This window comes from Flavivirga sp. 57AJ16, from assembly GCF_028736925.1.
Taxonomy (GTDB): domain Bacteria; phylum Bacteroidota; class Bacteroidia; order Flavobacteriales; family Flavobacteriaceae; genus Flavivirga.
The window spans coordinates 1-57,671 of sequence record NZ_JAQZAT010000011.1 but is presented as its reverse complement, the minus strand read 5'-3'; the positions used below and the strand labels follow the sequence as shown (position 1 = coordinate 57,671).

At 32.9% G+C, this 57,671-nt stretch carries 45 protein-coding genes and 2 pseudogenes (1 of these 47 running past the window's edge); 43 read left to right on the top strand and 4 right to left on the bottom strand.

Annotated elements, in window-relative coordinates:
• From PQO00_RS13215 to PQO00_RS20415, 5 genes are all read left to right on the top strand, one after another.
• On the top strand, nucleotides 1-223 hold the 3' portion of the coding sequence (locus PQO00_RS13215; protein ID WP_274185322.1) for a hypothetical protein. The gene continues 170 nt to the left of window position 1, outside the view; the window shows 223 of its 393 coding nt (coding positions 171-393); its start codon lies beyond the left edge, outside the window; it ends in the stop codon at nucleotides 221-223.
• Nucleotides 224-232: 9 nt separating this feature from the next.
• Nucleotides 233-1,708 carry a PAS domain S-box protein gene (locus PQO00_RS13210; RefSeq protein WP_274185321.1) on the top strand — a complete coding sequence of 492 codons (1,476 nt, stop codon included), beginning with the start codon at nucleotides 233-235 and terminating at the stop codon, nucleotides 1,706-1,708.
• Between the two features lie 3 nt (nucleotides 1,709-1,711).
• Nucleotides 1,712-2,173: a response regulator gene (locus tag PQO00_RS13205; RefSeq protein WP_274185320.1), complete on the top strand. Its 462-nt coding sequence runs from the start codon at nucleotides 1,712-1,714 to the stop codon at nucleotides 2,171-2,173.
• A 213-nt stretch (nucleotides 2,174-2,386) separates the two neighbouring features.
• On the top strand, nucleotides 2,387-2,671 hold the full coding sequence (locus PQO00_RS13200) for a hypothetical protein (protein ID WP_274185319.1): 285 nt from the start codon (nucleotides 2,387-2,389) through the stop codon (nucleotides 2,669-2,671).
• Nucleotides 2,629-2,736: a hypothetical protein gene (locus PQO00_RS20415; RefSeq protein WP_369128015.1), complete on the top strand. Its 108-nt coding sequence runs from the start codon at nucleotides 2,629-2,631 to the stop codon at nucleotides 2,734-2,736. The genes PQO00_RS13200 and PQO00_RS20415 overlap by 43 nt, the downstream gene beginning before the upstream one ends.
• A gap of 282 nt (nucleotides 2,737-3,018) precedes the next feature.
• Here PQO00_RS20415 and PQO00_RS13195 read toward each other — a convergent pair whose 3' ends face one another.
• Nucleotides 3,019-4,968 (bottom strand): metallophosphoesterase, encoded by a 1,950-nt coding sequence (locus tag PQO00_RS13195; protein ID WP_274185318.1) that lies wholly within the window; start codon nucleotides 4,966-4,968, stop codon nucleotides 3,019-3,021.
• 1 nt (nucleotide 4,969) lies between these two features.
• Nucleotides 4,970-6,760: an alkaline phosphatase gene (locus tag PQO00_RS13190; RefSeq protein ID WP_274185317.1), complete on the bottom strand. Its 1,791-nt coding sequence runs from the start codon at nucleotides 6,758-6,760 to the stop codon at nucleotides 4,970-4,972.
• 209 nt (nucleotides 6,761-6,969) lie between these two features.
• Here PQO00_RS13190 and PQO00_RS13185 point away from each other — a divergent pair, with 209 nt between their 5' ends.
• From PQO00_RS13185 to PQO00_RS13130, 13 genes and pseudogenes are all read left to right on the top strand, one after another.
• The gene (locus PQO00_RS13185) at nucleotides 6,970-9,930 is read left to right on the top strand and encodes a TonB-dependent receptor (RefSeq protein WP_274185316.1); all 2,961 of its coding nucleotides are present in this window, start codon (nucleotides 6,970-6,972) and stop codon (nucleotides 9,928-9,930) included.
• Between the two features lie 19 nt (nucleotides 9,931-9,949).
• Entirely contained in the window at nucleotides 9,950-11,695 is a 1,746-nt protein-coding gene (locus tag PQO00_RS13180) for a RagB/SusD family nutrient uptake outer membrane protein (protein WP_274185315.1), read from the top strand.
• An 85-nt stretch (nucleotides 11,696-11,780) separates the two neighbouring features.
• On the top strand, nucleotides 11,781-12,923 hold the full coding sequence (locus PQO00_RS13175; protein ID WP_274185314.1) for an alkaline phosphatase: 1,143 nt from the start codon (nucleotides 11,781-11,783) through the stop codon (nucleotides 12,921-12,923).
• Nucleotides 12,924-12,972: 49 nt separating this feature from the next.
• Nucleotides 12,973-14,058, top strand: a complete 1,086-nt coding sequence (locus PQO00_RS13170) for a phosphoglyceromutase (RefSeq protein WP_274185313.1) — start codon at nucleotides 12,973-12,975, stop codon at nucleotides 14,056-14,058.
• Between the two features lie 438 nt (nucleotides 14,059-14,496).
• Complete coding sequence (locus PQO00_RS13165; RefSeq protein ID WP_274185312.1) at nucleotides 14,497-14,703, top strand: helix-turn-helix domain-containing protein; 207 nt, start codon at nucleotides 14,497-14,499, stop codon at nucleotides 14,701-14,703.
• 9 nt (nucleotides 14,704-14,712) lie between these two features.
• Complete coding sequence (locus PQO00_RS13160) at nucleotides 14,713-15,036, top strand: HipA N-terminal domain-containing protein (protein ID WP_274185311.1); 324 nt, start codon at nucleotides 14,713-14,715, stop codon at nucleotides 15,034-15,036.
• Complete coding sequence (locus tag PQO00_RS13155) at nucleotides 15,037-16,020, top strand: type II toxin-antitoxin system HipA family toxin (protein WP_274185310.1); 984 nt, start codon at nucleotides 15,037-15,039, stop codon at nucleotides 16,018-16,020.
• Between the two features lie 437 nt (nucleotides 16,021-16,457).
• On the top strand, nucleotides 16,458-16,679 hold the full coding sequence (locus tag PQO00_RS20410; RefSeq protein WP_369128014.1) for a transcriptional repressor: 222 nt from the start codon (nucleotides 16,458-16,460) through the stop codon (nucleotides 16,677-16,679).
• A 293-nt stretch (nucleotides 16,680-16,972) separates the two neighbouring features.
• A complete protein-coding gene (locus PQO00_RS13150) occupies nucleotides 16,973-17,500 on the top strand; it encodes a sigma-70 family RNA polymerase sigma factor (protein ID WP_274185309.1) in 528 nt (175 codons plus the stop codon).
• Between the two features lie 522 nt (nucleotides 17,501-18,022).
• Nucleotides 18,023-18,946, top strand: a complete 924-nt coding sequence (locus tag PQO00_RS13145) for a FecR family protein (RefSeq protein WP_274185308.1) — start codon at nucleotides 18,023-18,025, stop codon at nucleotides 18,944-18,946.
• Between the two features lie 133 nt (nucleotides 18,947-19,079).
• Nucleotides 19,080-21,710 carry a TonB-dependent siderophore receptor gene (locus PQO00_RS13140; protein ID WP_274185307.1) on the top strand — a complete coding sequence of 877 codons (2,631 nt, stop codon included), beginning with the start codon at nucleotides 19,080-19,082 and terminating at the stop codon, nucleotides 21,708-21,710.
• 83 nt (nucleotides 21,711-21,793) lie between these two features.
• Nucleotides 21,794-22,960, top strand: coding sequence for a PepSY domain-containing protein (locus tag PQO00_RS13135; protein ID WP_274185306.1), 1,167 nt, complete (start codon nucleotides 21,794-21,796; stop codon nucleotides 22,958-22,960).
• A gap of 365 nt (nucleotides 22,961-23,325) precedes the next feature.
• A pseudogene (locus tag PQO00_RS13130) lies at nucleotides 23,326-23,568 on the top strand (tyrosine-type recombinase/integrase); the annotation flags it as partial.
• 65 nt (nucleotides 23,569-23,633) lie between these two features.
• Here PQO00_RS13130 and PQO00_RS13125 read toward each other — a convergent pair.
• Entirely contained in the window at nucleotides 23,634-24,083 is a 450-nt protein-coding gene (locus PQO00_RS13125) for an FKBP-type peptidyl-prolyl cis-trans isomerase (protein ID WP_274185305.1), read from the bottom strand.
• Between the two features lie 449 nt (nucleotides 24,084-24,532).
• On the opposite strand from PQO00_RS13125, the gene PQO00_RS13120 reads away from it, so the two are divergent.
• The 18 genes and pseudogenes from PQO00_RS13120 to PQO00_RS13035 all read left to right on the top strand — a co-directional run bounded on the left by PQO00_RS13120 (nucleotide 24,533) and on the right by PQO00_RS13035 (nucleotide 41,078).
• Nucleotides 24,533-24,859: a helix-turn-helix transcriptional regulator gene (locus tag PQO00_RS13120; RefSeq protein WP_274185304.1), complete on the top strand. Its 327-nt coding sequence runs from the start codon at nucleotides 24,533-24,535 to the stop codon at nucleotides 24,857-24,859.
• On the top strand, nucleotides 24,856-25,368 hold the full coding sequence (locus PQO00_RS13115) for an SRPBCC domain-containing protein (protein ID WP_274185303.1): 513 nt from the start codon (nucleotides 24,856-24,858) through the stop codon (nucleotides 25,366-25,368). Before PQO00_RS13120 ends, PQO00_RS13115 begins: the two co-directional genes overlap by 4 nt.
• A gap of 76 nt (nucleotides 25,369-25,444) precedes the next feature.
• Nucleotides 25,445-25,945: an SRPBCC domain-containing protein gene (locus PQO00_RS13110; RefSeq protein WP_274185302.1), complete on the top strand. Its 501-nt coding sequence runs from the start codon at nucleotides 25,445-25,447 to the stop codon at nucleotides 25,943-25,945.
• Between the two features lie 42 nt (nucleotides 25,946-25,987).
• A complete protein-coding gene (locus tag PQO00_RS13105; RefSeq protein WP_274185301.1) occupies nucleotides 25,988-26,368 on the top strand; it encodes a DoxX family protein in 381 nt (126 codons plus the stop codon).
• A gap of 86 nt (nucleotides 26,369-26,454) precedes the next feature.
• A complete protein-coding gene (locus PQO00_RS13100; protein ID WP_274185300.1) occupies nucleotides 26,455-26,592 on the top strand; it encodes a hypothetical protein in 138 nt (45 codons plus the stop codon).
• 181 nt (nucleotides 26,593-26,773) lie between these two features.
• On the top strand, nucleotides 26,774-27,583 hold the full coding sequence (locus tag PQO00_RS13095; protein WP_274185299.1) for an AraC family transcriptional regulator: 810 nt from the start codon (nucleotides 26,774-26,776) through the stop codon (nucleotides 27,581-27,583).
• An 87-nt stretch (nucleotides 27,584-27,670) separates the two neighbouring features.
• Nucleotides 27,671-28,225 (top strand): dihydrofolate reductase family protein, encoded by a 555-nt coding sequence (locus PQO00_RS13090; protein WP_274185298.1) that lies wholly within the window; start codon nucleotides 27,671-27,673, stop codon nucleotides 28,223-28,225.
• Between the two features lie 141 nt (nucleotides 28,226-28,366).
• A complete protein-coding gene (locus tag PQO00_RS13085) occupies nucleotides 28,367-28,822 on the top strand; it encodes a MarR family winged helix-turn-helix transcriptional regulator (RefSeq protein WP_274185297.1) in 456 nt (151 codons plus the stop codon).
• Between the two features lie 74 nt (nucleotides 28,823-28,896).
• The gene (gene arr, locus PQO00_RS13080) at nucleotides 28,897-29,328 is read left to right on the top strand and encodes an NAD(+)--rifampin ADP-ribosyltransferase (RefSeq protein WP_274185296.1); all 432 of its coding nucleotides are present in this window, start codon (nucleotides 28,897-28,899) and stop codon (nucleotides 29,326-29,328) included.
• 14 nt (nucleotides 29,329-29,342) lie between these two features.
• Nucleotides 29,343-29,498 (top strand): annotated as a pseudogene (locus PQO00_RS13075) (site-specific integrase); the annotation flags it as partial.
• A 118-nt stretch (nucleotides 29,499-29,616) separates the two neighbouring features.
• Nucleotides 29,617-29,997 carry a hypothetical protein gene (locus PQO00_RS13070; protein WP_274185295.1) on the top strand — a complete coding sequence of 127 codons (381 nt, stop codon included), beginning with the start codon at nucleotides 29,617-29,619 and terminating at the stop codon, nucleotides 29,995-29,997.
• Nucleotides 29,998-30,041: 44 nt separating this feature from the next.
• Nucleotides 30,042-31,049, top strand: coding sequence for a sensor histidine kinase (locus tag PQO00_RS13065; protein ID WP_274185294.1), 1,008 nt, complete (start codon nucleotides 30,042-30,044; stop codon nucleotides 31,047-31,049).
• Nucleotides 31,046-31,801, top strand: coding sequence for a LytTR family DNA-binding domain-containing protein (locus PQO00_RS13060; RefSeq protein ID WP_274185293.1), 756 nt, complete (start codon nucleotides 31,046-31,048; stop codon nucleotides 31,799-31,801). The genes PQO00_RS13065 and PQO00_RS13060 overlap by 4 nt, the downstream gene beginning before the upstream one ends.
• An 11-nt stretch (nucleotides 31,802-31,812) precedes the next feature.
• Nucleotides 31,813-32,850 carry a S1C family serine protease gene (locus PQO00_RS13055; RefSeq protein WP_274185292.1) on the top strand — a complete coding sequence of 346 codons (1,038 nt, stop codon included), beginning with the start codon at nucleotides 31,813-31,815 and terminating at the stop codon, nucleotides 32,848-32,850.
• A 918-nt stretch (nucleotides 32,851-33,768) separates the two neighbouring features.
• Nucleotides 33,769-34,479, top strand: a complete 711-nt coding sequence (locus PQO00_RS13050; protein WP_274185291.1) for an outer membrane beta-barrel protein — start codon at nucleotides 33,769-33,771, stop codon at nucleotides 34,477-34,479.
• Nucleotides 34,480-34,497: 18 nt separating this feature from the next.
• Complete coding sequence (locus PQO00_RS13045; RefSeq protein ID WP_274185290.1) at nucleotides 34,498-36,882, top strand: TolC family protein; 2,385 nt, start codon at nucleotides 34,498-34,500, stop codon at nucleotides 36,880-36,882.
• A 12-nt stretch (nucleotides 36,883-36,894) separates the two neighbouring features.
• On the top strand, nucleotides 36,895-37,998 hold the full coding sequence (locus tag PQO00_RS13040; RefSeq protein ID WP_274185289.1) for an efflux RND transporter periplasmic adaptor subunit: 1,104 nt from the start codon (nucleotides 36,895-36,897) through the stop codon (nucleotides 37,996-37,998).
• Nucleotides 37,999-38,003: 5 nt separating this feature from the next.
• A complete protein-coding gene (locus PQO00_RS13035) occupies nucleotides 38,004-41,078 on the top strand; it encodes an efflux RND transporter permease subunit (protein ID WP_274185288.1) in 3,075 nt (1,024 codons plus the stop codon).
• A gap of 1,566 nt (nucleotides 41,079-42,644) precedes the next feature.
• Here the strand turns inward: PQO00_RS13035 and PQO00_RS13030 are convergent.
• Complete coding sequence (locus tag PQO00_RS13030) at nucleotides 42,645-43,217, bottom strand: RNA polymerase sigma factor (protein WP_274185287.1); 573 nt, start codon at nucleotides 43,215-43,217, stop codon at nucleotides 42,645-42,647.
• Nucleotides 43,218-43,340: 123 nt separating this feature from the next.
• Between PQO00_RS13030 and PQO00_RS13025 the strand changes: the two genes are divergently transcribed.
• The 7 genes from PQO00_RS13025 (at nucleotide 43,341) to PQO00_RS12995 (ending at nucleotide 57,209) form a co-directional block, all read left to right on the top strand.
• On the top strand, nucleotides 43,341-44,483 hold the full coding sequence (locus PQO00_RS13025) for a FecR family protein (RefSeq protein WP_274185286.1): 1,143 nt from the start codon (nucleotides 43,341-43,343) through the stop codon (nucleotides 44,481-44,483).
• A 326-nt stretch (nucleotides 44,484-44,809) separates the two neighbouring features.
• On the top strand, nucleotides 44,810-48,472 hold the full coding sequence (locus PQO00_RS13020; RefSeq protein WP_274185285.1) for a SusC/RagA family TonB-linked outer membrane protein: 3,663 nt from the start codon (nucleotides 44,810-44,812) through the stop codon (nucleotides 48,470-48,472).
• 11 nt (nucleotides 48,473-48,483) lie between these two features.
• Nucleotides 48,484-49,923: a RagB/SusD family nutrient uptake outer membrane protein gene (locus tag PQO00_RS13015; protein ID WP_274185284.1), complete on the top strand. Its 1,440-nt coding sequence runs from the start codon at nucleotides 48,484-48,486 to the stop codon at nucleotides 49,921-49,923.
• A 63-nt stretch (nucleotides 49,924-49,986) separates the two neighbouring features.
• The gene (locus tag PQO00_RS13010; RefSeq protein ID WP_274185283.1) at nucleotides 49,987-51,039 is read left to right on the top strand and encodes a thioredoxin family protein; all 1,053 of its coding nucleotides are present in this window, start codon (nucleotides 49,987-49,989) and stop codon (nucleotides 51,037-51,039) included.
• Between the two features lie 214 nt (nucleotides 51,040-51,253).
• Nucleotides 51,254-52,393 (top strand): TlpA disulfide reductase family protein, encoded by a 1,140-nt coding sequence (locus PQO00_RS13005; RefSeq protein WP_274185282.1) that lies wholly within the window; start codon nucleotides 51,254-51,256, stop codon nucleotides 52,391-52,393.
• A gap of 291 nt (nucleotides 52,394-52,684) precedes the next feature.
• Nucleotides 52,685-54,337 (top strand): S8 family serine peptidase, encoded by a 1,653-nt coding sequence (locus PQO00_RS13000; protein WP_274185281.1) that lies wholly within the window; start codon nucleotides 52,685-52,687, stop codon nucleotides 54,335-54,337.
• An 88-nt stretch (nucleotides 54,338-54,425) separates the two neighbouring features.
• Nucleotides 54,426-57,209, top strand: coding sequence for a pitrilysin family protein (locus tag PQO00_RS12995; RefSeq protein ID WP_274185280.1), 2,784 nt, complete (start codon nucleotides 54,426-54,428; stop codon nucleotides 57,207-57,209).
• Nucleotides 57,210-57,671 lie beyond the last annotated feature (462 nt).

Here is a 57,671-nt window from a genome sequence, read left to right as displayed (position 1 = left end):
CATTGACTTGAGAGATTCTCTAGGGACATTTAGCACCGAAGCCGCTAATATACTTTCAAAAACGCCAGAACTTCAAAGGCTAAAGGTTTTTGAGGCTTATATATGCAATTCAATTGGTATGAGGTTGCTAATAATCTCTTATAAAAGAATATTTGACCCCACCACGCCATATTTCATTTTTGATGACATAAAAACCGCCAAAGAATATTTATTAAAAGAATAAAAACAGTTTATGGAAGCATTTAAGTATTATTCGCAAAAATCAATTAACAATAGCATTCTGTCTGCATTTTTAGAACATTCTATAATTTCCATCATAGATTCAATGGGAAGAGTGGAATTTGCAAGTGATTCTTTTTGCGAAATATTAGGGTCTGATTTTAATTGCCTTATTGGAAAACCATTAAACTTGTTAAGGCCAAATATGAAAATAGATGAAATTCACAAAAATATATGGTTTTCACTTAAGAAAGGTGTAATATGGAAGGGTGTGTTAAGTGGTAAATCGGACAACAATAATCCTTTTTGGTTGGACACAACTATAATACCCGTTAAAGATGATATTGAAAAAAGAGTAAAGTACTTGGTGAAGTGTGATGATGTTACAAAAAATTACGAACTGAATACTAAATTATTGGAAAGCGCCTTATTGAAGGATAAATACCGTTTGATTTTCCAATCGATATGTGCGGGCATCATAATCATTGCAGATGCCCAAGGATATATAACGGAATGGAATAAGGGTGCTGAGGATGCCTTTGGCTATTCAAAAATTGAAATTTTAGGGAAAAAACTGAGTGTTTTAATTTCGAAAGAAAGTGCCGCTAAAAATATTATAAATCTGATTAGTGCCAATAGCAATAACAAAGAAGATTTTGAAGAATACCCCCTAAGAACATTTTGCTTGAATAAAAAGGGAGAAGAATTTTCAGTAGAGCTCTCATTGAGCAGTTTCGATTTTAATGGTGGATTGTTTTATTGTGCGGTGATGCTAGATCTTTCCAAGCGAAATAAACGAAATAGCACTCATTGCCTTACAAGCGACATAGAATCCATCCCTGAAAAACAAATAAGAAATTTGGGTAGTTTTCACAGAGCGATGCATCAATCGAACGATTTATTTAAAAAATTAATAACCTCCTCTGGAAATAGGGCGTTAGGTAGCGAAGGTATATCCAACAAGGGTAAATTAGTATCCTACGATTTTGCTAAAGGTTTGAATGTCCCATCAAAACATAAAAGGCTCGATACAAATGATTTCAAAAGTATCATTAACAATGTGCTTAGAATGTTGAACGGCTCTGAAAATTTTGATCATATTGAATTTAGCATAAATATAGACGAGTCTTTGGACTTTATTTCAGATTATGATCTGGTATATTCAATTCTTCAAAATTTAATTCACAATTCGGTAAAATACTCGAAAGCTATAAATGAAGAACTTTTCCCATATATAGATATAACCGTAATGTCTTTGGACAAAATGATTGAAATTAATCTAAAGGATAATGGTCAGGGTATAGCAACACACTGTATCGATAAAATTTTCAATTTATACTATAGGGCAAATGTAAAGGATGTACCAGGGAATGGTCTTGGCCTATATATAGTAAAAAACATTATTGAAGAATTACATGGGAAAATACAGGTTGAAAGCACTTTAAATAAAGGCACACATTTTAAAATTCTATTACCTAATTCTATATGAATCATGAGAACTAATTTAATACTAATCGACGGCAATAAAATGGATATGTTGTTTAGCAAAAAGGTTCTCTCAAATCTATTGCCGGATTCAAATATCAAGGTATTTGATAGGACTGATGATGTATGGTCATTTTTTAGTAAAGAAAGTGATGTATTAACGGAATACGGTATCTGCATACCAAATATCATATTGATGGATGTTAACATACCAGAAATGTCTGAATTTGAATTTTTAGAGAAGTTAAACGCTCTAAAAGCTGCCAATAACCAAACCAAAGTATATTTACTTTCATCTACTCAAAGTATTCACAATGCTGGATATCTTCAAAAGTTATATCACTGTTCTGGATATATCAGCAAGCCATTGAATGAAAATAAAATCAACAGGATCCTTTTTGATTTCAAGCCCTATTTGAATGAATATGATTATGGGGATTGTGATATTAATTTAGATTTAGTAAACTAACTAACCCAGATAACCTACCTATGGGCAAAAAATATTTGATATACAGCATTTTTATTTTTTTTAATTACACCATTTGCTTTTCACAGATGGTGAATGAAGGTGTGTTTCATATTTCACCAGCAACGAACGTTTATTTTGAGGTTATGGGTTTTTTGAAAATCCTGCCACCCCGACGAACCTAGAAATAGGTCACAACAAAACACTGTTAATCGTATGATTATCAGTGTTTTTTTTAATGTAACCAAAAAAAGGCAAATAATAGGTGTGCAATTCGGTGTGCATCGCTTAACTGGAATTGTTGTAGATTTAAGGGAGCATTTTGAAATAGGATTTGACTTTTGTTTAGAAAATGGACGTTTAACAAAAACAAAAGAGAGATGCAGACACACACAACCTTTTCGATGGTATTCTTCACAAGGAAATCCCGAAGCGAAAAAAACAAGCTATCCATTTACGTGCGCATTACGGTTAATGGCAGACGCTCAGAAATCAGCTTAAAGAGACAATTGTCAAATAAGGAATGGGATGCCCCAAGAAGCAGGGGCAAGGGCAACGCCTTGTGATACAACAACTGAACCGCTACCTTGACAAGGTCATGGCAAATTATTGGATGAACACAAGGTAGTCACCTCCCAAGCCATTGAGTCAAGGTATCTGGGCGAGGACAACACCCAACGGACACTTTTGACACTCTTGGAGTACCCCAACACCAATATGAAACAGGTACTTTAGGGCAGGAACCATGAAGAACTACTACACTACAGGGAACTACCTCAAGAGTTACCTGAAGCATAGGTTGAAGATGGGCGATATCTATCTGAAGCAACTCAACTATGGGTTCATAATCAATAGTTGAAAATATTCCCTGTTTTGTAATCTATTGAAAAGTTTTCCGTTGGTGCACCATTTAGAAAGTGTGCAAAAATATTGTAAAATTCTAAAAGCTTCTTTTCGTTTAAATCATCATAATTTCTCTTATTCACTTTTTGGTTAGTAAACAGCCATTTGTAAATTTCAATTCTTTTTAAACCAATGTCCTTAATTGCTAGAATATCTGCATTTCTTAGCCTGTAAAAGTCAAATATCAAATCAAATCCATCCCAATCTTTAAAATCATTTAACTTAAAGTCGGTTTTTTCCAATTCTTTTTTTGCCTTGTTCTTGGCCAGTTTCCATTCATCTTTAAAAGAATTTTTATTGCTGATTAATGTTTCATAACCAATTTTAGAATCTAAATAAGGAAGTATCAATAATTCTTCACCTGTTATTTTTAGCATAAAATCTTTAAAACTAGGAATCCAGTCATCCTCCAAAAATCTCAATCTAACAAGTTCGCGCAAATGAAACATTGTGAAGTCATGGTAGGATTTCGATCTTAGTATATCAAAATTCCAAAGGGGCTTACCGGACTGTTTTAAGTAGTTAAACTCTTTTTCGTAAAGTGGGAATAATTCATTAAAGTTCGGGACAGTGTTAATCGTGATCGTATTTACTTCAATTTTATTACCAGATTTTATATTTAAAATTTTGTAACCAGGAATGTAGGCGGCGATAGAAGGCGTTTGTATATTGACAATAGATTTGTTTTCTGAAAAAGATCTAATACCCGTGTCGTTAATGTGCATATGCCCAGCAATATGAATTGTTATTCCGGCATCAGAAAGTAATTTTGAAACCATTTCATCCGGTACGCGCTCCAACTGCCATTTGTTACCTCCAAAAAAAGCTTTCAAGTTTTCAGAAGCATTATCGTTAAAGTCTACAATAGGATAATGGCTAAAGGCAATTAACGTCTTATTGTGTTTTTTTGCTTCATTTGCAACCTTTTTAATCCATTTTATTAAATGAGTTTTGTGAGTTAGTACATTATTGTAGCCAATACTTGTACCTTCATACCTTATTGGGTTAATCAAATTTCCGTTTTCAGTATTCTTCGGGATGTAAACATTAGCATCGATTGCCAATAGCCAAACACCGGGCAAAGGTTCCACAACATAACTTGCATCAGGAATGGAATGATTTGGTATAACATCATACATTCTCTTATCAAGATTTGCATGTTCTAATCCTTTTTGAAAAGTGTAAGATTCAGGTGAGTAATTTGAAAAAGGCGTAGCCCAATAAAGGTAATTTTTCTGAGGAAAAAATCCAAATGATTTTAAATGGCCAAAAATACCCTGGTATCCTAATTTTTTTATGTCCTGTGTAATGACATCAGGTAGCTCTTTGATTCCATTAGTATTTCTGTCAACGTTACTGTAAATTCTTTGAGTTTGGCCATTTGTTCCCATAAAATCCGATTTTCCAGACTCTTGGTCAAAAGGTCCAACGGGATCATGATTGCCCGTTGTGATAAAAAATTGCATACCATAATTGGTACTATATGTTTTTAAAATTTTTTCCAGACCTCTCAAATGAATGGCTTGTCCGTCATCGCTGTAGTCACCAGGTAGTGCTACATATTTTATCCCTTTGGCAACCATATCGTCCAAAGCAGCAAACAGCGCAAAATAATTCTCATTAAAAATTCTTGTTGAATGTAATTGAGAATCCATGGTACGTAAAAGCGTGAATTTCTTTGTGCTTTCGTTAAATACCCCTTTGTAATTATTGTCGGAAAAACTACCATAAATATCTTGAAAATGGATATCAGCAATGAACGCAATTTGAACATCCTTATTTAAGGAATCATTGAGAGATTCTTGCGCAACGATTGATGTAAAAGAAGTTAAAAGAATAAGACACCAAAAGTAAGATACATTTAAAGAATTTAAACCCTGATTGTAGTAAAGCATATTATCTTATATTCAAAACCTCTTTGATTTTATGAAAGATTTCGTTGTTATTATAAACACCAGTGAACTTATCCGACTGCGGCCCATATGCAAAAATCGGTACCATAATTCCTGTATGATCATTTGTTGAAAAATCGCCTTCGACCATGTTGTCTGTCAATGAGCCTTGAGGAATGCTTAATCCAGAAGTTTCATGATCAGCCGTTATAATCACCAAAGTATTTTTATTCATATCGGCATACTTAATGGCTTCGGTAATTGCTTTATCAAAATCAATGCTCTCCTTGACAATGCCCGAAATGTCATTAAAATGTCCAAATGAGTCTATTTGCGCGCCTTCAACCATTAATAAAAAAGGTTTATTTTGGTTTTTTAAATATTGAAGACCAGATTTGGTGGCTTTGGAAAGGATATTGCTTCTGCCTGAGTTTATACTTGGCACGCTTCCTTCTGAAAAAAAGAAAGCTAGTTTTTTACTTTTGTTAAATTGAATTTCTTCAAGGTTTTGAGCTAAATCAAAATTATAGGAAATTTTACTGTAATTGGATGAACCACCACCTATGATTAACGATATTTTGCTTTTTGATAAATCTTCTAAAATGTCATCGCTCATATCCCTGTCTAATTGGTGGGCATAAAAAGATGATGGAGTAGCCCCGGAAACATTATCGGTTGTAATTATACCAGTGTTATAGTTGTATTTGAATAATAACTCTGTAATATTTTCAATAGGCTTTCTGTTAACATCCATCCCAATTGATCGGTTATATGTTATTTCTCCTGTGGCAATGGCAGTTCCGGCGGCAGCAGAATCGGTTGTAAAGTCATCGGCCGATTGTGTTTTTATAAACCCAATAGACTTTAACTGAGTAAGTGTTAAGTTTCCGTTATTTGACAATGTTGCGGCCGAGATTTGAGCAAGTCCATTACCATCTCCAATCAATAAAATAATGTTTTCAACAGGTAAATTTTTCTTGTCATATTCAAAGGTAGGATAGTAGACTTCTGAAAAAAAAGTGTTTTCAGAGGTTCTATTTTTCAAAGAAAAAATATAACTAGATGCTTCATAAGGTAAATCTGTATTTATAAAATCCACTCCAAGATCAATAAAGGCTTTCCATGCTGTTTTGGAATCTGGACATCCCCAAAAACGGAACGGTTTTTTATAACTATGCGCCTTTTCAATAACTTCAGAAACCCTGGTATAGTCCTCTCTTGTTAATCTGCCTTTTCCATTCCATATTGAAAATTTTCTAAATGGTAAACTAATAAGACCAACTTTGGTAAAATCTTCATTAGACAAAGGCTCTAAGCTCTGGTAATCAAACTTTATATAGGAAGGATAAGTAATAAAGGTCTCTGGTTTGGGCTGGTTTCCAGAAATAACAAACGACAATTTTTTTGAATTTATTAGCTTCGGGTAAGACTCCAATATTTCTATAAGTGATTTTAAAGTAGGAACAGCCTCAGACTTGATATCTACAAGAAGTTGAATGTCTTGACTCAATTCAGCCTTAGAGTCGAATATTGTTTGTAAAGGTTCAAAGTATAGAGTCTTAACGGTATTATAGGAGGAAATTTCATTTTCACTATGTGTTACAAATAAAGTATCCTGTTTTAAAAATACATCAATTTCTATTGAGTTTAAACCGCAATTATAAGCAGTCCAGAAAGGAACCTTTTGTGCATAGTCATTATGCGAATGAATTTTAATGTGTTCTTTTTTTTCTTGTGAAGTTGCTTCAGCTATTAAAAAAAAAACGAAGAAAAGAGTGATGGTTCTGTTAAGCATTTTTCAAAAATTTATATCAAAAATAGAAACAAATTTATATCCCAAGTTTCGTCTAATAGTAAATTTCATACGAAAAACTCCTATTTAACCTTATGTTAATAATTGTAACATTTTGAAAATATAATTATAAGATTTTAATGATGTAAAGTTTACTTCAGACCAAGAATCTCACACTTATTTTGTGTCAAATTTTAATATTCAAAAACTAGATGAAAAAAATTACATTTTTATTATTTACACTATTTGTAAGTATAACAAGTGTTTCTTGGGCTCAAAATGAAGTAAAAGGAACAGTACTTGATGACCAAAACGTGCCCTTATCTGGAGCTAACATTTTGATTAAAGGAACAACAAATGGAGTTTCAGCCGATTTTGATGGAAACTTTTTAATCAATGCCAATATTGGAGATATATTGGTTGTGTCTTTCGTAGGAATGAAAACAACCGAAATTGAAGTAGAAAGTTATAATTCCTTAACCATTATTTTAGAAACTGATGCTTCGCAGTTAGAAGATATTGTAATTGTTGGTTATGGGGCTCAAAAAAGATCGGATGTCACAGGTGCAATAGGCTCTTTAAAAAGCGAAAATTTTAATCAAGGTGTGGTAGCGAATGCTGGTCAACTTTTACAAGGAAAGGTTGCCGGTGTAAATGTAACTTCGGTTAGTGGTGAACCAGGGGCATCGCAAGACATCATCATTAGGGGTGTTGGTAGTTTAAGAACAGGAACAACGCCACTTTATGTTGTTGATGGTTTCGCATTGGATAATACAGGAAATGGTGTGGCTTCAAACCCGTTGAACTTTATAAATCCTCAAGACATTGAAAGTATAGACATTCTAAAAGATGCTTCAGCCGCGGCTATTTATGGTGCCAGAGCTGCAAATGGTGTGGTTGTGATTACTACTAAAAAAGGTAAAAGCGGAAAAACACAAGTAAACCTTTTTGTCTCAACTGCTTTTTCTACCTTAACCAACAAGGTTGATCTTTTTACTGCTGACGAATTTCGTAATAATATTACTGCAATTGGTGGTACTCTTATTGATGGAGGTAGCTCAACCGATTGGCAAGATGAGTTAACAAGAACTGCAATATCCAAAAGTGTTAATTTTTCCATGAGTGGAGGGGCAGGACAGTCTTCTTATTTTGCATCGCTTAGTGGTGAGGATCAAGAAGGTATTTTTAGAAACAGCAACTTAAAGCGCTATTCAGGGCGATTAAACCTAACTCAAAAGGCATTAGATAATAAATTTAAAGTTGAGTTCAACCTAACTGCTACCAGACTTGAAAATAACCGGCCTAATTCAGGATCTATTGTTAACAATATGTTGCGATTAAACCCAACAGATGCTGTTTATGAAAATGGGGAGCTAAGACCGTTGTTGAGTAACGATATTATAAATCCACTTATAAGTGAAACATTGTACAGCGATTTAACGCATAACAACAGAATTTTGGCAAATGTTTCGCCTTCTTTCGAAATTGTATCTGGATTGACCTATAAGTTAAACTTAGGGGTTGATTATTCTTCAACAAATAGAGACATTCAAAACATGCCTTATTCCACAGATACTAACACAAGTTTAGGGTCATTAAATAATATAACCACTGAAAATAGTAACTCGTTAGTGGAGAATACTTTGACCTATAATAAGTATCTAGATGAACACACCTTTACGGTTTTGGTTGGTCAGACCTATCAAAAAACCAAAGTGGCTCAAAAAAGCTTTAATTTAAGTGGTTTTCCCGATAATGGAGTAGAGCCAAAATACCAAATAGAAACTGCTAGTGAGCCAACTACACAATCTGCTTATGCAACTGTTAATGAGCTTCAATCTTTCTTTGGTAGGTTAAATTATTCGTTCGCGGACAAATATTTAGTCACAGCTACAATGCGTGCCGACGGTTCATCCAAGTTTGGTGAAAATAACAAGTATGGTTATTTCCCATCTCTAGCATTAGGATGGAATATTGTTAATGAGGATTTTATGGGTAACTCGTCTTTTAGTAATTTAAAGTTAAGAGTGAGCTGGGGTAAAACAGGTAATCAAGAAATCCCTTCAAAAATAACACAAGCAAGTTATACGGAGAGTAACACAGGCAATGATACTTATCCGCTTGATCCAAGTGCATCTTCTTTAAGTGATTATCCTTACGGATCAATTTATACACGTTTAGCTAATCCTGATATTCAATGGGAAGTTTCAACCCAAACAAACATTGGTTTGGATTTTGGTTTGTTTGATGGTAAACTAACGGGAACAGTCGACTATTTTAATAAAGTTTCTGAAAACATATTGTTGGAAGTTACACCAGTTGATCCTATTCAGCCAACCTCGACCTATTGGACAAACATTCCGAAAATGGAAATTCAAAACTCAGGTGTTGAGATTTCTTTAGATTATAGCAGTGATTATACAAAAGACTTTTCATACAACATAGGCGGAAATATTTCCTTGACAAGCAATAAGGTTGAGAACTCACCTTATCAAATTTTAACAACAGGAGCTGCTCAAGGTGCGGGCCAAACAGGTGCTACTATTAATGGTATCTTAAATGGAGAGGCTATCGGTTCATTCTATGTTAAAGAATTTATTGGTATTGGTGATGATGGATTAAACCTCTATCAAGATCAAAATGGCGATGGAGAAATTCTTGATAATGACCGTATTGTAGCAGGAAGTGCTTTGCCAGATTACATTTATGCTTTTTATATGAATTTTAAGTATAAAAACTTTGATTTAGGTTTAAACTTTAATGGTGCTGGCGGAAATAAAATTTACAATCACGTTGCCATGAGTTTGTTTAATGTTGGTAGCCTTTCGCAATCGTTTAACACTACAGATTTTGCTATAGAATATCCTAATGAAAGTTTCTCAAACTCCAATATTGTTTCAACGAGATATATTGAGAATGGTGGATTTTTAAGGCTTAACAATGCTACTTTAGGATATAATTTAAAGCCCGGAGTTGCTGGTCTTGCAGATTTAGTGGAAAACATAAGATTCACATTAACAGGTCAAAATCTATTTGTAATAACAGATTATAGCGGATATGATCCTGAAATTAACACGGGAAGTGCCATTGGGGGTATTCAAACCTTTGGAATTGATTATTTCAGTTATCCAAAAAGTAGAACGGTGTTATTTGGTCTTAATTTAACATTTTAATTATTAAAAAATATTGAAGATGAAAAATAAAATATTATTCACAATTCTGGGTGTCAGCTTGTTTTTAAACTGGAGCTGTACCGATTTAGAAGAAGAAGTACTTGACGAATCTTTAACAGGCACTGGACAGGCCGAGGCGATTAGCGGAGCCATTGCGCCTGCTTACGGTCAAGTTGCTTGGGTATGGAGACACACTAATTATTTTGGTTTACAAGAAATTGCTTCAGACGAAGTTATTTTGCCATATCGCGGAGGAACAGATTGGTATGACGGTGGGAAGTTTTTGGAAACCCATATGCATAGCATAACTACGACTAATGATTTAGTAAGTAGTGCATGGAATGAATTAACAAAAAATATTTCAAGAACAGTATCTGCAATTGAGGTACTAACTCCTTTGGCTGAGGGAGGCAATGCAGAAGCAGAGGGTTCTTTATATGAAATGAAAGCTCTAAGAGCTTATTTAAATATGTTAGCCTTAGACAGTTGGGGTATCGCTTTTAAAAAAGAATCTTCTTCTGAAATTTCTCAAATTTTGCGTCAACAAGAAGCTATTGATTATATTGAAAGCGAACTTTTATCAATAGTGGACGTAATTAATTCCAATAAACAACCAGGTAGAATGTCGCAAGCTGCGGTTTGGGGGTTCTTGTCTAGATTGTACTTAAATGCTGCGGTATATAGAAATCCTTACGGAACTCCAAATTTTACAACCGAGGATATGGACAAAGTTATTACATATACCAATAGTGTTATTAATTCAGGACAGTTTAGCCTTTCTCCTGATTATTTTGAGTTGTTCAATGATGAAAATCATGATAATTCCGAACTTATTTTTGCTTGTGACCAAAGGGGTGTTTTGAATAATGAGCACAGTCGCTGGACCTATTGGTCATTGCCTGGTGCGATGTATGGAAGACCTGAATTTACAAGCTCTGATGGAACTGATGGGCCAGCAATCACCCCAGATTTTTATCAAACATGGGTTGATGCTTATGGAAGCGTAGATCCTGCTGATGCGGATGGTAGATTTTACCGTAAGAACCAACAAATTCCTGTTTCTTTAGAAGATTTAACAGGAGTAAATCCTAGTAATGATGAAGACCATTATTATTGTACAACTGCTGAAGATTATGAATTTGACCGAGGGATAATCCGTGGTATTATTTGGGGACCTAGAAAAGATGCTAATGGTGCTTTTTATACCTGTGGGAATGGAGAATACAGAATTTATCCTGTAATCCAAACAAAAGGAAACGGCCCTGATAAAAATGTAGCATATGTAGATCTTACTTTGCAAGTGGATTTTACAAACGAAGGCAGGTTGCACCATACAGGTTATAGAATCTCAAAATATCAATTTAGCCGTACTTCACAAAATGCTAATAATTACAGCTCTATAGATTTGGTTTTACTAAGATATGCCGAAATATATTTAATGCGTGCTGAAGCCAAGTTAAGAAAGGGCGATAATGCAGGTGCATTAACCGATGTGAATTTTGTTAGAACTTCTAGAACAGCTTACGCACCAGTTCCACAGGCACTTACATCTATTGATTTGGATGTTATGTACCGTGAGTTAGGATTTGAGTTTTACTGGGAAGGTTTAAGAAGAACAAATCAAATTCGATTTGGGCATTATGAAGATGCCTGGACTGAAAAATCGGATTCAGATATAAACCATAGATTATTCCCTATTCCTCAAACAGCAATAGATGGAGCTTCTAATACGGAAGGCTATTTGGTTCAAAATAAAGGATATTAGTATTTGAGTTAGTTTTTTTAAGTTAGTTTAGTTAGAAGCAGGTGAAAATAATATTCACCTGCTTTTGTCATAAAAAATATTTAAAATGTTAGGAAAAAAAACATCAATACTCTTATTGCTTTTGCTGGTTCTAGGTTGTTCTGGTAAGAAAGATGAAACAACATCCAGAGAAAATGTGGCTGAACCATTAAATCTTATTTTGATGATTGGTGACGGAATGGGTATTTCCCAAGTTACAAGTGCCTTTTATTTTGGCGAAAAGACACCAAATTTTAAACAATTTGAATATGTTGGTTTGAGTCTTACCTCGAGTACAAGCCATTTAATAACAGATTCCGCCTCAGGGGCTACAGCGCTTTCTACTGGAGAGAAAACCTATAGAAGAGCCATTGGAGTGTCAAAAGACACATTGCCGTTACCAACCATTCTAGAGCAATTGCAAGCCAAAGGGTATCAAACAGGATTGGTAAGCCTAACTTCTTTAACACATGCTACGCCGGCATCTTTCTATGCTCATGTGAAGGATAGGGATATGCATGAGGAGATAGCGGAATACATGGTTAATGCAAACATTGATTTTTTAGCAGGTGGTGGGATAAAATATTTATCCGAAAGAAAAGATGGTCACAATCTATTCGATTCCTTATTGAAGTTTAATTATAATGTTGATACTTTAAGTTTATCCAAACCTGTAATGAATAAACAAAATGCTTTTATTTTAGCAAATGATGCCTTACCAAATAAACTGGAAGGGCGAAAGGATTTTCTTCCCGAAGCAACGAAAGCAGGTTTGGAATATTTTGAAGGAAGGGAAAAACCATTTTTTTTTATGGTAGAAGGGTCCTACATTGATTGGGGTGGCCATGCTATGAGTGATGAAATGATGATTCAGGAAGTGTTGGATTTTGATAAAACAATAGGTGTTGTTTTAGAATTTTTGAAAAAACACCCTAATACGCTAGTAGTTGTCACGGCAGATCACGAAACTGGAGGAGCTAGTATTGGAAAATATTATGAAATTGATGAAAATGGAAACAAAATTGAAATTCCAAAAAAAGTGAAAGTGAATTTTAATTCAGATCAACATACCGCTGCTTTAGTGCCTGTATTTGCCAAGGGAGTAGGAGAGGAACTATTTAAAGGCATTTATGAGAATAATGAAATATACCATAAAATGCTAGAAGTTTTAGGAACCAAAAACGCTTCAGAAACTATTTCTAAGAATTAAATTAGTATTATTACAAATCCATAAAATAATTAAAACGAAGAATTTCAAGATGAAAAAATCATTTTTGCTATTAATCTCATTTTTTGTAGTACTATTGGTATCATGCGAAAAGAAAAATAAAGATGAAAGACCAAATGTATTTTTAATCACCTTAGATGGGGTTAGATGGCAAGAGGTCTTCAAAGGCATAGATACAGCATTAATAAATAGCGACTATTCAGAGAATAAAAAACTATTAAATGAGAAGTTTGTTGGCAATTCAATGGAAGAAAATAGAACATTGCTAATGCCTTTTTTTTGGGATACAATTTCAAAAAAAGGTAAAGTTTATGGTAACAGAAATAAAAATAGCAAGGTAAATTTAACCAACAAAATGGCGTTTTCATATCCTGGTTATAATGAAATTTTAACAGGCTATGCAGATGATGAAAACATAAATAGTAATGATAAAATTTACAACAAAAATGTTACCATTCTAGAAAAAGCAAATGAGACGGAAGCCTATAAAGGTAAAGTTGCAGCATTTTGTAGTTGGGATGTTTTTCCCTACATCATAAATGATAAGCGAAGTGGTATTCCCGTAAATGCCGGATTTATGAACGCAACAGGTGATTTAAGCCAAAAAGAAATTTTTTTAAATGAAATACAACAACAAGCACCGATTTTGTGGGAAAGTGTGAGATTTGATTTGTTTACACACCATTATGCCAAAGAATATGTCAAAAAGAAACATCCCAAATTGGTTTTTATTTCATACGGGGAAACTGATGATTTTGCTCACCAAGGACGATTCGATAATTACATCAAATCACTAAATAATACAGATTCCTTAATTGCAGATTTATGGGATTTTGTTCAAAATGATAACTATTACAAAGATAACACTTACTTTATACTGGCAACTGACCATGGAAGGGGCAAAGGTATTAAGGAAGGAGCACTGTGGACAGATCATGGTTGGGGAAGTGCAGAAGGTGACGACCAAGCCTGGATTGCTATTTTAGGACCTCATTTGAAAGAATTTGGTGAAGAAAAAAATGGACAATTCTTTACTAGCCAAATAGCTCCTACGATAGCTAAAATTTTAGGAATTGAAGATAAAGATTCAAAAATGGGAGTGCCACTAAGATTATAGACCTGATGTATGTTATTATGTTCAAAAATTAAATTCTAACGAAATTATAATTATTTCTTTTTTTAACATGAAATTATTAAGGGTAAATTCTTTTGTATTAGTTGGAATAGGCTACATTGGGAAAATATTTACTATCCAAAAATAATTAATAATAAGGTCGCAACGCTCGCACCATGGCGAAATACGTAGCACTCCTGTGAATTGTTTTTAACAATTAAGGAATTGAAATCAATTTGCATAATTATAGTTGACTAAAAATCTACATTAATTTTCAGTCTTTTTTAATTCAATCTTAAATTTTAGTCAAGTGCATTTTATAACACTTTTGAGTGATTTACTAAATGAAGTTTAGGGTTTACTCTTAAAAAGTGTAGTATAGTACACTTTTTTCTATACAATTAAAAATAATGTTTATATTTGTAAAAAAAGAGCAGTATAATGCACTTTGAGAGTCTAATAAAAATAATTAAGAGGCGAAGAGAAACTCTTCAAGTTACTCAAGAAATGTTGGCAGACATTTCAGGGGTAGGGCTCCGTACGTTAAAAGCTTTTGAGAGTGGAAAAGGCAACCCCACAGTAGAAACATTGGGAAAGTTGGCAGATGCTTTGGGGCTTGAGCTTACATTTCAAGTTAAATCAAATTAAGGATAATAGATGAGAAAGGGTAAGGTTTTTTATAAAAATGAGTTAGCTGGGATTATAACTCAATTAGATGATGGGAGTTTTACTTTTAAATATGATGATGCCTGGTTTGTAAACTCAGATAAACCAGCTATAAGCTTAACTTTGTCTAAGAACAAGCAAGAATATCAATCAGAATTTCTTTTCCCTTTTTTTTATAATATGCTTCCAGAAGGAAAGAATAAGCAAGTAGTATGTTTTAATCTTAGAATTGATTCAAGCGACTTTTTTGGGTTGCTACTTTCCGTTGCTAATAATGATACCATTGGAGCTATAAAAGTTAAAAGAACAAGTTAAATGAGTATACCAGAAATAAAATATTGCCCTGGAATTTTAAAGGAAGGATATTCAGAATACAGCAATTTAACTTTAAAGCATGTTTTCAATGGAAGAAAGGTTAGCCCTATCCTTAATTATAATTCACCAGCGAGTAAAATTGATGCAGAATTATTTAATGATAATCAAATGCAAATGTCAATATCTGGTGTTCAGGAAAAGTTTTCCGTGTTACTTGATAAGAATAAAATACGATTAATTAAGGATAATGAGCAAGGTACTTATATTTTAAAACCAATACCTAGTGTTGCCAAGCATACTGATCAAATGCCTGCCAATGAACATTTGACAATGCAAATTGCATCACAAGTATTTGGAATTGAAACGGCAGAAAATGCCTTGATGTTTTTTAAAAATGGAGAGCCTGTCTATTTAACAAAGCGCTTTGATGTACAAGAAAACGGTCAAAAATTGGCCCAAGAGGATTTCGCAACATTAGCGCATAGAACATCTCAGACACATTCAGAAAACTATAAATATTTAGGAAGTTATTTGGAATTGTTTCAGCTTTTAAAGGTTTATGTACCTGCATATCAAATAGAAGCTATTAAACTATTTAGACTTATTTTATTTAATTATTTAGTGAGTAACGGCGATGCTCATTTTAAAAATTTCTCACTAATAGAAACCCCAATGGGAGATTTTAAATTAAGTCCAGCTTACGATTTGTTAAATAGCAGAATACATATAGATGATAAGGATTTTGCTTTAGAAGACGGCCTTTTGCCGACAAATTTGACTTCAGGGAGAATAAAAGAGCAGTTTTTTAAATTGGGAGAATTATCCGGTATTTCAATTAAGCAGGTTCAAAAGGTCTATTTTAGTCTTACAAGCCAAGAAAAGAAAGTAATTGAGCTTATAGATGCTTCATATTTAAACGACAAAATTAAGAGAAATTTTAAGCAAGCTTATCAAACAAGATTAAAAAAGATGTTAAGAAATTAATTATATAAAAAATGACATTAAATAAATTATTTTAAATTTGTGTTAGACAAGAATCCAAAATATGTCTATTTCGGTCAACAAGTGCAAGTTTTGATACACAATTTATAGCAAACATAGAGGGTTCGAGATTGGTTCGAATCCTATAGCAATCACTTGAAAAGTTTTAATACCTGAAATTTGTATCTTTATGTAATCAAACAGGAGTAAATTTTACTTCTAATGTTCTTTTGAAAGTCTTGGTGTACGGTTAGGTGTGCATTAAAGAATAAAAATCACAAAATGACAGTAAGCATAGTTGGTAGGGGTATTTAAGATAAGCCTGCCACCCCGACGAACCTAGAAATAGGAAAAATAAAAACACTATTAATTGTATGATTATCAGTGTTTTTTGTTTTTATGCATTTTGTTTGATGCCAAATAAATTCATTTAAAACAAAATAAAAGGTTTACGAAACATTCCTCAAAGATATTGGGTAGTAACAGCCTTAAAAAAAGATACAAAGGCTACGGATGCCACACAGCTATGGGGCTATTTAAAAAGCATTGGTTATAAAATTAGTTTAACATCTGCGTACAGCAGTTTAGATGTATTGCTAAAAGCAGGTTTGGTACTTCGCACCTTGTCGTCTAGTAAAAAGTATGTGTATCAAATAAAATAACTTGTTGTGGGTAAGTTCATTATATTTCCAAAGAGAAAATTGCTTAGTTTTATTTAAAACAAATCTAAATAGTGTATATTTGCGGTTTATATTTAATACCAATTATGAATTAAAATGAGCAACAGAAAACGACATTGCTTATTTGTTTTAGCCTGCTGCGAGTTATTTGCATAGCCTAAGCTATGGAAATGAAGAGTAAAGAGAAAAAACGAATTAATGAATGAGTTTGAATAGCGTATTTTAATTCATAATTGGTATAAGTCTACATAAAATAGATTTTTAATACTTAAACAATGTCACTTCCTCTTAAAGAAGAATTTATCTTTGAAAAGCTCTACCAAAAGTATTGGAAAAAATTATACATTCTATGTTACTCAAAAACCAAAAATGTAGAAGTTTCTGAGGAAATAGTACACGATGTTTTTATTTCTCTTTGGAAATATAAAGAAGATTTTGTGGTTACAAAAGGGACAGAGAATTATTTACTAAAATCTACAAAATCAAAAATAGTGGATTACTATCGTAAAATGGCTAAATCACAATGTAGAACAGTAAGTGATTGTAATTTATGCAAAGGCCAAAATTTTGATTCAGATATTTTTACACACAATTTAGCCATGCACAAATTTTTGGAAGATGATTTGGAATTGGTAGTAGACCAATTACCTTGTAAATGCCAAGAAGTATATCGCTTGAGCAGAGAAGAGCATTTAACTACAAATGAAATTGCTATTCGTTTAAGTATTTCTCAAAAAACGGTAAAAAATCACCTTACCAAAGCTTTATCTTTTATAAAAGAGCACCTAGAGCCTATTCTCTAATTTTTTTAAATCTGTTTCATTCGAGATACAATATCTAAGGTCGAGTGAATTTTAAACTTGCTACGACTTAAAACTAGTATCGAGAATCCTTTTTTCTTTCGAAATTATGGTTGTCCGATAAAAACTGTTGACTATAATTAGAAGCCCATCAATAATAGTAAAAGTAAAAGCATTACAGATTAGACACCTTGCTTTTAATACTGGTAAAAACAATCAAGAAATATTTAGGTTTCTGGATGTAAAACAATAGTGGTGTCTCTGTTTGTCAGTTAGTTACAATCAAGTCTTTGTTCTTGGTTCCAATAGCGAAGCGGTCTTACGTCTTTAGTCGGACACTAATGTTTCGAAATATATATCGATACTATTTTCTTCATTTCATTTCATTTCAAAAAATTACTCAATTCGACAAGACAATTAGTTTATAAATAACCTAAAGCACAACGTGTAATATTTTTTTAAAAATCAACTAGGACTCCCCCTACCTTTTTTTCGTTTTTATATATGTAAGTCTAAAACGATGAAATGGAAGTAACACCAGAATTATTAAAAAAGTATAGCAACGGAGATTGTTCTGATATAGAAATAAAGGCTGTTGAAACATGGTTGGAGGTAGAAGGAGGGGTTGAAGACGAGCATCAAGAGGTGATAATTTCTTCCGATACAGGATCTAACATTTGGAATAAAATAAAAGAAACCAAAAAACATATTCCAAGACATCAAACTAAAAAGTTAAAACCTAATAAAGTGTTGGCTATAGTAGCTTCTGTACTTATTTTAATAGGAATAACTACTTATTTAACCATCATCAATAGCAGTATTACTTATAGTACAGGTATTGGAGAACTAAAAACAATTTTACTTAAAGATGGTACCAAAATCACTTTAAACTCGGCCACTACACTTAAGTTATCTAATAAATTTAATACAGAAAATAGAAAAGTAACTCTTGATGGTGAGGCTTTTTTTGAAGTTGCTAAAGATTCCCTACATCCTTTTACCATTACCACTATGGAGTCTGTTACCAAAGTTTTAGGAACCAAATTTAATCTTTCCGCTTACCAAAACGAAAACAATAAATTAACCTTAAAAGAAGGGAAAGTATTGTTCTATCAAAAAGGGCTTCATGAAGATATGGGTGTTATTTTAACTCCTAAAGAACAAATTGTAATAAAAGATGATAAACTTACCAAAAGCATTGTAAACCCTGAAAAGTATAGTGCTTGGGTATATCATCAATTCATTTTTGAGAATGAACCTTTTGTTTCTATTGCACGTAAAATGGAGCGTAAATATGGTATAAGCATTCGCATTGAAAGAGAAGATTTAAAAAAAGCTCAGTATAGAGGAACATATAAAAAACCAACCCTAAAAACCCTTTTAGAAGATTTAAGTTTTGTTTTAAAATTTAATTATACCCATAATGAAAAAGAGATTATCATTTATTAACCTAAAATCAAATACTTATAAAATGAAATAAAAACAATATATCAAATAAAAAAACCAGTATGCCGTGTCCAAACTACATACTGGGAATGAATGTCATTCAACACAAAATTAAATTAACATTTTTTACAAAAATATGAAATATTACAGAATCAATACATATTATACCTATGTATTAAAACTAAGTATAATTCTTTTAATAGGATTTACATCCCAAAATACCAATGCACAAAACACGCTCTTAGGCAAAGAAGTTTCTTTAACATTTAATAATGAAACTTTGGCTAGTGCACTAACAAAAATAGAAGAACAAGTAGGTTGTACATTTTCTTATTCTCCAACATCGTTTAAAACAGATAGACTTATTAAAAAAAGTTATAGTAAAGAACCTTTGCGAGAAGTACTTAATGAGTTGTTTGTACAACACCAAATATACTACCGCATACGTGGCAATACCATACATATACAAAACCATGCTGAAAAAGGACAGGTTTCAGGAAAAATTACTACAGTGGAGGGCAATGCAGCTTCTTTTGTTTCGGTACTCTTAAAAGGAACTCGAATAGGAACTACAACAGACGAAAATGGTTTTTTTAGTTTTTCTGTACCTGAGGGCGAATATATTATTTTAACAAGTTCTATAGGTTTAAAGCAACAAAGTAAACCAATAACGATTATTGCAAACAACAATACTAAAGTGAACTTTACATTAAGTGAAACAAGTGAAGCTTTGCAAGAAGTGGTTTTAACTGGGAATCGAAAACAGTACAAGGTAGAAAAAGTATCAAAATCACTTCGTATTCAAACACCTATTATTGAAACTCCACAAAGTATTATTGCTATTGATGGTGCTATTATGGAGGACCAACAAATATTTACCATTACAGATGTTTCAAGAAATGTTAGTGGTGTTACTAACTTATTTCCTTATGTAGGGGTGTACACCGATTTTAGTATTCGTGGTAGCAGAGCTACAAGAAATAGACTAAGAAATGGTATGAGTCCAGGATACTTTAATGCGTTACAGGAGGATATGAGTTACGTTGAAAGCGTAGAGTTTATAAAAGGTCCAGCAGGTTTTATGTTGGCACAGGGAGAACCCGGTGGAATGTATAATGTGGTAACTAAAAAACCTTTAGGAAAACAACATGCAGGAATTACACTTAGTACAGGTAGCTACGGTTTATTTAGAACAGCTTTAGATGTTGGAGGTACTGTGGGGAAAGATAAAAAGCTTAATTACCGTTTAAATGTTATGAATCAAAATTCAGGCACTTATTTAGATAACGGAATTAACAATCGTTTTTCTGTAGCTCCGGTAATTCGTTATGATTTTAATGAAAAAACTTCTTTAACATTAGAATATAATTACGACCATGCGGTAGTAAATGGTACATTTAATAATTTACCTACTAAAAACGGTCAATTTTTACCTCGAAATTTTATGCTGGAAGACCCAACTCAAGACCCTTATACCTTTAATTCTAATTTTGGTTTTGTTAACTTACAACATCAATTATCCAATAATTGGAATCTAACGGCTCAAATAGGAACTTCTTTTGGTAATCGTGAAGGGACCTTATTTTATGCTTCTACAACACCAGGTATAGACGACAACGGAATGTTGGCTAGAAACTATCGTTATTTAGCTGGTGAGGATAAAACCAATACAGCTCAAGTATTTTTGAACGGTAATGTAAAAACTGCAAAACTAGAACATAAACTATTAATAGGCTTTGATGGTGGTTTAGGAACTTCTAAAAGCGCATATGCACAAGCAAGTGATGTATTGCCTATAGATGTTAATAATCCTGTATATGGTTTAAGCACCGAAATTGATGCCTTGTTAAATGAAGAAGATATTTTGTTGGGAAATCCTAGTGAAATACTTTGGGAAGCTATAACGATTCAGGATAATATAAAATTTAATGAATGGTTACAGGTAACCTTAGGAGGTAGATTTACACATTATGAAAATGGTGGACGAGGAAAAGTGATGAAAGATGATGCTTTTACACCAAGAGCTGGTGTGATTATACAGCCTATAGAAAACACATCTGTATACTTTCTTTATGATCAATCGTTTGTAGCTCAATCTAGTACCGACGTTAATGGTAATCGTTTTGAGCCTTTACGAGGGAATAATATTGAATTAGGTGTTAAAAAAGAATGGTTTGATAAAAAACTATTTACTCAAGTTGCAGTTTTTAATATCACTAAAAACAATGCATTAACCACAGACCCTGACAATCCAGGGTTTAACATACAGCGTGGGCAAATACAAAGCAAAGGTGTAGAGGTTGATGTATTAGGTTCTATAACAGACAACTTAAACATTGTTGCCAATTATGCTTATATCGATGCTAAAATTACAGAAGACACTAACCCTTTAATTGTGGGTACACGCCAACAAGGTCCACTGCACCATTTTAATACCTGGTTAAAATATCAATTTACGCAAGGCACACTAAATGGTTTTGGTTTAGGACTTGGGGGGTCTTTACAGAAAGATCGTTATGTCTTTACGTCTAAACTGGATCCTTCTGAAGAAGATGGAAAGTTAGACGATTTTAAAAGTTTAAATGCAGCTCTATATTACAAGGTAAACAAGCTAAGTTTTGCTTTAAATGTGGATAATATTACAGACAATTTTAACTATATAGGAACCGTAAGAAATAATTCTGGAGTGAGTGGTACAGACCAAGAAATCAGTTATATTTCTATGCCAGGAACTAACTGGAGATTATCTGTAGCATATAAATTTTAATCATTTTATTTTCTAAATAATTAAGTTGATTTCACCCTTATTCAAAAAAAAATAAGGGTGTTTTCACATCATACAACATGTATATGAAACTAAAAAAAACGATAAGAAAAATTCATTTGTGGTTAGGTTTAAGTTCTGGTATTATTGTTTTTATATTAGGTGTTACAGGTTGCTTATATGTTTTTGAAGAAGAGTTAAGACCATTGGTTTATGCAGATCATTATAAGGTAAAGGAACGAGCATCAGGTGTAATACCAATTAGTGAATTATTGACAAAGGCACAAGACGCACTAGGAAAAAGCAACCCTATTAATAGTATTAGTATTTCTAACAAAAAAGACCGCTCATATATATTTAGGTCGTTTATTGATAAGCCTGTAAAAAACAAAGTGTGGTATTGGGAAGGTATAGAAAACAGAAAGGATGCTTTTGTAAACCCTTACTCTGGAGAAATTCTTAAAATAAAAAAAAGTGAGTTTGAATTTTTTAGAGTTGTTATGTGGTTGCATTGGAGTTTATTATTAACCACTCCAATTGGACAGCCTATAGTCGGTATTGCAACCATTATTTTTGTTATATCACTGATTACGGGACTTATACTCTGGTGGCCAAAAAACAAAAGTGCTGCCAAACAACGTTTTTGGTTTAGGTGGAAAAGCACTACTAAATGGAAACGTAAAAACTACGATTTACATAATATATTAGGTTTTTATAGTATGTTTTTGGTACTCATTATTGCTCTAACAGGTTTGGTATGGGCGTTTGATTGGTTTGATAATAGTGTACAATGGGTTGCTAATGGAGGGGAAACTATTGAACGAACAAAACTTAATATAGAATCGAGTAGTAGTACCTATGCTATTAATAAACCTTTGGACTTTGTATACCAACAGACTTTAAAAAAGCATCCTAAAGCTAAACGATACTTTATTTCTATTCCTAAAGATTCTACTACTACACAAACAGTATTTGTAAAGTATCCCTCTCGTTTTAACGATATTATTTTGCATTTCGATCAATACACTGGAAAATTATTAAAAACCATTTCATGGAAGGATAAAAATAATGGTGAAAAAATTAATTTTATAAACTATGATATTCACATTGGTAGTATTTTAGGTTTACCTGGTAAAATACTCGCTTTTTGTTTGAGTTTAATTACTGCCAGTTTACCCATAACAGGTTTTTTAATTTGGTGGGGACGTAAAAAAAAGAAGAAAGGTGGCGCGAAAAAGTCTAACCATAAATGAGTAAGCAACTTGGTGGTATTGGTAGAAGGTTATGGTACACTATTTCATAGTATTAGCCTTAGATCATGATAATGAATTGCAGCTTACTGATGATAGATTAAATATTATTGCTGTCCGATAAAAACTATAGACTATAATAAAGAAGCCCATCAATAAAAGTAAAAGCATTACAGATTAGACACCTTGCTTTAAATACAAGTTAAAGCTATCAAGAAATATTTAGGTTCTTGGAAGTAAAACAATAGTGGTGTCTCTGTTTGTCTGTTAGTTACAATCAAGTCTTTGTTCTTGGTTCCAATAGCGAAGCGGTCTTATGTCTTTAGTCGGACACTAATGATTAAATATATAGATGACACAAATCTAATATGTCCAATCAAAAACTGAACACATACCTCAAGGAAATCGCAGATCCCTGCGAGATAAAAAAGAACCTCACGTTTCATTTAGCACGCCATACGTTTACAACTATTGTGACTTTAAGTAATGGAGTTCCTATAGAAACCGTTTCAAAACTTTTGGAACACTCCAGGGTCTCCACACCCCAAATTTACGCCAAGGTGGTTGAGAAAAAAGTAAGCGATGAGATGCAAATTTTGAGAAAAAAATAGAAGTAAACGCGGGCTTAAAAGAGGTAAAATGATAATAAAAGGAGAACACGATGGTTCTCCTTTTATTATTTTAAAATATCAATGAGCTCTACTTTATAGACTAATATAGAATCTGGATGAGGAAATTTGTGTTCACCACTTCTTTTGCTCAATTTAGGAGGAACAATAAGCTTTTTTATTTCTCCTATTTTCATGCCAACAAGGGCTTCATCAACACCATCAATTGCTTGACTTGCTCCAATCTTTATCCAGACAGGGTCGGGTAGCGTGCGTGAATCGAACAAAAGGGAGTCGTTACGGTAAGACATAGTTTCATGAACAAGTACTTTTTGTCCTTTTACGGCTTTTTTTCCAGTTCCTTTTTTGAGAATGCGATATTGTAAACCTGAAGATGTTTGCATATAATTGCTTTCTTTATAGGATTTGCAATTGTTTAAGGTCAGCACTATTAAGACGTAAGGAAGAATACTCAATAGGCCATTTAAAAAATTTTTCTTTTGATACGACAGGTTCATTAGATTGGTTTTTATTTCAAAATTATATCATTTTGCCAGTGTAGATCTTTTTTCAATTGTAAAAAAAGTGTGAAATTTTAGTAAAAGGGGAGCTTAATCGTAGTTTTATTTTGGGTTCATTAAGTTTTTGCTTTAAAATTTGTCTCAAAGAACAGACCAAAACTTTTGGGACACTCCAGGGTCTCCACGACCCAAATTTACGCCAAGGTGGTTGAGAAAAAGTAAGCGATGATAGGCAAGTGCTAAAAGAGAAATTTAATTCTAACCAGGCAAACTCAAAAATTTGTTGGATAAAAATGTTAAAATATTTGCGTAGTTAAATGGCTTCATATATATTTGTAGTCAAATAACTTCATAATATGAAACATCTATACTTGTATATTCTTTATTAAATAGAATATTTGAAAATGATGTTACATGTGACAGTTGAAAAAAATAAACTTTAACACATGAAATTAAGACGAGATATTTTTCAAGCTATTGCAGACCCTACACGACGCTCAATATTAGTATTGTTAGCTACTCAAACTATGACAGCCGGTGCAATTGCTAATAATTTTGATGTAGCAAGACCAACAATTTCAAAACACATTCAAATATTAAATGAATGTGATTTAATAGAAGCCAACCAACAAGGTCGCGAAATTCATTACCAAATTAAAATTGATAAAATGAAAGAAATCGATACATGGTTGGAGCAATTCAGAAAGATTTGGGAAAACCGATTTGATCAATTGGACAACGTATTATCTAAACTAAAAAAACAAAAAAAATGAACAGTAATTTATTATTCGATTTTTCCGTAGATAAAGAAAACAAAACCATTCACATAAAACGAGAATTTGATGCTAATCTTGATTTGGTTTGGCAAGCTTGGACAAAAGCTGAATTGTTAAATGAGTGGTGGGCACCAAAACCCTATCATATTGAAACAAAGTCTTTGGATTTAAGAGTTGGAGGAATGTGGCTTTATGCAATGGTTAGTCCACAAGACGAAAAAATGTGGTGCAAAGCTGATTACAAAGTTATTGAAACAGAAAAACTACTGTCTTGGTTAGATGCCTTTTGTGATGAAAATGGAAAAGAGAACACCATTAAGCCACGTTCTTTATGGACGAACAATTTCACAGAAAATAATGGTATTACATTGGTAAATATCACTTTAAAACATGATAAGCTCGAAGATATTAAAGCAATGATTGATATGGGCTTTAAAGAAGGACTTACAATGGCTTTTGAAAATCTTGATAACTTTTTACCTACCATTAAAAACAAGAAAACATAGACAATCATTTTAAATAACTATTAAGTATGATAAACCTAAAGCTTCTTTTAGTAAGAAATAATTAAAATTTAAAAAAATGAAAAAATTACAGTTCGATTTCCTTCCAGATAAGGAAAACAACACATTAACAATCAAACGTGAATTTGCAGCAGAACGCCAACTTGTTTGGGATTGCTACACTAAAGAAGAATTGCTAAATCAATGGTTTGCACCCAAACCGTTTACTACAAAAACCAAATCAATGGAGTTCAAGAACGGAGGGCATTGGCATTACGCAATGGTTGACCCAGAAGGAAATGAGCATTGGGGATATACTGAATATTATGACATCGACCCAATTGACCATTATCGAACTTCGGATGCTTTCTGTGATAGTGAAGGAACAATCAACCAAGATTTGCCAAAAGCAAAATGGTATGTAGCATTTAACGACAAGGGCGAGAACACAATAGTTACAACAGTAGTCACTTACAATTCTTTAAACGATCTCGAAACCATTATTAATATGGGAATGAGGGAAGGAATGATGGCCACACTTGAAAAACTAGACGAATTATTAGTTTCATTGAAAAAGTAGAGCAATAGATTTTCGAATACAAAAACATTAATATTTTGAGTCATGAGTAAAAAAATTAAAATCATCTTTTGGGTGGCAACCTCTATCATTTTCTTAATGGAGGCCGTGATGCCTTTAGGTACACTTTTATTCGCCCACGAATACTTTAACGCGGGGACAAAACCGTTGGGTTACCCTGATTATTTTGCTTACACATTAATCATCTGTAAAATATTGGGAGCAACAGTATTGATGTTCCCCAAATTACCCGAAAAATTGAGGGAATGGGCGTATGCAGGCTTGACATTTAATCTAATTTTTGCAGTAATAAGTCATATTGTTGTAGACAAAAACATCAGTTATATTGTAATGCCGATAATAGTAGGAGCAATATTAGCAGTATCTTATATCTACAACCAAAAATTGCAATCGCCAAATAAGTAAAAAGTTAAACCTATTAAAAATGAAAAATATTAAATTACTACTGCTGTTATTTTCTTTAATATTAGGGGCACAAAACGACACGAATATTGGTAAGGACACAATATTTAACTTTTCTGATTGGAGAAAAACAGTTTAGAGGGAAAGGTTTAGGTTCGCAAATAGTGGATTTAATGATGTCGGAAATTCAAGATCATAACCCACAATTGATACCTGAAGAAGAATAAATAGCTAACAATTTAAATGGCAGAAATTATTTGGCAAGATAATTTTCAAGAACAACTCAAACCGATAAAAGACAGTTTAGCAAAACTGAAAAGGCAAGGTATTGAAGCTGTAGAATATTAGTAGGCGTCATGAAAATTAATACTAAATGGTTTATCTTTAGTGTGAAAAATCACGCTTTAGATGAAATATCAAAAAAAACTTCCATCAAAATCCTTATCTAATTATGTTAGGTCGTTTTGGGTATTTGAAGGGGAGGCTTCACAAATTCAGCCATATAGACATCGTATTATGGCAGATGGTGCTGCAGAATTGATATTTCACTATAAAGGAAATTTCAGCATATTAGATTCCCATAATAAATCCCAAACCATATTTACGTCAGGATTAGACGCACAATCTCTAAAAGTAAAAAGACTGACAACTTCTCAAGATTTTGGTCTTTTTGGGGTGTATCTATATCCTTATACAATGTCTTTGCTTCTTTCAATTCCGGCAACTGAATTAAAAAATGAAATGATAGACATTAAAACATTATTTGGTAAACAAGAAAATGGTTTGGAAGAAAAAATGATGTTAGCAAAAAGCACAAATGAAAGAATGGGAATAATAACGTCATTTCTCGAAGATAAACTATTAAAAGCCAAAGCGGCCCAATCAGTAATTTTAGAATCTATTAAATACATCATCAAGGCAAATGGTCAGGTAGATATTGGATCGTTAGCTGATAGTAACTTTTTATCAAGACGTCAGTTTGAACGTAATTTCAAATACTTCACAGGCTACAGTCCAAAACTGTATTCAAGAATAATACGTTTTCAAGAATCATTAAAATACTACGGTAATCCCAATTTAAAATTAACTCAAATAGCCTTAAATTCGGGTTATACTGATCAATCCCATTTCATTAGGGAATTTAAGGAGTTTGCGGGATATACACCCAAAGAATATTTCTATACTATTGGTGAGGCTAACGAATGGAAAGAAGCATAGTCTTTTTTTATTCATGTCGTATCTATTCAATTTTCATTAAATACTATTGGGTATTATTGCCTTTAATTATTTATTAAAATTTATAATATGCGAAAAATAATTTTAAACCTAGCGGTATCATTGGATGGTTTTATTGAAGGCCCAAATGGAGAGATAGATTGGCTAACCTTTACAGAAGAAACTGGAATAGTACTCAATAATTTTATTAAAGATATAGATACGGTTTTGTATGGCAGAATTACTTACGACTCATGGGGTACATATAAACCGTCACAAGAAAGTAGTGATTTTGAAAAGAATTTTTATAGTGAAATGGATAAAAAATTGAAATATGTTTTTTCAAAAAGTAAATCAATATTTGAGGGAAACCCTATAGTAATCAATTCAGATATTGAAAAGCAAATTAATAATATTAAAAAGGAGCAAGGAAAAAATATTTGGCTTTATGGAGGAGCTAACCTTATTACATCATTATTGAATCTAAACTTAATAGATGAATTTAGATTAGCCATTTGTCCAATCATTTTAGGAGAAGGAAAACCACTTTTTAAAAATATTAAAGACAGAAAAAAATTAAAATTAATAAGTGCCAAAGGTCATGAATCCGGTATAGTGGAATTAATTTATAACTATAATCATTAATATTTAAAAATAAACAGAACTTTTCAAGTAGTAATACACGTCCTATCAGTGGCATATTTAGTAATAAATATGCCATTTGTATAAGAATTCATCTTTTTTTATCTTTGTCGTCAAGATATTTGATAATCAAAATAAATTATAATGGATGATTTAGCTTTTGAAATTAGAAAATTGAGTGAGATGTATGCTTTTACATCTCTTCAGATGCACGAGACTATAGGTAGAAAAGCGGGACTTACAGGAACAGACCATAAATACCTTGGCTTTATAATGAAAAAAGGGAAAATGACAGCAGGAGAGATTTCAATATTAACTGGGCTAACTTCAGGTTCTGTGACAGCTTTAATTGACAGGTTTGAAAAGAAAAAATTAGTTAAAAGAGAACACGCAAAGGATGATAGACGTAAAGTTTTTGTGGTACCTAATTCTGAAAAAATAATGAAATTATTTGAACCGCTCTACAGGGAATTCAGAAAAGAAACTGAAAATTTGATTTCATCATTTTCTAATGACGAAAAAAAAATTCTTCAGAGTTATTTTTCAAAAGCGATAGATGTAATGAATAAGACTACATGTCAAATTAACAATAAAAAGTAATTATAAGATAGTAACTGTAATGCTTTAGTTAACTAGTACAATACTAACAGTATCTTATTTTTAAAATGATAAAAATGTATAAAAATTCAATGAAGCAAATAGCGACACCTTTTAAGCAAACATACTTTCACGGTACAAAAGCAGATTTGAAAATCGGGGATTTAATTAAAGTAGGTTACAACTCTAATTTTGGACAGAGAAAGAATGCAAAATACATTTTTTTAACAGCCACATTAGATGCAGCAATTTGGGGGGCAGAACTAGCTTACGGAAAAGAAAGGGAAAGAATTTATTTGGTCGAGCCAACAGGAGAAATTGAAGATGACCCAGACCTTACTGACCAAAAATTCCCAGGAAATCCATCTAAATCGTATCGTTCTACACAACCGTTCAGGGTTGTTGGAGAGGTTACTATATGGCAAGGACATGAACCAGAAAAAGTAAAAGCAATGAAAGAAGGAATTAAAAAGCTAAATGAACAAGGTATAAACTCGCTTAATGAGTAGAAAATAATGACCTTTTGACTAATGGAGTTCCAATTGAAACAGTTTCAAAACTTTTAGGTCATTCCAGAATTTCAACTACACAAGTATATGCTAAAGTTGTGGAGAAAAAGGTGAGTGACAATATAAATGCTCTAAAGCTCAAATCAAAAAAAGTAAAACAGGAATTATAACACACTTTAAAATTTAGACACTTCACTTTCAACTTTGGATGTTTCACCTTAAAAACTCTCATGCAGTTTAGCTTGTGACTATACTTTTGTTTCATAATCATTTAAAAACAGTAAAAAGATGAAGACAATTAAGCATGTATTAGTTTTGGCAGTAGTAGTATTAATAGGAACAACTGCAGTGGCTCAAGAAAGGGAATTATGGGAGGAACAAAAAGCTCAAATGGAAACACAGCTCGCCACCTATTTTGAAAAATTAGATTTATCTGAAGAGCAAAAACCAAAATTTGAAGAAATCACAAAAAAGTATGGAAAGCAGATGATGAAATTAAAAGAAAATAACAAAGGCAGACTGGCCAAGTATAGAGAGTATAAATCTATTCTTGAAAATAAGAAAAAGGAAATCAAGGACATACTTTCAAATGCTCAGTATGAAATATACGAAGAAACTCAAGAGGAAATAGTACAAAAAATAAAAGAAAAAAGGAACAATAAAAGTTAGAAGCCTTAAATTTAAGGGCTTGCTCATTGGTAATTTTTAATCAAATGAATAAAAATAGACTCATACTTTTAATATCCATTAGTTTCTCGTTTTTGGTTAACGTACCAAGAATTATTTTCTTGTTTGGTGGTGAAGGTAAGGAGATTATTGATTTGTTGGAAGTGTCTGTCGAAGACACGATTTTAAGGTTTTTGTTGTTGTTTATATTTTGTTATGTAGTACTCAAATTCAACTTGCAATGGTTGCAAAAATTTAATGTTAAGTATCAATTTTTAGCCTCAATTGCTATAAACCTTATCATCATTTCGGTATGGATGCTGTTATTTAAATTGATAAATGATTTGGTTATCAATATTAATCTATACACCATTAATCCTCAATTTAACGCATTCGTTTATTCCTTTGTTTTACTTATGCTATTGGTAATTGTTAGAGCAATTAAGTTAATCAATCAATCAAAGCTAGATGCTATTGAAAAAGAACAATTAAAACAGCAAAGCTTACAGAGTGAATTAGCCGCATTAAAAAATCAGGTCAATCCTCATTTTTTATTTAATTCACTTAATTCTCTGAGTTTGTTGGTAAGAGAAGACCAAAAAGAAGCGGGAAAGTTTATTAACAAGCTGTCCTTCCTATACAGATATATATTGCAAAGCAAAGATCAGGATTTAGTAACAATAAAGGAAGAGCTGAGGTTTTTAGACAGCTATATCCATCTTATAAAACAACGGTATCGTGATAATTTTAATGTAAACATTCATATAGACGAAAAGTTACTTCAAAAGAAGATTCCAACTTTGGCTTTACAACTGCTTATGGAAAACGCGGTGAAGCATAATGAAATTTCAGATAATAAGCCTTTACTAGTTGATGTGTTTGATGAGAATGACCGTTTAGTTGTCAAGAATAAATTACAAAAAAGAACCGGACACATAGAAAGTACCAATACTGGCCTGAGTAACTTAAATACCCGATTTAAATTGAACATGAATGGAGGTATCGAAATTTCAAAGGACGATGTACACTTTACAGTTAAAATACCAATGATATGAAAGTAGTAATTATTGAAGACGAAAAAACAGCTGCAGAAAACTTAAAGTATCTTTTATCAGAAGCAGATTCCTCAATTCAAGTTGATAAAGTTATCGATACAGTTTCTGGGACAGTAGATTTTTTTTCGAAAGAAAACAATATTGAATTAGCGTTTTTTGACATTCATTTAGCAGACGGTATATCATTCGAAGTCTTTGATAAAGTTCAGGTTACCGTTCCTGTAATATTTACTACTGCTTATGACGAATATGCTATCAAAGCCTTTAAAGTGAACAGTATCGACTACTTGCTAAAACCTATTGATGAGGGGGAATTAAAAGAAGCACTGGATAAATACAAATCTACAAGGCAAATTGTTCCCGTGAATGAACAATTTCAGAAAATATTCCAAATACTCAATACTGAAAAAAAATCATATAAATCGACATATTTGGTTCAACAACGCGATACATTGATTCCATTACCTGTTGATGATATCGCTTATTTCACAATTGATACCGGAATTGTTAAAGCCATTTCCTTTGATAGAAAAACATATACCATTGATGGAAAATTAGAAGATATAGAAATAGAATTAAACCCTAATCAATTCTTCAGGGCCAATAGACAATTTATAGTTCGGCGAGAAGCGATTGAAAACTTACAATTGTACTTTAACGGAAAGTTGATTTTGAATGTGGAACCTAAACCAAAAGAACAAATAGTTGTGAGTAAAGTAAAGGCCCCTCAATTAAAAAAATGGATGAATTAAACTTTCAAATGATGAAAAAACCAATAATACTTATATTCTTAAACCTGATAGCATTTAATCTTTACTCTCAAAATATAGCAGAACTCTACAAAAAAGTAGACGCTTCGGTAGTAACAATATTAACAGAATCTAAAGTGTTAAAAGAAGACCATCAAATGGCAAACGATCAAGGCATTGGTTCTGGGGTATTAATTTCTGGGGGAGGTGAGATTCTCACGGCAGCACATGTGGTAAATGACGCCGAAAAAATAACAGTTCGTTTTTTAAACGGAGAAGAAATACCTGCTAAAGTTATTCGCTCTGCACCAATGCCAGATTTAGCACTTATCAAACTTATATGGATGCCTAAAGAATACACCATTGCAAGTCTTGGCAATTCTGACGAAACGGTTATTGGTGAACAAGTTATTGTTGTTGGAGCGCCTTATGGGTTTGAACATTCATTATCGGTAGGCTATATAAGTGGTAAAAAAGATCAGAAAGTAAGAACATCAGGTTTTATTTTAAACGAATTTTTCCAAACGGACGCTTCAATTAATCAAGGAAATTCGGGTGGACCAATGTTTAACCTAAAAGGTGAAGTTATTGGTATATCGAGCTATATAATCTCTGAATCTGGTGGGTTCCAAGGCATAGGTTTTGCAGCTACAGTTAATTTGGCAAAAAAAGTGGTTGTAGATGTTAATAGACGCTGGACAGGTATCAATGGGTATTTTCTGGATGAGAAAGCGGCTTGGATTCTTAATGTACCCATTAATGGAGGCCTGCTTGTAGAATCTGTTGTGCAATTTTCGCCTGCTTACTATGCGGGATTAAAAGAGGGTTTTGAAAAAGTGATTGTTGGCGGACAGGATATGATAGTAGGCGGAGACATAATCATATCGGTTAATGACTTTCCGCTTACAGTAAAAGCTTTCAAGCAACTCTCTGAAGTATCGTCAGAAACTTTAAATAGCAAACAAGAAAGTTTTTTTAATCAAAAACTCTTTAAACTACAAGTTCTTCGAGGAGGAAAAATCAAAGAACTTACCCTCAAATTTAAAGAGTAAGCTTTTAAGCAAAAATATCGGTTACATTAGTGGCTATTTCTCTGGTTAATTTGGTTATTTCAATTTATTCATTAAGTCTAACGTAGTTTACATAATACTCTTGAACTCATATCCCATAGGGTTATAAGTATAGAGAAACCATATACCTAGTAATCTTCTCAGTTTTTATAATTGGTATAATTTGGCTTTGGTCACAAAGAGGGTAAACTATACAGACCTATTGTCCAATTTTATAATTACTATTATTAATAAGACTATTAAGGTTCATTTCTCTAACTTTTGCTTTCTTCTTATTAAAAGTTGGAAAACCTTTTCCTCTATTCGAAATCCCACCAACAGCAACAGACAGACTAAACGGGGTTGTTAAGGTTGCGGATCTTTTCCTTTAAGATATATTATACCAAATGAATTTCAAAATAACCGTAATTATTTTGAATTATTTTTAGATCAGATAAAATAGAAAATCTAAGCATAGCATTCGTTCAATGTCATTAAGTTAAGGAAATTTGCCCCTTTTTGTCACATTGAGCGCAGTCGAAATGCTAATAAAACTAGAACTCCAATTGGTCTTCGACTGCGCTCAGACTGACATTACTGCCTTAACTTAATGACATTGAGCATTCGTTATGGTTATATGCCCAGTCAAGCTGAGCACATGTTTTATATTGAAATAAGAGCTAAAAAGAAACAAACATTATAGGTTGTTTTAATGTTTATTTGGTATTAAAGACGTTTCAGTCAACATTTTAGCCCCTTCACTTTCTTTTCATAAACCCGCTCTATAAGCAATGCTACTTTTGCCCCCGAAAACAAAAAAAAATGAATTGATTTTTTGATGGACAGTGAAGAGGGGCTTGAAAACTTTAAGTCTCTCCACACCAGAAAGAAACAGAAAAACTAATTATAAAAACTAAAAATATGAAGACACTTTTTATCGTACTTTTATTTGTAGCAAGTCTCAGTCCCATTTTTGCCCAAACAGGTCAAGATGCTAAATTTTATATCGGTGCATCTTATGGTACATCTTTTAGTCTAGGTGATTTTGGAGATACGGATATTAGTAATCCAGATGCTGGTTTTGCTGATAACGGAAACAAACTGGACTTATTTGGAGGTTATTTTTTAAACAATAAAGTAACGCTTACAGGTACTTTTAGATATCAAACTTTTGATACTAAAATTGGAAACCTAATCGAAGAATTTAATGCAGACAATCCAGGATCCAATTTTTCTGGTAGCACAGAAGATTGGAACGTTTACTCTCTTTTAGTAGGAGCAGCTTACAAAATCAATATCTATAAGAAATTTAGTCTCTTTCCCCGTGTTGGTGTTGGCCCAATGGTAGTTAGCAATCCCGGTATTACTATTAGCTCACCGGATGATGCTGTAGCACAAAGTTTCAGCAGAAGTTCTGAATCTGGTATTGGTGTTGGATATGAATTCGGGATCGGTCTTAAAACCGATTTAGGTAAACATTTTGCCCTGATGCCAACCTTTACATTCAGTGGTGGTTTTGCAACGATAACAGATGTAAACACGACTACGGATACCCTTTTGATAAATAGTAATTACGATGTCAAAATTCAATCTTTTAATCTAGGACTTTCCATAGCATATAAGTTCCAGTAACCATTAAAATACTATCCAATGAAAAACATATATTTTTTACTTTTTAGAATAAACAGAAAGGCAGGATTCCTGTTCTTGGTTTTAGGGGTTATGGGTTGTAATTATAGCTTTGCACAAGCTTTAAACATTGGTGTAATTACAGATTATAAATATGATGAACTTCAACAAAATACTCTTAAAAGAAATATTAGGGAAGAGGTTGCTAAGACCATTGGAAGCTCTGCACAATTATCCTTATTAGATAAAAATATCGTTGCTGCTGACTACAATGCAATAAAAATCAACAATGCTTATACCCAATTGTCTGCTAGCTGTGATGTTATTGTACTTGTTGGAATAAAATCTACCAAAACCATTCTGGAGTCCAAAAATATCACTAGGCCCACAATAGCATTAGGAATAACAAATACTGCAATTCAAAATATTCCGCTTACAGAAAAAGGCACGTCAGGAGTCGATAATTTCAGCTATATCCTCACCAGTAGATCTTTAGAGCAAGAACTAAACCAATTTTACGAGCTTTTTCCATATAAAAAATTGAGTGTGCTCATTTATCAAGAAATGGTAAATACTATAGGGAAAAACAAATTTGAAAAAGGTATTGAAGCACTTTCGCAGAAGCTTAATTGTACAATCTATCCTGTTGTATTAGATGATGATATCGCTAAATCATTAGTAAAGATTCCTGCAGATACCGATGCAGTATTCTTAGGGACCACCTTTGAAATATCTCGTGAGGACATCCAGGTAATTGTTGATTATCTAAAGGTAAAGGCTATTCCTTCGTACTCACCCTTACAACAATATGTAGAAGCAGGTATTTTGTCCGGAGTATCATCTGAAAAAGATGCCAAGTCGATTTTTAGAAAACTAGGTTTGATGATTGATGAAATAAGAAGAGGCGAAAATGCAAAAGACTTACAAGTATCACTTGGTCAAAAAAAGCAGCTCTATTTCAATGTAGAAACAAGTAAAGCAATCCATTTTTCCCCAACTTTTCAAACATTGTTTACCGCTAATTTAATTAATGGCGAAGCGGATTCTAATGAATTCACATATAGTCTTACAGAAATACTGGAAAAAGCAATTAATGCTAATCTGGGCGTACAAATAAGTTACAAGGATATTGCACTTTCAGAACAAGATATACGAGAAGCAAAATCTCATTATTTACCGACTGTCAATGTGGGCGTACAAGCTTCTCAAATAAACGAGGAAGCCACCAACGAATTTATAGGGCAATCAGAATGTTCTATTATACAATCTACAAATGCATCACAACTTATTTATTCAGAATCGGTAATTGCCAATATTAAAATCCAAAAGTTGCTTAACGAGGCACAGAAGTATACAACTAAACAGGAAGTTAATTACACTATTTTTCGGACGTATCAATTATATCTTAATATACTTTTTGCAAAGTCAAACGTAGATATTCAAAAAGAAAATCTTGAAGTTTTAAAGAAAAATTTAGAGTTAGCAGAACTGCAAGCGGATATAGGAGCAAAAATTAAATCGGATGTATACCGTTGGAAATCGGAAGTAGCCAATGCAACACAGCGTCTTATTGAAGCTCAGACAGGTTTAATTATCACAAAAGAAAGCTTAAATACCTTTTTAAACAACACCTTGGATAATGACTTTGATATTGAAGATATTCATTTAGAAAATAATCTATTTGACTATTATGACAGCAACCTATTGGTCAATCAAATAAAAAATCCTCAAGATGTAAAAAAAATCAGCCAGTATCTATATGAATATGCTAGTAGCAACTTTCCAGGTGTAAAACAATTGGAGTATGCAATCAAGGCATTAGAACGTCAAAAAAAATCTAACAATAGGGCTTTTTACTTGCCTAATGTTTCATTAGGAGTTAATCAGTCCGAAATACTTCATAGAAGTGGAGTCGCTTCAGAGCCTACAGGTAATTTTAGCAACTTTATAGATTCTTACTGGAATGTAGGTTTAACTCTAACGTTTCCGCTTTTCGAGGGCAATAGAAAAAATATAAAAAGGCAACAAACAGCTATTCAAACAGAGCAGTTAACACTTCAAAAGAAAGAACTTGTAAACGGCCTAAAGTTAAACATTCAAAACTCAATAGCGAATCTGATTTCTGGAAAAACCAACATTGTACTTTCTGAAAAATCGGCGGAAAATGCACAAAAGAATTTTGAAATCCTGCAAAAATTATATTTAGAAAATTCAATTTCAATCGTACCGTTTTTTGATGCTCAAAATGCAGCACTGAATGCCAAACTTATCCATGTTAATTCTGTTTATGCTTACATCATGTCCTTTGTGGAATTGGAAAATAGCATTGGCTTTTTTAGTATGCTCGCAAGTACAGAAGAAAAACAAAAATTCGAAGAAAGTTTAAATCAATCCATTAATAAATAAAAGATTAAGAAGATGTCGCTTATCATAAATTTAAAAAGAAAAAACTTGATAGTATGGCTCATAGCCATTAGTTGCCTGTCATTTATAGGTTGTAAGAATAACAAAACCAAAGAAGCAGAAGCACCTTTAAAAAAGGTAAAATATACAATAGCGGGTTATAAGGGTGAAAAAAAACAAAAAACCTTTAACGGCGAAACCCAATCTGCCTCAATAACCAATTTAAGTTTTAGAATGGGCGGGATCATTACTAAAATGAATGCAACCGTTGGTAGAAAAGTAAAAAAGGGAGAACTATTAGCGCAATTAGACACAAGGGAAATAGACTTAAGTTATCAGCAAATCAATGAGGCTGTACGGAGTTCCAAAGTTCAATTGGAAATAGCACAATCCACATTAGACAGAGCAAAAAGACTTTACCAAGCACAAGCGGCTTCTTTAAGTGATTTGGAGCAAGCTAGAAATGGGTGCTCGCAGGCAAAAGCAGCCTATGAGTCAAATTTAAAATCTCTAAGCCTTACGAGCAATCAATATAATTATGCAAAGATTATTGCTCCCACTTCAGGTATCATTTCTAAAGTTTATGTAGAAAAAAATGAAGTAGTTAAGGCTGGTGCTAACATTATTACTATCGATTCTGATAATAACGAATTTCAAGTAAAAGTATCCCTGCCAGAAAATTACATTAACGAAGTAAGGTTAAATGATGAAGTAGTTCTAGTTATTAATGACGTTAATAAACAAGGTGTTATTTCAGAAATAGGCTATGTGGCACAAGGAGCTTCTTTCCCTATCACCATTAATATTGTCAAACCAGATAGTAATCTACGTCCTGGTCTTTCAGCAAGTGTGACCTTTAAAATGGATTCAGAATCTCAAAACAAAACCCTATTAGTGCCTATAGAAGCCGTTAGACAAGACGAATCTGGTAATTTCATGTATCAACTTATATCCCAAGAGAATGGTATTTATCAGGTAGTAAAAACAACCATTGAAATTGGCGAAATATCAGGAAATTACTTTAATGTCATTTCAGGTATATGTCAAGGCGATTACATCGCTATAGCAGGATTAAATAATCTGTATGATGGAATGCAAGTACAACTATTCAAAAATTAAATCAAATGAATCTTACAGGGCTAATATTTAAAAATAATAGGATTACTATACTATCGCTTTTTATCATTTTGATACTGGGGTTAGTAGAATATCAAAACCTATCAAGGGATAGTATGCCACCATTTACAGTGCGTACAGCATCCATCGTTACTCAATTTCCTGGAGCTACCCCAGAACGTGTGGAGGCTTTGGTAACAGATAAAATTGAAAAAGCGCTTCAGGAAATACCTGAGGTAGAAACCATTGAAAGTACAAACAGAACAGGGCTATCTATAATAAAAATTAAATTACTGGGTCATGTAGATGAAAACGAAATTCAAGATATATGGGATTTATCCAGAAGAAAAATAGAGAACATTCAAAATGATCTGCCCAGAGGAATCTATGGGCCAAATCTGAACGATGAAGATATAGGTGAAGTTTATGGGATTTTTGTAGCAATCCAAGCTGATAATTTTGACTATTCTGAAATCCAAAAACAAGCAGATAAATTAAGAAATAGGCTTATTGCATTAGATGATGCGGCCAAAGTTGTTATAGGTGGTGAAACGGAAGAACGGGTTTTCATAGATTATGAAGATGCTACACTAACCAAATTGGGGGTCTCTGCCAGTAAAATTGAACGTACTATTTCGCAAAGTAATATTATTATTCCCTCAGGTGAAATAACTATGGGCAAAGAGCAAATTACTGTCGAGACATCAGGAAGTTTCGAATCGGTAGAAGCTTTAAAAAACCTATTGGTACCTGTTCGAAACAATGAATTGGTATCACTAGGAGAAATTGCAACCGTAAAAAGAGCATATCAATCTCCTAGAAAAACTATGGTACGGGTAAATGGAGAAGAATCATTAGCCCTGTATATATCGCTTAAGGAAAATTCAAACATTATAAATCTAGGTAAGGACATTGATAGGGTATTGGTGGAATTTAATAAAGAGTTGCCTCTTGGATTACATGCCTTGAGAATAGCTTCTCAGGATATTGATGTACAGCAAAAAACATCAACCTTCGTCGTAAATCTTGTACAAAGTGTTGTTATAGTGCTTTTAGTAGTGCTTTTGGTGTTGGGCTGGAGAGCAGGAATCGTAATTGCCAGTATTATACCGTGTACCATCATTATGGCATTTTGGATAATGAGCTTGTTCAATGTAGGGTTAAATCAAGTAACCTTGGCATCATTGATTATGGCATTAGGTCTTTTGGTCGATAATGGAATCGTAATGACCGAATCCCTTATAGAAAAATTAGAAGAAGGACAAACAAAATTTGAGGCAGCGGTAAACTCGTGTAAAGAGTTTATGGTGCCCTTGCTTATTTCATCACTTACCACTTGCGCTGCTTTCATGTCTTTTTATTTGGCACAGTCGGTTATGGGCGAAATAATGGGTAATATATTTAAGGTAATTACCATAACCCTTTTGACATCTTGGTTTATAGCCTTCACTATAATACCGCTTTTAGGAAGTGTTTTGCTTAAAGTAAAAAAACGTGAATCCGAACACAAGACTATTTTTGACAATTTAAGAGGTTACTATAACACATTTCTAAATAAAACATTAGCCAAACCAATAAGGGTATTGGTTGGTATAACTATACTATTTGTATTTGCAATCTATGGCTTTACAAAAGTCCCCGGAATCTTTATGCCACCTAGTGACCGTCAACTCGTAACTTTAGAATTAGAGCTACCTCTTGGGACAAAAATCGAAGAAACAGATGCGCAAATAGCAAAAATCGAAACATATATAAAAGACAGCTTATTTGTTAAAAACAATGCCAAACTAGGTGTTGAAAGCTGGTCCTCTTATATTGGTAGGGGACCAAAATCTTATGATTTGGGATATTCACAAGACCAACCCAACTCATCTTATGCGTATATGCTAATAAACACCAATTCTGGTGATGCGAATCAAATAGTTATAAATAAGCTGGATAAGTTTGCCAAAGATAATCTGCTTAATGCGAATGTAAAGATAAAAAGGCTTACAGGTGCAGGTGCTTCAGATGTACCCATTGAAGTACGTGTTTTTGGTGATGACCCAGAAGAGTTATTCCTGATATCCGATCAAATAAAAAAGAAGCTTACACAAACCAAGGGTACAAAAAATGTCAGTGACAATTGGGGCCCAAAAATCAAAAAAGTATTCATTGACGTTGACGAAGGTAAATTGGGCAGAGCAGGACTAACAAACCAAGATGTTGCGCTATCACTAAATACGGCACTTTCTGGTTATAGTGTGGGAGAATATAGAGAAAATGAAGACAACATTCCCATAGTTTTACAGAATAATAATAAGGATACCATAACCTATGACATGTTAGAGACTTTGGGTGTTTATTCTCAAATAACTGGGCAAAGTGTACCTCTTACACAAGTTGCGGATATTTCTTTAGAATGGGTATTTGCAAAGATTTTGAGGAGAGATTTAAAACGTTCCATAAACATAGAGTCTCAAATAAGCGAAAATGTGGTTTCTTCTGAGATAATTAAAGAACTGGAGCCTTGGCTAAAGGAACAAAGCAAAACATGGAAACCTGGTTATACCTTTGAGTTGGGAGGTGACGCAGAGAGTGGAAATGATGCCATGGGAGCAGTAGCTGAAAAATTACCGCTTTCGTTTATCATTATTATATTACTTCTTGTATTACAGTTTAATTCATTTCGTAAGGTAATAATAATTCTTTCAACTATTCCACTGGCTGCTATTGGTGTATCATCTGGGCTTTTGGTAACGGATTCATTTTTTAGCTTCACTGCATTTTTGGGTATCATCTCATTAGCGGGAATTATTATAAACGATGCCATTGTATTAATAGACAAAATGGATTCAGAATTAGCCTCTGGCAAACCATTCGAAGAGGGCATTAAAAAAGCGGCAAATGATAGATTTAGCCCAATTTTGCTTACTACCCTTACCACATCTTGCGGTATGATTCCATTGTGGACTGGTGGTGGCGAACTCTGGTCACCTATGGCAATAAGTGTAATATTCGGGTTGCTTTTTGCTACCATAATATTACTCATTTTCATACCGGTTGTTTACAAAGTACTGTTTAAAAAGAAATATGCAGCATAAAAGACAAAGTAATGTCTCAAGAAGATCTTGCCGAAGCATTGGGGATCTCTCGATATATAGCTAAATCAATATAAAATAACATGAACCTTCAGAGTAAAAACCGAATATCTTCGTTAAAAATACTCGCCGTAACTAAGCTCAATGTCATTAAGTTAAGGAAATTTGTTCTTTATTTGTCACATTGATTGTACTTCGTCTGCCTGCCCGTCCAGCAGCTACGGAGTACCCACAAATCATGATCCTCTGTCGCAGCCACAGATAAAAAGAACTCGCCCTATGTCCCTTGCTTTCTGTATAGGTTTGCCGTACCAGTCTCGCAGACCGCTTTTTATAGAGCGCTCAGGTCTCTCTGCTAGCTGTTGGAAAAATACCATAGGGCTGTCCCCGACCTTTCGGAAGGATAGGGCACAAAAGCTTCGAGGAACAGGAGCATTGGCGTTGGCTATGGCGATGGGGCGACGCGAAGTTTTGTGCCCGGTTCTTCTCTGGCGACAGCATGAGAAGAAATCCCTCTCGAAAGGGCGTCTTTTCTTTTGTTACTTTTCTTTGGACGAGCAAAGAAAAGTAAGTAAAAAAGGAAATAAGCTTTTGTTCTTTATATTGAAAAAAAATGTGGGTACACCGTAGGTCCGGCAGGCGGGCGCTCAGCATAAACTAAAGTCGAAATGCTAATAAAAACTAGAACTCCAATAGGTCTTCGACTTTAGCCTGTCTTGAGCGGAGACGAAAGGCTCAGACTGACATTACGACCTTAACTTAATGACATTGAACTAGGCTATGCATATGTTTTTTATCACATCTAAAGAAAATATAATTCAAATTTATTACCAATCATTTTGAAGTTTATTTGGTATAAAAAGAAATATGCAGCATAAAAGACAAAGTAATGTCTCAAGAAGATCTTGCCGAAGCATTGGGGATCTCTCGATATATAGCTAAATCAATATAAAATAACATGAACCTTCAGAGTAAAAACCGAATATCTTCGTTAAAAATACTCGCCGTAACTAAGCTATGCCTGCGCTTTTTATCTTGAACTTCAATTTTTTATTTCTAAATATTCTATGCCATTTTATATCGACTTAGCTATACCATTCAAAAATTTGAGAATGGAAAAAACGCAACATTAGATACGGTGTTGAAAATCGCTAATCATTTTGACTTGTTGGAATCCCTCTATAAATCATTAAAGGATTTATACCAATTATGAATTAAAATACGCAATTCAAACACATTCATTAATTCGTTTTATCACTTTACTCGTCATTTCCATAACTTAGGCTATGCAAATAACTCGCAGCAGGCAAAAACAAATAAGCAATATCGTTTTCTGTAGCTCATTTTAATTCATAATTGGTATTAGAAGGCGCTAATCATTTAAATTCGTTGTATTGGTATGGAAAATAATATCATAGAAGCCATATTATTTGGTCAAGAGATAGGGAAATTGGGTTATGATGTAGATAAGAGAGCTTCCTAATATCAAATACATTTTTAAGAATGTTAATATGGGATTTTTTAATGCCCATTACCATTATTAAATATTCTATTGTAGGTTTACGATGCCTACTTTGTAAAAGTATAGTCCTGTATAAGAAAGAAAATAACCCCATCCCTTTTAAATTCTTTTCGTATCCGTTTAAAAGCGATTTGCATTTGGGCTTCCACTGTTTTTACAGAGATTTCCAATTTGTCGGCAATTGACTTGTAATCATAACCTTCCATTTTACTCAATAATAATATTTCCTTACAACGTGGAGGTAAACTATCTATAGAACTACTGAGTTTATCCATGATAGTTTCCTTTTGTTGATAACTCTGTTCTATTTTTGGCTGTAGCGCTTCATAGGTTAGACGATCAATAAGGAGGGTGTCCCTTTTGTCTTTTCTAGTGGCTTCAATAAATTCATTATAGGCATAGCTGTATAAATAAGACTTTAAAGACCGTTTAATGTTCAAAGTCGTTCGGCGTTCCCATAAGTTTAAAAAAATATTCTGGACAATATCTTCAGCTTCATCCATTTTTTTGGTGTATTGAAGAAGGTAGATACATAATGGGTGATAATATTGGTCGAAGAGTTGCTGTAAGGCAGTTCTGTCGCCTTTTTTTATACGTTCCCAAATCCCAAGAGTCCCCATATATGTATATATAATGTTAAAACTGTTATTTGTGGTAAAGTTTACAAAAAAATAATTAATTGTTTAGGGGTTTTTAAAAAAAAATCGTCACATAAGAGAACACAGAAAAATAAATGTTTAATTGTGAAAAAAATAATTCTTAAATATCTCATTGGTAATATTTCAAACAAGGAATTAGAGAGCTTAATCTTGTGGCTTCAAAAATCGAAGAATCAGGATGTCTTTAAACAGATTGTTAGAGAGAATTACAATTTGGATATTAAATTGAGATCGATTGATTCCAATACAGGTTGGCTTAAAGTAAAGCCAAAATTAAAAGATAAGAGCGGTCTTTTTTTTAGTCGAACAATTAAATACGCAGCTGCTGCTTGCCTAATTGGTATTCTGGTAACAGGATATGTTTTTAAGGATAATTTATTTAGTACTCCCCAAAGCAAGACCCCAATCATCGTAAACAATAATATTGAGCACGGAACAGATAAAGCCATTTTAACTTTAGACACAGGAGAAATCATAACACTGGAAAAAGATAGGGCCTATCAAATCCCTAATGCAACCAGTAACGGTAAAGAAATAGTGTATGGAGAAGGAGAAAAGCAAGATAAACAAGTCGTTTACAATACGCTTACTGTTCCTCGTGGCGGGCAATTCAAAATTACTATTGCCGATGGTACCCAAGTATGGCTCAATTCTGAATCTCAAATAAAGTACCCTGTTAGTTTTACCGAAGGAGAAACCCGTCAAGTAGAACTGGTATATGGTGAGGCCTATTTTGATGTGGTATCAAGTGCAGAATATAAAGGTTCAGATTTTAAAGTGTACAATAATAATCAAGAAATTAAAGTATTAGGTACCGAGTTTAACATTAAGGCATATAAAGACGAATCCTATATTTATACCACCTTGGTAGAGGGAAAAATTACTATTAATACCGTAAATCAAAATCAAATTTTAATACCAAATCAACAAGCAATATTAAACACAAAAGATGATGGTTTATTGGTGCAAACAGTTAATGCCACTACTGAAACATTATGGAGGCAAGGTATTTTTAGTTTTAGAGGAAAACCGCTTGGTGATATTATGAAGGTTATTTCACGTTGGTATGATGTAAATGTTGTTTTTGAAGATAAAAACATGAAAGATTTCATTTTTGTAGGGGTTTTAAACAAGGATCAAAACATAGTAGACCTAATGGATGCCGTAAGGAACTCAAGTTTTATAAGTACCTATATGATAGATGGGAAAACGATTATTATAAAGTAGGGAGATAGAAAATACAAGGGTATAAGGTGAAAAAATGCAGAGCTAAGTGATAGAAAACAAAGTTTTAGGGAAAATAACATAAGAATAAGCCACGAAAGGAAACTTTTAAAAGGGAAGTGGCCCAACTAAAAAAAACTAATTTAAAACCAAAACGCGTATGAAAATAAATAACTAAAAATGAAGCTTCTCTCAGCTAAAAAGCTTCAGGAGATATAGAAAAAATTAAGGAGGACATTAGTTTCGACCGGCAAAGTACAAGACTATAAAATCCCCCTTATGTAAATGCTAATCAATTAAAAAGTTTAACTAACTAACAATGTAAATTTATGAAAATTAAATCAACGAACACGTATTTCCCCTCAGGAAAACGTTTATTAATGCTTATGGTAAAAACATTTATTTTTTGTTTTTGTATGTCTGTATTTAGCTTAGTGCCTAGCGACGTATTGTCACAAAACATTAAAATAAAAATAGACAAAGATAAAACCTTAACAGTTGATGAAGTGTTTTACCTTATAATGGATCAAACAGACTACAAATTTATCTATCAAAAAAGCATCTTTGAAGACTTTCCAAATGTAGAATTAAAAAAAGGGACCATTAGTGCAGGTAGGCTGTTACAGTTGAGTATTGCCAACAAAGACCTAAGTGTTGTACTAACCTTGGACAACACCATCCTCATTAAAAACAAAAACAACCTACAGCAAATTGATATTACTGGTAAAGTAATAGATAAAAACGGTTTGGGAATTCCAGGTGTTACAGTATTAATAAAAGGGACAAACAAAGGTGTCGCTACAGATATTGAAGGTAATTATGCAATTACGGTATCTTCTTCATATAATATTTTAGTGTTTTCATCTTTAGGATTTAAAATCCAAGAAGTTTTAGTAGAAGACCAAAAAAGTATTAATGTAACTTTAGAAGAAAATTTTTCGGAATTAGAAGCTGTAGAATTAGTATCTACAGGGTATCAAACCATCTCAAAAGAAAGAAGTACAGGCTCATTTTCTAAACCGAATATGGGTGTAATTCAAAACCGTACAAATAGTATGGATATTACGCAGCGTTTAGAGGGACTCGTTCCTGGACTTTCTTTAGATAATAGTCCCGGACAAGCTTTAGATCCAATATTGATTAGAGGATTATCTAGTGTAAGTCTTTCTAGTACGCCTTTGTTTGTTGTGGATGGGATTCCAATAGAAGATGTAGGAACGAATCAATTTGGACTTCCACGATCTGGAATTATAAATATTAACCCTCAAGATATAGAAGATATTACTGTTTTAAGAGATGCTACTGCAGCTTCTATATGGGGTGCTAGAGCAGCCAATGGAGTAATTGTTATTAATACAAAAAAAGGAAATACTTCTGGAGAGGTTCAAATACAGTATGACACTTTTCTTACTATGCAAGGTACTCCCGATATGAGTTATTTTGATGTACTTAATAGTAAAGATTTTATTCAAATTGCTGAAGATATTTTTGACCCGGTACGCAATACTTATAACAGTGTTACTTCTTTTGGCACTACTGGAAATGGAATACCACCTCATGAAAGAATTTTATATGATCAAGATCGTGGTGTAATTAACAATGCAACTGCAAGAAGAAAGTTAGATAGTTTAGCATCTATAGACAATAGAAGTCAAATAGAAAAATTATGGTACCGCCCATCTATACTTAATACACATACACTTTCTGTATCAGCAGGTAAAAAGGCATACTCTTTTTATGGTTCAGGAAATTACACAAACACCCAAAGTAATAGACCTGGAGAGAAAAATAACAGGTATAAATTAAACTTAAGACAAAACTTTGAATTAGGTAAAAGAGTAAAAGTAGATTTAATAACAGATATTACTTATCAAGACACTTATAGTCCAAATAATATCGGTATAGATAGTCGTTATATACCATATCAGCTTTTTAGAGATGCAAATGGTAATAATATAGAAATGTCTCATATGACAGAACTTAATGATGATGTAAGAGCAGATTTTGAAAATCAAAGTGGGCTTGATTTAGGTTATACGCCACTAAATGAGGTTGATTACGAATACAGTAAAAATAAAACCAAAAACTTTAGAAATATTTTAGGACTTGATGTAGATATTTTTGATGGTTTATCATTTGTAGGTAGATATGGCTATAGTACAAATTCTGTTGATACAGAGAACTTTGAAGATCATTCCACAATACGTGCAAGACTTGAAGCTTTAGAATATGCCGTTGTTAGTTCTCCAGGAGCTACGCCACAATTTGTAGTTCCGATTACAGGAGGTATTAAAGAAACAAATAGTGTAAATGGTGAAACATGGACCATACGAAACCAATTATCATATTCAAAAAATTGGAATGATAGAATGCATCAGGTAAATGTAATTGCGGGTCAAGAGGCAAGAGAACAATTTTCTTATTCTAGAAGAAGTCGCGTAAGAGGTTTTGATGACAGACTTCAAACGTATGCTGATATAGACTACTCTAGCTATGCAAACACGCCATTAGGGAGTAGTGTATTGGGTAATGTTATTAAACCTAACCTTTTCGCAAATTATCCTGGATATGGGAACTTGAGTAATCTTGGTACCCTTGTGAGTGAAAGAGAAGTTGGAAGTAGCGAAACAACTACCAGGTTTACTTCTTATTATGCAAATGCGGCATATACTTTTAATCAAAAATATTCAATTAGTGGAAGTTTTAGAAATGACCAAAGTAATTTATTCGGTTTAGATAAATCTGCCCAAAATAAACCAGCATGGAGTGTTGGAGCAAAATGGGATGTTGGAAAAGAAAATTTTATACAAAACGATTGGTTAAATAACTTATCTTTAAGAGCTACGTATGGTATTTCAGGAAATTCACCAAACCCTGGTTCTGCTGCTTCATTTGATATATTAGCTGCAACAACCAGTAACTTTTTTCCAGGAAGAACAGGGCTACTTATTACTACACCTGGTAATAGAAAACTTAGTTGGGAGAGTACTGCTACCACAAATTTCGGTATTGATTTTTGGTTATTTGGACGAATTTATGGAGCTATAGATTACTATAATAGGAAGACTACTGATCTTTTGGGAGCAATTCCAACAAATGGATTTACAGGTTATAATACAGTAACCGGAAATTTAGGAGATCTTGAAAACAATGGTATTGAATTAAGTTTAAATACTAAAAATATAGAGTCTAAAGATTTTTCTTGGAGCTCTTCACTAAATGGCGCTTATAATAAAAACACTATTACAGATCTTAAGCTATTATTTCCACCTACTTCAGGTAACGATCTTGTAAATAATATGTATGTTACGGGTTATTCTGCTTACGCTGTATTCGCTTATGATTATGCAGGGCTTGATGCTAATGGTGATCCACAAGTAAGATTAGCAGATGGTACAGTTTCTACAGACCCAAACATTACTGAGATAGAAGATATAAAATATATGGGAACATCACAGCCTAAATGGACTGGAGGTTTGGGCAATACTTTTACCTACAAAAATCTTTCTTTAAACGTGAATACTATTTTTAATTTAGGTCATGTATTAAGACGTGATGTAAATCAATTTTATTCAGGAACTAGAATTGGTACTGGTAACAGTTTTATTTCTGGTAACATTCATTCAGATTTTTTAAATAGATGGCAACAATCTGGAGACGAGGCATTCACAGATATACCTAGACATGTAGATGTAGAAACTTCTGGTGCAAGAAACAACAACTATTATATATATGGGAGTAACAATGTAATAAGTGGTTCTTTTATTAAAATAAGAGATATTAATCTTATTTATAATTTGCCTTCTGATATATTTAAAAATAGTGGCATAGATCAGATTACATTAAGAGGTCAGGTCTCTAATATATTATTATGGACAAAAAATGATTATGGCATTGACCCAGAATACCATCAAGGAGTTGGTTCAAATGCGGGACTTAGAAGTGTCCCTCAAGGAAAATCAGTCACATTAGGTTTAAATGTAAAATTTTAAAAAGAGATCTTATGAAACTTATAAATAAAATAAAATACAACAATCTATTAATATTTTGCTTCAGCATTTTTGTGCTAAATTCCTGCTCAGATGATTTTCTTGAAATTGTCCCGAAAGGAAGGCTTATAGCTGAAAATACAGAAGATTATGATAAAATCTTTTTCAATACAAATTTTGTTAATTTGAGAAGTGCAAATGTTCAAGTATTGATGGGAGATGAAGTTGCAGCAGTAAACCCTTATTTTGAAAGTGCAAGTGATTTTGTACAAAGAGCATTTAAATGGGAAGATGTTCTTTATGATGCAGACGAGCTTTCCAATGAACTTTTGATGCCAATGGAACAACTTTATCTTTATAATAAAATTATAAACGAAGTTCCTGAATCAAAAGGCGGCACCGAACAACAAAAACTTGAGTTACAAGCAGAAGCTTTAGCAGGTAGAGCTTGGACTTATTTTTTGCTAATAAATTATTATGGCTTACCATATAATGAAGCTACTTCTGCTACCGATTTAGGATTTCCTATTATCACAGAAGCAGATTTGGTTAGAACAGATTTCCCAAGAGCTACTGTAAAAGAAATATATGATCTTATTGTAAAAGATTTAACAACAGCTATTCCTAATTTACCTGTAGAAACAGGTTTTAGGATAAGAATGTGTCGTGATGCCGCAAAAATTACACTGGGAAAAGTATATCTTTATATGCACAAGGATGCAGAAGCGCTTCCTTTATTGAATGAATCGCTAGCTAATGTAAAGTCGGGCAGTTTAGGAATTGATGTTGGCTTATACGATTATAATACTGGTTATTCTTCCCCGCCTGTTACCACAGAAAATTTTGAAAACATATATTCAAAACAGATATCAAATCCTTGGGTTAACAGAGCTAATGAAATAGTAATAACTCCAGAAACAGCTGCATTATATAATAATAACGACAAGCGTATTGAATTTCAATATGCACCTAACACATACGCTGGAGATCCTTATTTAACACCAGGGATTTTGAAAAGAACTATAGGAAGCTTCCAAAACACTCAAATAGGAGTAAGAACACCAGACTTGTATTTATTAAATGCAGAAGCAAAGTGCAGACTTAATGATTTACCTGGAGCCGTTGCTGTATTAGAAGATTTTAGAAGTTATAGAATGCCGCCAGCAGATGCCATAGTGCCAGCTCCTATAGCAGGCAATCAAACAGCTTTATTAGAGTTTATCTTTGAAGAGCGAATTCGCGAATTTGCAGTATTTGGAGAACGCTGGTTTGATTTGAGAAGACTTACTGTAGATCCTCTTATTCCTGTGAATGTAGAAAGTGTTACCCACACTGTTTATGATAATTCGGATGGATCAGTAACAAATACTTTTCAGCTTACTAAAAATCGTTTAGTGATTAGGTTTCCAGAAACAATTATAGTTGCGAACCCAGATTTAGAGAACAACGATTAACTTATTATAATTAACAGGGTAATGAAACTTAAAAATTAAATTACCCTGTTTAAAAAACATAAAATGAAAAAAGTATTGTTTTTAATAGTTTTTCTATGTGATATAATGACTATAGTAGGGCAAGGCATTGATTTTGAGGATATAAATATAAATCAAGCTATTACTAAAGCCAAAGAAGAAAATAAATATATTTTTATCGATTTTTATACCAATTGGTGTGGGCCCTGTAAACTCATGGATAGAGATGTCTTTCCTTTAGAAGAACTAGGAACTTATTTTAATTCCAAATTTATAAATCTAAAAATAAATGCAGAAAAAGGAGAAGAAGGTCCAAAATTAGCTGAAAAATATAATGTAAAGGCTTATCCTACTTTTGTAATATTAGATAAAAACGGCAATATGGTACACATATTTGCTGGAGGTATCCTTGATGGAAAAAAATTCATAAATAAGGTTGATGAATCATTTAATCCAGAAATAGCTTTTGGTGCTTTAAAAGAACGTTATGATTCTGGTGAAAGAAATAAAAAGCTGCAGTCTGCGTATATACAAACATTAATTAATACGCATACTATAAAAGTAGATTCTTTTGTTGATGAATTTTATAATAACCTTCACCAAGAAGAGAAAATAAGTAACGAAGCTTTATTTGTTTTTGAAATGTTTGCTCCACTAGATTCAGATAGATTTAAATTTTTAGAAAATAACCGCAATAAATTTAGAAAGGTTGTAGGCACTAAAAAAACAGATTCAATTTTACTGGGTAAATACGAGTCTTACTTCATAAAGATTGTAAAAGGTTATTATCAAGATACTTCTATTTCAGAGTTAGATAAAGTAAGGAAACATGTAGAATCTTTAGGGTTGTCAAACTTAAAAACGTTACCTGTATTTGATCTAGGAGCAAGGTTAAAGCTAACAAAAGAAGGAAAAGAAAGTTTTCTTCAAGAGGTCCAAAATACAATTCCTAATTTGACCGATAGGGAAAAAGATTTAATGCTATTTTATATAGTTCCAGGTCTAAAAAAGATTTTGACACAAAAAGAAAAAGAAAATTTAATAGCTCTTGTTAGTGATGATACCACTAAAGGATATATAAGCAGAAGCGTTAATTAGTATGTGTTTAATTTTTCATTAAAACAATTCAAAATTTAAATCAAACTAAATATTATATAAAAAATTAAGTTGGGCAACATTCAAAAATGAATGATATCGCAAATAATTTTGAAATAAGGTACTAAACCTCAATTAAGTAAACTTTAGTCTAATAATATAAATTGGTTTCACGTGTTTAAACATAAACAGACCATTTCTTAAAAAACAAAACTCAATGAAAAAAATAATTTTTATAGCGTTCTCTTTACTTTTATTGGGAGCTTGCAAAAACAAAGAAAAAGGTCAATTAAAAGAAGATGGTTACGTGATAAATGGTGAAATGGAATCATTAGAACCAGAATCAATAGCAGTTCTTTCTTATAAACAGAATGATTCTACAGTTACGGACACCTCATTAATAGAAGATGGAAAATTTACTTTTACGGGAAAATTAATGCATCCAGCAAACGCAACAATAAGTGTTCGTCATGGAAAAACATTCCCTAAAAAATATCAAGAAAGAGATGTGTATAATTTTTTTATTGATAACTCTGCAATGCAAATATCTGCGGTTAATTTAATTAAAGAAGCTAATTTAAAAGGATCTGTGCTTACAGATGAATCTATTGAAATTGAAAATCAAATATCACCTTTAACAGATGAGATCCAAGCACTTTTTAAAAGAATGGATGGGAGAAATAAAGAAGAAAAATTAATTACTTACGATACTATACAGGTTTTTGTAGATAGTATTAGAGCGGTGGCACATCAATTTATAATTTCCCATCCTAATTCTTACGTAGCCTTACAAAGGTTTTCACGTCATAGAATGCCAAAGAATTTCGATCCTATAAAAGCAGATGAAGAATTTAATGAGTTGTTTGATAAAAATTTAAGACAGACACCTATAGGAAAATCCATTGCCAAAAAAATCGCGATAGCAAAAAAATCTCAAATAGGTATAGAAGCAATTGATTTTACACAGACTACAATTAATGGTGAAGAATTTAAATTGAGTTCTTTAAGAGGAAAATATGTACTTGTTGATTTTTGGGCAGCTTGGTGTAAACCTTGTAGGGCAGAAAACCCTTTTGTAGTAAAGGCTTACAATAAATATAAAGATCAAAATTTTGAAATTGTGGGCGTATCTTTAGATGCAGATAAAGCGTCTTGGGAAAAAGCCATTGAAAAAGATGGTCTTCCTTGGATTCATGTAAGCGATCTTAAATATTGGAAAAATGAAGTGGCACTTCAGTATGGTGTAAACTCTGTGCCTGCAAATTATCTTATTAGCCCAGAAGGAATAATTGTAGCCAAAAACTTGAGAGGCGAAGCACTTGCCCAAAAGCTTTCAGAAATATTTGATAAAAGTTAATTTTCTTAAATACTAGTATAAACTACCTTTTTTTGCAAATATATAAATGAACTCATCTTGACTTTATGTGTTTTACCGAAAATGAGATAATATTTGTCCAGATGAGGCACTTTTTGAAAGGCATAGCATCGCTACGGATAAGAAAAATAACGAAATATGGGTGAATATTAGCCATTTTTTAGGAAATAGAAAAAGTCAAGATGAGTTCAATGCTAAGATTATCCTGTATGGTGGATATTCTAAGCTTCTTTTACTCCTAATTTAACAAAAATAACATATAAAATATGACACATGAAAAAAATAATTTTTCCACTATTATGTATTTTATTTTCATCCATAACTTTTTCGCAAAAGTCTAATAATTTAGCTACCAACGAACTTATCATTAAGTTTAAACCTAACCCAAAGCATCACTTCAAAAATGTATTAAGTGAGCAAAAGTTTAATCATAAATCTTTAGATTTTTTAAATGAAAAACTAAAAGTTGAAACAATTAAACTCACAGGTAACAAGAAAAAAGCAGATACTTATATTTTAACTTTTACAGCACAACAAGATTTAGATAGTTTAATTAAAATATATCAAAACATAGAACAAATTGAGTATGTAGAGCCAAATTTTATTGGTCATGCTGGAGGGAAACGAGGTGTATTACCAACAATTCCTAATGATAATTATTTCTCAAGACAATATGGGTTGTATAATGATGGCACATTTAACGCGTCAGCGGTAAATGACGCAGATATAGATATGGAACTTGGATGGGATATAGAACAAGGAGATTCCAATATTATTGTTGCTGTTTTAGATGGTGGTGCAAAACTAGATCACCCAGAATTTAATGGGAGAATTTGGACAAATCAAAAAGAAGTTTTAAACGGAATTGATGATGATAACAATGGTTATATTGACGATATAAATGGATGGGATTTTGCAAACAATGATAATAATGCTATTGATGATGATGGACATGGGACAAATGTTGCTGGTATTATAGGAGCTAATGCCAATAATAATATTGGGTATGTAGGGGTAGATTGGAATTGTAAGTTGATGATATGTAAGATTCTAGATGAGAATAGTTCAGGCTATTACTCTTGGTGGGTTGATGCTATATATTACGCAGTTGATAATGGGGCAAAGGTAATTAACATGTCTGTAGGTGGGGCTGGTTTTTCTACTAGCATGCAAATGGCTGTTAATTATGCAAATGCTAATGGAGTAACAATAGTAGCTTGTATGATGAATACAAATAATAATGTCACTTATTACCCTGCTGGTTATGAGAAAACCATAGCTGTTGGTTCCACAGATCCTAATGATCAACGTTCTTCTCCATTTTTTTGGAATGATAATAGTGGTAGTAACTACGGAGGCCATATTGATGTAGTTGCTCCAGGAAACTTTATTTACGGATTAAATTATGTAAATGATACAAATTATAACTCTTACTGGGGAGGAACTTCTCAAGCAACACCTTTAGTTACTGGATTAAGTTCTTTATTGTTAGCCAAAAATCCTAATCTATCACCTGATGATATTAGAAATATTATCAGAAATACAGCCGAAGATCAAGTAGGAAAAGTATCAGAAGATATTTTGGGCTTTGATAATTATTACGGTTATGGTAGAATAAATGCTTATCAAGCTTTAAATAGTTCTTTGCTAGGTGTTGATGATTTTGAAGATGTAAGTAAAAGCATATCCATATCTCCTAATCCAATAAGAGCTGGTAATCTTTTAAAAATTTCAAACGTACTCGATGGAGAAAATACGATAAGTATTTATAATATGTTGGGGCAAAAGTTATTAAGCGAGCAAATTATTACTAAAAACTCAAAACATACTACACAACTTCCAGAATTAAAATCTGGAACTTATTTATTGAAAATAAAAAATGTAGCCAAAAATAGATTAACAATCAAAAAAATGGTCGTACAATAATCAAAAAATATTGAGAATGATTCTTATTTATATGTCTGAAAAAGCATTAATGGATTAGAATACAGCAAATAAAAATAAAATAGTATAAATGAAAAATAAGATTTATATAACTTTTCTATTCCTATTTAGTATCTATATTACAAATAGCCAAGAGGTAAGTACTTTCAAACCAGCAAAAGTAACATCGGGAAAGCTTGTAAATGGGATGCATTATTACATTATGCATAATGAGGATCCCAAAGATCGCGCATGCTTTTATTTTGCACAAAATGTAGGCGCTATACAAGAAGAAAGTAGTCAGCGTGGTCTGGCTCATTTCCTGGAGCATATGGCCTTTAATGGAACAGCACATTTTAAAGATAAAAAAATGTTGGAATACCTTGAGAAAAACGGCTTAAAATTTGGCAATGATATCAATGCTTTTACCGTATATGATGAAACCGTGTATAACATAAAAAATGTTCCCGTACATAACGAGCGGTTTTTAGATTCGGTGTTGCTCATACTTCATGATTGGTCTGGAAGTTTAACACTAGACAATAAGGAGATAGATAATGAGCGTGGTGTTGTAAGAGAAGAATGGCGTACCCGTTACAATCCAAAAATTCGTACCACCGATACTATAAAGAATCAAGGTTTATTGGTAGGATCAAAATATGCTAGAAGATCTCCCATTGGTACCATGGACGTTATCGACAATTTCAAGTATAAAGAATTAAGGGACTATTACGAAAAATGGTACAGACCCGATTTACAAGCCGTTATTGTGGTTGGGGATATAGATGTAAAAAAAATGGAACAAAAGATAAAAACAATCTTTTCCAATATCCCTCTTCGTAAGAACCTACCAGAGCGTATCTCCTATAACGTCCCATTGGGAAATGATGTTATTTACTTAAATGTAACCGATAAAGAACTTGGTGCACCAGAAATAGAATATTATATAAAACACGCCGTAGATCATAATCTGTCAGAAAAAGAAGTACTGGAAAATAGCATAAAACAAAGGATGCTCAGTACGATATTCAGTCAGCGTTTGCAAGAAATAGTCCAATGGCCATCCAGTCCAGTGCTTTCTATACACTTTGGTTTTGAGAATATTGTAAGACCACTGGACGTGCTAAAAATAACCATGCAGCCTAAAAGAGATAGTCTATTGCCGGCCTTGCAATTTGCACTCACAGAATTTAGAAGACTCATGTTGTATGGTGCTACTCCAAGTGAATTTAATCGTGTAAAATCGTCCATGGAACGAAATCTTAACAGACCTAACAGTACGGGGCGTAGTAGTATTTATAATGCCATTAAACTGTATGAAGCCTTTTTTAAAAACCACCAGCTTCAGGATTATGCTTGGGAGCAACGCTTTGAATTAGCTTATTTAAAAACATTAACAAACAACGATTTACTTGACTACCTCCATGCTTATAGTACCACAAAAGATCATGTCATAGCCATTAAAGGAACAGATGCTGTTCAATACCCTACAGAAGCAGAGGTCTTAGAGGTCTTAGAAACAGCAAGACAAGTTAGACCAGAACCCTATAAAGCAATAACGCTTGATGAAAAATTAATGGATTTAGATCTACCTGGAGCTCAGGTCGTGCATGAAGAAAAATTAAAAGGAGGTAAAACGGTAAGGTATACCTTGTCCAATGGTGCCCGTATAAGCCTATTCGCAGGTATCAGGAAAAATAACGATGTTTACTTTAATGCGTTTAGTCCAGGAGGTAAATCCTTATTAGATGAAACCTTGCTGCCCAATGCACTGTATGCTACCGTATTTACTTCAGCATCTGGATTGGGCAACTTAAATAAAATAGCTTTAAACGCGTCTGGAGAAGTTGTTCCCGTTGAAGTGAAGATAGGCGATTTTGAAGAATCGTTGTCAGGTTACAGTAATCTAAATAACATCGAAAAATTGTTTAAGGGTATTTACCTCACATTTACAGCCCCCAGATTTGATGATCAGGCTTTTAACATTACAAAGCAAAACTTAGAAAACTTACACGATGTTATAAAAGGCAGCGTGCAAAGTGATTTAGCCGATTCCTTACAATTAGCACGAAGCAATTACAGTCGTAGAGAAACACTATTTAATAAGCAGCTTATAGATAGTCTATCCATGCAATCCATAAAAACTATTTATACGAACCGTATAAAAAATGCATCCGATTTCGATTTCGTATTCATGGGAGATATCAAAACCGAACAGTTTTTAGAACTGGCAAAAAAATATATAGGAAGCATTCCAGGGAACCATACCAAAGAAAAAGCAATAGACCACAATATGAAACCACGGCCAGGTATTCATAAAGTACACCTCTCACGTAAAATGCAAACCCCACAAGGAACTGTAAACATAAGCTTTACAGGCAAATTAAAATACAGCAACAAAAACAAACTGCTTATTACTATTGTAGAGCAATTACTAACTAAACGCTATCTAGAAAAAATACGAGAAGAAGAAGGTGGCACCTATGGTGTACGGGTTAAAGGAAGCCTACAGTACATGCCACAACCTAGTTTTTTCCTAACCATTAGTTTCAACTGCAACCCAGAAAAAACAGACAGGCTAGTAGCCATTGTTTACCAAGAGCTCAAAAAGCTTTCAAAGGAAATAGATACAGCAGAACTCCATGAGATAAAAAGTAGCTTAAAGAAAGAGATTGAAGAAAAGAAAGGATATAACAAAAAGTTTTTTGATGAGGTGATAGATGGTTTAAAAAACAATATCCCATTATTGACAGACGAAGAAAAAACAGCAGAAATAGAAGCTATTATAGAAGATGATATAAAAAAACTTGTATTAAAAATCAATAAGAATTCTAGAGTAGTTGAAGGGATCCTATATCCCCTAAATAATAAATAAAAATTTTGCTAAATCTTGCAAGAATTAATTTTAACATTAATCGAAAAGAGGATGATATGTTTGAAACACTAATAATAAATGCGATGCCCCCTAAAATGGAATTTATCCCAAATAGTTTATAATTCCGTTATATTAAATAGAAAAATCAATAATATTAAAATTAGCATAATATATCTAAGTCGCTAGGCATAGCCTAGTTACGGTGAGTATTTATAACGAATAAAATCGGTTTTTACTCTGAAGGATCATGTTATTTTATATTGATTTGGCTAGGCACATTCAGAAAACACGAAAGCCCTTGTGAAAACGAGGGTTTTGTTGTATATTGATGTATAAATAAACCCCGAAAAAGGCCAAAAAGGCACAAAAACGGGGTTTTTATCTTCGATAATTATGAAAGTACAAAGAATTTCTGACTTACAGGGTCGTCTTTCTCTTTTTTCCCCTTCAGGAAGATTACGA

Bases quoted from the DNA above. Each gene is read 5' to 3' on its own strand.
- PQO00_RS13210 (WP_274185321.1), top strand. From the start codon at position 233: ATGGAAGCATTTAAGTATTATTCGCAAAAATCAATTAACAATAGCATT.
- PQO00_RS13205 (WP_274185320.1), top strand. From the start codon at position 1,712: ATGAGAACTAATTTAATACTAATCGACGGCAATAAAATGGATATGTTG.
- PQO00_RS13200 (WP_274185319.1), top strand. From the start codon at position 2,387: ATGATTATCAGTGTTTTTTTTAATGTAACCAAAAAAAGGCAAATAATA.
- PQO00_RS13195 (WP_274185318.1), bottom strand. From the start codon at position 4,968: ATGCTTTACTACAATCAGGGTTTAAATTCTTTAAATGTATCTTACTTT.
- PQO00_RS13190 (WP_274185317.1), bottom strand. From the start codon at position 6,760: ATGCTTAACAGAACCATCACTCTTTTCTTCGTTTTTTTTTTAATAGCT.
- PQO00_RS13185 (WP_274185316.1), top strand. From the start codon at position 6,970: ATGAAAAAAATTACATTTTTATTATTTACACTATTTGTAAGTATAACA.
- PQO00_RS13180 (WP_274185315.1), top strand. From the start codon at position 9,950: ATGAAAAATAAAATATTATTCACAATTCTGGGTGTCAGCTTGTTTTTA.
- PQO00_RS13175 (WP_274185314.1), top strand. From the start codon at position 11,781: ATGTTAGGAAAAAAAACATCAATACTCTTATTGCTTTTGCTGGTTCTA.
- PQO00_RS13170 (WP_274185313.1), top strand. From the start codon at position 12,973: ATGAAAAAATCATTTTTGCTATTAATCTCATTTTTTGTAGTACTATTG.
- PQO00_RS13165 (WP_274185312.1), top strand. From the start codon at position 14,497: ATGCACTTTGAGAGTCTAATAAAAATAATTAAGAGGCGAAGAGAAACT.
- PQO00_RS13160 (WP_274185311.1), top strand. From the start codon at position 14,713: ATGAGAAAGGGTAAGGTTTTTTATAAAAATGAGTTAGCTGGGATTATA.
- PQO00_RS13155 (WP_274185310.1), top strand. From the start codon at position 15,037: ATGAGTATACCAGAAATAAAATATTGCCCTGGAATTTTAAAGGAAGGA.
- PQO00_RS13150 (WP_274185309.1), top strand. From the start codon at position 16,973: ATGTCACTTCCTCTTAAAGAAGAATTTATCTTTGAAAAGCTCTACCAA.
- PQO00_RS13145 (WP_274185308.1), top strand. From the start codon at position 18,023: ATGGAAGTAACACCAGAATTATTAAAAAAGTATAGCAACGGAGATTGT.
- PQO00_RS13140 (WP_274185307.1), top strand. From the start codon at position 19,080: ATGAAATATTACAGAATCAATACATATTATACCTATGTATTAAAACTA.
- PQO00_RS13135 (WP_274185306.1), top strand. From the start codon at position 21,794: ATGAAACTAAAAAAAACGATAAGAAAAATTCATTTGTGGTTAGGTTTA.
- PQO00_RS13125 (WP_274185305.1), bottom strand. From the start codon at position 24,083: ATGAACCTGTCGTATCAAAAGAAAAATTTTTTAAATGGCCTATTGAGT.
- PQO00_RS13120 (WP_274185304.1), top strand. From the start codon at position 24,533: ATGAAATTAAGACGAGATATTTTTCAAGCTATTGCAGACCCTACACGA.
- PQO00_RS13115 (WP_274185303.1), top strand. From the start codon at position 24,856: ATGAACAGTAATTTATTATTCGATTTTTCCGTAGATAAAGAAAACAAA.
- PQO00_RS13110 (WP_274185302.1), top strand. From the start codon at position 25,445: ATGAAAAAATTACAGTTCGATTTCCTTCCAGATAAGGAAAACAACACA.
- PQO00_RS13105 (WP_274185301.1), top strand. From the start codon at position 25,988: ATGAGTAAAAAAATTAAAATCATCTTTTGGGTGGCAACCTCTATCATT.
- PQO00_RS13095 (WP_274185299.1), top strand. From the start codon at position 26,774: ATGAAATATCAAAAAAAACTTCCATCAAAATCCTTATCTAATTATGTT.
- PQO00_RS13090 (WP_274185298.1), top strand. From the start codon at position 27,671: ATGCGAAAAATAATTTTAAACCTAGCGGTATCATTGGATGGTTTTATT.
- PQO00_RS13085 (WP_274185297.1), top strand. From the start codon at position 28,367: ATGGATGATTTAGCTTTTGAAATTAGAAAATTGAGTGAGATGTATGCT.
- arr (WP_274185296.1), top strand. From the start codon at position 28,897: ATGTATAAAAATTCAATGAAGCAAATAGCGACACCTTTTAAGCAAACA.
- PQO00_RS13070 (WP_274185295.1), top strand. From the start codon at position 29,617: ATGAAGACAATTAAGCATGTATTAGTTTTGGCAGTAGTAGTATTAATA.
- PQO00_RS13065 (WP_274185294.1), top strand. From the start codon at position 30,042: ATGAATAAAAATAGACTCATACTTTTAATATCCATTAGTTTCTCGTTT.
- PQO00_RS13060 (WP_274185293.1), top strand. From the start codon at position 31,046: ATGAAAGTAGTAATTATTGAAGACGAAAAAACAGCTGCAGAAAACTTA.
- PQO00_RS13055 (WP_274185292.1), top strand. From the start codon at position 31,813: ATGAAAAAACCAATAATACTTATATTCTTAAACCTGATAGCATTTAAT.
- PQO00_RS13050 (WP_274185291.1), top strand. From the start codon at position 33,769: ATGAAGACACTTTTTATCGTACTTTTATTTGTAGCAAGTCTCAGTCCC.
- PQO00_RS13045 (WP_274185290.1), top strand. From the start codon at position 34,498: ATGAAAAACATATATTTTTTACTTTTTAGAATAAACAGAAAGGCAGGA.
- PQO00_RS13040 (WP_274185289.1), top strand. From the start codon at position 36,895: ATGTCGCTTATCATAAATTTAAAAAGAAAAAACTTGATAGTATGGCTC.
- PQO00_RS13035 (WP_274185288.1), top strand. From the start codon at position 38,004: ATGAATCTTACAGGGCTAATATTTAAAAATAATAGGATTACTATACTA.
- PQO00_RS13030 (WP_274185287.1), bottom strand. From the start codon at position 43,217: ATGGGGACTCTTGGGATTTGGGAACGTATAAAAAAAGGCGACAGAACT.
- PQO00_RS13020 (WP_274185285.1), top strand. From the start codon at position 44,810: ATGAAAATTAAATCAACGAACACGTATTTCCCCTCAGGAAAACGTTTA.
- PQO00_RS13015 (WP_274185284.1), top strand. From the start codon at position 48,484: ATGAAACTTATAAATAAAATAAAATACAACAATCTATTAATATTTTGC.
- PQO00_RS13010 (WP_274185283.1), top strand. From the start codon at position 49,987: ATGAAAAAAGTATTGTTTTTAATAGTTTTTCTATGTGATATAATGACT.
- PQO00_RS13005 (WP_274185282.1), top strand. From the start codon at position 51,254: ATGAAAAAAATAATTTTTATAGCGTTCTCTTTACTTTTATTGGGAGCT.
- PQO00_RS13000 (WP_274185281.1), top strand. From the start codon at position 52,685: ATGAAAAAAATAATTTTTCCACTATTATGTATTTTATTTTCATCCATA.
- PQO00_RS12995 (WP_274185280.1), top strand. From the start codon at position 54,426: ATGAAAAATAAGATTTATATAACTTTTCTATTCCTATTTAGTATCTAT.